This is a genomic window from Ramlibacter aurantiacus (genome assembly GCF_016722895.1).
Taxonomy (GTDB): domain Bacteria; phylum Pseudomonadota; class Gammaproteobacteria; order Burkholderiales; family Burkholderiaceae_C; genus Ramlibacter; species Ramlibacter aurantiacus.
Genome location: NZ_JAEQNA010000006.1, coordinates 1 through 55,275, shown reverse-complemented (window position 1 = coordinate 55,275; position 55,275 = coordinate 1). Strand labels below are relative to the sequence as shown.

The 55,275-nt window shown below is 68.3% G+C and carries 52 protein-coding genes and 2 pseudogenes (1 of these 54 only partly in view); 18 read left to right on the top strand and 36 right to left on the bottom strand.

Annotated features, from left to right (window positions below):
- The 6 genes from JI739_RS15890 to uvrB form a co-directional block, all read right to left on the bottom strand.
- A protein-coding gene (locus JI739_RS15890) for an IscS subfamily cysteine desulfurase (RefSeq protein ID WP_201684914.1) crosses the window boundary here: on the bottom strand, positions 1-486 show its beginning. It extends 735 nt beyond the left edge of the window; 486 of the gene's 1,221 nt are visible here — the first part of the coding sequence; the start codon lies at positions 484-486; its stop codon lies off the left edge, out of view.
- 52 nt (positions 487-538) lie between these two features.
- Complete coding sequence (iscR, locus tag JI739_RS15885; protein WP_201684913.1) at positions 539-1,075, bottom strand: Fe-S cluster assembly transcriptional regulator IscR; 537 nt, start codon at positions 1,073-1,075, stop codon at positions 539-541.
- 340 nt (positions 1,076-1,415) lie between these two features.
- Positions 1,416-2,471, bottom strand: coding sequence for a 2-oxoacid:ferredoxin oxidoreductase subunit beta (locus JI739_RS15880; protein ID WP_201684912.1), 1,056 nt, complete (start codon positions 2,469-2,471; stop codon positions 1,416-1,418).
- Positions 2,468-4,312 carry a 2-oxoacid:acceptor oxidoreductase subunit alpha gene (locus tag JI739_RS15875; RefSeq protein WP_201684911.1) on the bottom strand — a complete coding sequence of 615 codons (1,845 nt, stop codon included), beginning with the start codon at positions 4,310-4,312 and terminating at the stop codon, positions 2,468-2,470. Before JI739_RS15875 ends, JI739_RS15880 begins: the two co-directional genes overlap by 4 nt.
- Complete coding sequence (locus JI739_RS15870) at positions 4,309-6,138, bottom strand: FAD-dependent oxidoreductase (protein WP_201684910.1); 1,830 nt, start codon at positions 6,136-6,138, stop codon at positions 4,309-4,311. The genes JI739_RS15875 and JI739_RS15870 overlap by 4 nt, the downstream gene beginning before the upstream one ends.
- A gap of 256 nt (positions 6,139-6,394) precedes the next feature.
- Positions 6,395-8,479, bottom strand: a complete 2,085-nt coding sequence (gene uvrB / locus JI739_RS15865; RefSeq protein WP_236589769.1) for an excinuclease ABC subunit UvrB — start codon at positions 8,477-8,479, stop codon at positions 6,395-6,397.
- 121 nt (positions 8,480-8,600) lie between these two features.
- On the opposite strand from uvrB, the gene JI739_RS15860 reads away from it, so the two are divergent.
- From JI739_RS15860 to rsxB, 3 genes are all read left to right on the top strand, one after another.
- Positions 8,601-9,797 (top strand): amino acid aminotransferase, encoded by a 1,197-nt coding sequence (locus JI739_RS15860; RefSeq protein ID WP_201684909.1) that lies wholly within the window; start codon positions 8,601-8,603, stop codon positions 9,795-9,797.
- Between the two features lie 225 nt (positions 9,798-10,022).
- Positions 10,023-11,345 (top strand): polyhydroxyalkanoate depolymerase, encoded by a 1,323-nt coding sequence (locus tag JI739_RS15855; RefSeq protein WP_201684908.1) that lies wholly within the window; start codon positions 10,023-10,025, stop codon positions 11,343-11,345.
- Positions 11,342-11,998: an electron transport complex subunit RsxB gene (rsxB, locus tag JI739_RS15850; protein ID WP_201684907.1), complete on the top strand. Its 657-nt coding sequence runs from the start codon at positions 11,342-11,344 to the stop codon at positions 11,996-11,998. The genes JI739_RS15855 and rsxB overlap by 4 nt, the downstream gene beginning before the upstream one ends.
- 3 nt (positions 11,999-12,001) lie before the next feature.
- Here rsxB and JI739_RS15845 read toward each other — a convergent pair whose 3' ends face one another.
- The 7 genes and pseudogenes from JI739_RS15845 to scpA form a co-directional block, all read right to left on the bottom strand.
- A complete protein-coding gene (locus JI739_RS15845) occupies positions 12,002-12,301 on the bottom strand; it encodes a hypothetical protein (RefSeq protein ID WP_201684906.1) in 300 nt (99 codons plus the stop codon).
- 137 nt (positions 12,302-12,438) lie between these two features.
- Positions 12,439-12,921, bottom strand: a complete 483-nt coding sequence (locus tag JI739_RS15840; protein WP_201684905.1) for a VOC family protein — start codon at positions 12,919-12,921, stop codon at positions 12,439-12,441.
- Complete coding sequence (locus JI739_RS15835) at positions 12,918-15,014, bottom strand: acetyl-CoA carboxylase biotin carboxylase subunit (RefSeq protein ID WP_201684904.1); 2,097 nt, start codon at positions 15,012-15,014, stop codon at positions 12,918-12,920. The genes JI739_RS15840 and JI739_RS15835 overlap by 4 nt, the downstream gene beginning before the upstream one ends.
- 14 nt (positions 15,015-15,028) lie before the next feature.
- Complete coding sequence (locus JI739_RS15830; protein WP_201684903.1) at positions 15,029-16,561, bottom strand: acyl-CoA carboxylase subunit beta; 1,533 nt, start codon at positions 16,559-16,561, stop codon at positions 15,029-15,031.
- A 12-nt stretch (positions 16,562-16,573) separates the two neighbouring features.
- Positions 16,574-17,506 (bottom strand): methylmalonyl Co-A mutase-associated GTPase MeaB, encoded by a 933-nt coding sequence (gene meaB / locus JI739_RS24520; RefSeq protein WP_236589767.1) that lies wholly within the window; start codon positions 17,504-17,506, stop codon positions 16,574-16,576.
- A 318-nt stretch (positions 17,507-17,824) separates the two neighbouring features.
- Positions 17,825-18,034 (bottom strand): annotated as a pseudogene (locus JI739_RS24860) (GIY-YIG nuclease family protein); the annotation flags it as partial.
- Between the two features lie 6 nt (positions 18,035-18,040).
- A complete protein-coding gene (gene scpA, locus JI739_RS15820; protein WP_201684901.1) occupies positions 18,041-20,194 on the bottom strand; it encodes a methylmalonyl-CoA mutase in 2,154 nt (717 codons plus the stop codon).
- 78 nt (positions 20,195-20,272) lie between these two features.
- Here scpA and JI739_RS15815 point away from each other — a divergent pair, with 78 nt between their 5' ends.
- Positions 20,273-20,929, top strand: coding sequence for a GntR family transcriptional regulator (locus tag JI739_RS15815; protein WP_201684900.1), 657 nt, complete (start codon positions 20,273-20,275; stop codon positions 20,927-20,929).
- On the opposite strand, the gene hslO is transcribed toward JI739_RS15815, so the two are convergent.
- The gene (gene hslO / locus JI739_RS15810; protein ID WP_201684899.1) at positions 20,930-21,895 is read right to left on the bottom strand and encodes an Hsp33 family molecular chaperone HslO; all 966 of its coding nucleotides are present in this window, start codon (positions 21,893-21,895) and stop codon (positions 20,930-20,932) included. It abuts the gene before it with no gap.
- Between the two features lie 7 nt (positions 21,896-21,902).
- A complete protein-coding gene (locus tag JI739_RS15805; protein ID WP_201684898.1) occupies positions 21,903-22,427 on the bottom strand; it encodes a gamma carbonic anhydrase family protein in 525 nt (174 codons plus the stop codon).
- A gap of 72 nt (positions 22,428-22,499) precedes the next feature.
- On the opposite strand from JI739_RS15805, the gene JI739_RS15800 reads away from it, so the two are divergent.
- From JI739_RS15800 to aroQ, 4 genes are read left to right on the top strand one after another with little or no spacing between them, the layout of a single operon-like run.
- Complete coding sequence (locus tag JI739_RS15800) at positions 22,500-23,282, top strand: ferritin-like domain-containing protein (RefSeq protein WP_201684897.1); 783 nt, start codon at positions 22,500-22,502, stop codon at positions 23,280-23,282.
- Between the two features lie 12 nt (positions 23,283-23,294).
- On the top strand, positions 23,295-24,263 hold the full coding sequence (locus JI739_RS15795) for a magnesium and cobalt transport protein CorA (protein ID WP_201684896.1): 969 nt from the start codon (positions 23,295-23,297) through the stop codon (positions 24,261-24,263).
- 32 nt (positions 24,264-24,295) lie between these two features.
- Positions 24,296-24,898, top strand: a complete 603-nt coding sequence (locus JI739_RS15790) for a biliverdin-producing heme oxygenase (protein ID WP_201684895.1) — start codon at positions 24,296-24,298, stop codon at positions 24,896-24,898.
- A gap of 54 nt (positions 24,899-24,952) precedes the next feature.
- Entirely contained in the window at positions 24,953-25,402 is a 450-nt protein-coding gene (aroQ, locus tag JI739_RS15785; RefSeq protein ID WP_201684894.1) for a type II 3-dehydroquinate dehydratase, read from the top strand.
- A 28-nt stretch (positions 25,403-25,430) separates the two neighbouring features.
- Here aroQ and JI739_RS15780 read toward each other — a convergent pair whose 3' ends face one another.
- From JI739_RS15780 to JI739_RS15770, 3 genes are all read right to left on the bottom strand, one after another.
- Positions 25,431-25,817: a hypothetical protein gene (locus JI739_RS15780; protein WP_201684893.1), complete on the bottom strand. Its 387-nt coding sequence runs from the start codon at positions 25,815-25,817 to the stop codon at positions 25,431-25,433.
- Positions 25,818-25,920: 103 nt separating this feature from the next.
- The gene (locus JI739_RS15775; RefSeq protein WP_201684892.1) at positions 25,921-26,562 is read right to left on the bottom strand and encodes a CoA transferase subunit B; all 642 of its coding nucleotides are present in this window, start codon (positions 26,560-26,562) and stop codon (positions 25,921-25,923) included.
- A gap of 11 nt (positions 26,563-26,573) precedes the next feature.
- Positions 26,574-27,275, bottom strand: a complete 702-nt coding sequence (locus JI739_RS15770) for a CoA transferase subunit A (protein WP_201684891.1) — start codon at positions 27,273-27,275, stop codon at positions 26,574-26,576.
- 87 nt (positions 27,276-27,362) lie between these two features.
- On the opposite strand from JI739_RS15770, the gene JI739_RS15765 reads away from it, so the two are divergent.
- Entirely contained in the window at positions 27,363-27,911 is a 549-nt protein-coding gene (locus JI739_RS15765; protein ID WP_201684890.1) for a PAS and helix-turn-helix domain-containing protein, read from the top strand.
- A gap of 43 nt (positions 27,912-27,954) precedes the next feature.
- Positions 27,955-29,736, top strand: a complete 1,782-nt coding sequence (locus JI739_RS15760) for an ABC transporter transmembrane domain-containing protein (RefSeq protein ID WP_201684889.1) — start codon at positions 27,955-27,957, stop codon at positions 29,734-29,736.
- A 140-nt stretch (positions 29,737-29,876) separates the two neighbouring features.
- Here the strand turns inward: JI739_RS15760 and alaS are convergent, their stop codons facing one another.
- From alaS to rbp, 4 genes and pseudogenes are all read right to left on the bottom strand, one after another.
- Positions 29,877-32,513, bottom strand: a complete 2,637-nt coding sequence (gene alaS / locus JI739_RS15755) for an alanine--tRNA ligase (protein ID WP_201684888.1) — start codon at positions 32,511-32,513, stop codon at positions 29,877-29,879.
- 135 nt (positions 32,514-32,648) lie between these two features.
- On the bottom strand, positions 32,649-34,325 hold the full coding sequence (locus tag JI739_RS15750) for a hypothetical protein (RefSeq protein ID WP_201684887.1): 1,677 nt from the start codon (positions 34,323-34,325) through the stop codon (positions 32,649-32,651).
- A 328-nt stretch (positions 34,326-34,653) separates the two neighbouring features.
- Positions 34,654-36,093, bottom strand: a complete 1,440-nt coding sequence (locus JI739_RS15745; RefSeq protein ID WP_201684886.1) for a hypothetical protein — start codon at positions 36,091-36,093, stop codon at positions 34,654-34,656.
- A 392-nt stretch (positions 36,094-36,485) separates the two neighbouring features.
- A pseudogene (rbp, locus tag JI739_RS15740) lies at positions 36,486-36,827 on the bottom strand (RNA-binding regulator); the annotation flags it as partial.
- Positions 36,828-36,838: 11 nt separating this feature from the next.
- Here rbp and JI739_RS15735 point away from each other — a divergent pair.
- The 3 genes from JI739_RS15735 (at position 36,839) to JI739_RS15725 (ending at position 37,841) form a co-directional block, all read left to right on the top strand.
- Positions 36,839-37,063: a hypothetical protein gene (locus JI739_RS15735; protein WP_201684884.1), complete on the top strand. Its 225-nt coding sequence runs from the start codon at positions 36,839-36,841 to the stop codon at positions 37,061-37,063.
- A 208-nt stretch (positions 37,064-37,271) separates the two neighbouring features.
- On the top strand, positions 37,272-37,541 hold the full coding sequence (gene infA / locus JI739_RS15730) for a translation initiation factor IF-1 (RefSeq protein WP_201684883.1): 270 nt from the start codon (positions 37,272-37,274) through the stop codon (positions 37,539-37,541).
- 60 nt (positions 37,542-37,601) lie between these two features.
- Positions 37,602-37,841, top strand: a complete 240-nt coding sequence (locus JI739_RS15725; protein WP_236589765.1) for a hypothetical protein — start codon at positions 37,602-37,604, stop codon at positions 37,839-37,841.
- Here JI739_RS15725 and JI739_RS15720 read toward each other — a convergent pair.
- The 3 genes from JI739_RS15720 to JI739_RS15710 all read right to left on the bottom strand — a co-directional run bounded on the left by JI739_RS15720 (position 37,828) and on the right by JI739_RS15710 (position 41,114).
- Positions 37,828-38,802 (bottom strand): Bug family tripartite tricarboxylate transporter substrate binding protein, encoded by a 975-nt coding sequence (locus tag JI739_RS15720; RefSeq protein WP_201684881.1) that lies wholly within the window; start codon positions 38,800-38,802, stop codon positions 37,828-37,830. The genes JI739_RS15725 and JI739_RS15720 overlap by 14 nt on opposite strands.
- Positions 38,803-38,840: 38 nt before the next feature.
- Positions 38,841-40,037, bottom strand: coding sequence for an FAD-dependent monooxygenase (locus JI739_RS15715; RefSeq protein WP_201684880.1), 1,197 nt, complete (start codon positions 40,035-40,037; stop codon positions 38,841-38,843).
- A 207-nt stretch (positions 40,038-40,244) separates the two neighbouring features.
- Positions 40,245-41,114: a TauD/TfdA dioxygenase family protein gene (locus tag JI739_RS15710; RefSeq protein WP_201684879.1), complete on the bottom strand. Its 870-nt coding sequence runs from the start codon at positions 41,112-41,114 to the stop codon at positions 40,245-40,247.
- A 125-nt stretch (positions 41,115-41,239) separates the two neighbouring features.
- Here JI739_RS15710 and JI739_RS15705 point away from each other — a divergent pair, with 125 nt between their 5' ends.
- Positions 41,240-42,151: a LysR family transcriptional regulator gene (locus JI739_RS15705; RefSeq protein WP_201684878.1), complete on the top strand. Its 912-nt coding sequence runs from the start codon at positions 41,240-41,242 to the stop codon at positions 42,149-42,151.
- Positions 42,152-42,179: 28 nt separating this feature from the next.
- Here JI739_RS15705 and JI739_RS15700 read toward each other — a convergent pair whose 3' ends face one another.
- The 6 genes from JI739_RS15700 to JI739_RS24930 all read right to left on the bottom strand — a co-directional run bounded on the left by JI739_RS15700 (position 42,180) and on the right by JI739_RS24930 (position 47,847).
- Positions 42,180-43,154, bottom strand: a complete 975-nt coding sequence (locus tag JI739_RS15700; RefSeq protein ID WP_201684877.1) for a Bug family tripartite tricarboxylate transporter substrate binding protein — start codon at positions 43,152-43,154, stop codon at positions 42,180-42,182.
- A gap of 124 nt (positions 43,155-43,278) precedes the next feature.
- A complete protein-coding gene (locus tag JI739_RS15695; protein ID WP_201684876.1) occupies positions 43,279-44,265 on the bottom strand; it encodes a Bug family tripartite tricarboxylate transporter substrate binding protein in 987 nt (328 codons plus the stop codon).
- Positions 44,266-44,291: 26 nt separating this feature from the next.
- Positions 44,292-45,260 (bottom strand): D-2-hydroxyacid dehydrogenase, encoded by a 969-nt coding sequence (locus tag JI739_RS15690; RefSeq protein WP_201684875.1) that lies wholly within the window; start codon positions 45,258-45,260, stop codon positions 44,292-44,294.
- Positions 45,261-45,272: 12 nt separating this feature from the next.
- Complete coding sequence (locus JI739_RS15685; RefSeq protein WP_201684874.1) at positions 45,273-46,463, bottom strand: mandelate racemase/muconate lactonizing enzyme family protein; 1,191 nt, start codon at positions 46,461-46,463, stop codon at positions 45,273-45,275.
- 124 nt (positions 46,464-46,587) lie between these two features.
- Positions 46,588-47,142 (bottom strand): class I SAM-dependent methyltransferase, encoded by a 555-nt coding sequence (locus JI739_RS15680; protein ID WP_201684873.1) that lies wholly within the window; start codon positions 47,140-47,142, stop codon positions 46,588-46,590.
- Positions 47,143-47,256: 114 nt separating this feature from the next.
- Positions 47,257-47,847: a helix-turn-helix transcriptional regulator gene (locus JI739_RS24930; protein ID WP_435531614.1), complete on the bottom strand. Its 591-nt coding sequence runs from the start codon at positions 47,845-47,847 to the stop codon at positions 47,257-47,259.
- 176 nt (positions 47,848-48,023) lie between these two features.
- Between JI739_RS24930 and JI739_RS15670 the strand changes: the two genes are divergently transcribed.
- Together JI739_RS15670 and JI739_RS15665 are read left to right on the top strand one after the other, a co-directional pair.
- Positions 48,024-48,248 carry a DUF1059 domain-containing protein gene (locus JI739_RS15670; RefSeq protein ID WP_201684872.1) on the top strand — a complete coding sequence of 75 codons (225 nt, stop codon included), beginning with the start codon at positions 48,024-48,026 and terminating at the stop codon, positions 48,246-48,248.
- A gap of 132 nt (positions 48,249-48,380) precedes the next feature.
- A complete protein-coding gene (locus JI739_RS15665) occupies positions 48,381-48,884 on the top strand; it encodes a fasciclin domain-containing protein (protein ID WP_201684871.1) in 504 nt (167 codons plus the stop codon).
- A gap of 19 nt (positions 48,885-48,903) precedes the next feature.
- Here JI739_RS15665 and JI739_RS15660 read toward each other — a convergent pair whose 3' ends face one another.
- Entirely contained in the window at positions 48,904-49,392 is a 489-nt protein-coding gene (locus JI739_RS15660; protein ID WP_201684870.1) for a hypothetical protein, read from the bottom strand.
- Between the two features lie 187 nt (positions 49,393-49,579).
- Between JI739_RS15660 and JI739_RS15655 the strand changes: the two genes are divergently transcribed.
- Entirely contained in the window at positions 49,580-50,164 is a 585-nt protein-coding gene (locus tag JI739_RS15655; RefSeq protein WP_201684869.1) for a DNA-3-methyladenine glycosylase I, read from the top strand.
- Between the two features lie 41 nt (positions 50,165-50,205).
- Here JI739_RS15655 and JI739_RS15650 read toward each other — a convergent pair whose 3' ends face one another.
- Entirely contained in the window at positions 50,206-51,279 is a 1,074-nt protein-coding gene (locus tag JI739_RS15650; protein WP_201684868.1) for a Rieske 2Fe-2S domain-containing protein, read from the bottom strand.
- On the bottom strand, positions 51,279-52,259 hold the full coding sequence (locus JI739_RS15645) for a Bug family tripartite tricarboxylate transporter substrate binding protein (protein WP_201684867.1): 981 nt from the start codon (positions 52,257-52,259) through the stop codon (positions 51,279-51,281). The genes JI739_RS15650 and JI739_RS15645 overlap by 1 nt, the downstream gene beginning before the upstream one ends.
- A gap of 104 nt (positions 52,260-52,363) precedes the next feature.
- Between JI739_RS15645 and JI739_RS15640 the strand changes: the two genes are divergently transcribed.
- Positions 52,364-53,293, top strand: a complete 930-nt coding sequence (locus JI739_RS15640; protein WP_201684866.1) for a LysR family transcriptional regulator — start codon at positions 52,364-52,366, stop codon at positions 53,291-53,293.
- A gap of 116 nt (positions 53,294-53,409) precedes the next feature.
- Here the strand turns inward: JI739_RS15640 and JI739_RS15635 are convergent, their stop codons facing one another.
- Together JI739_RS15635 and JI739_RS15630 are read right to left on the bottom strand one after the other, a co-directional pair.
- Positions 53,410-53,625, bottom strand: coding sequence for a hypervirulence associated TUDOR domain-containing protein (locus JI739_RS15635; protein WP_201684865.1), 216 nt, complete (start codon positions 53,623-53,625; stop codon positions 53,410-53,412).
- A gap of 103 nt (positions 53,626-53,728) precedes the next feature.
- A complete protein-coding gene (locus tag JI739_RS15630; protein WP_201684864.1) occupies positions 53,729-54,952 on the bottom strand; it encodes a cation:proton antiporter in 1,224 nt (407 codons plus the stop codon).
- Between the last annotated feature and the right edge of the window lie 323 nt (positions 54,953-55,275).

Below are 55,275 nucleotides of genomic sequence, written 5' to 3'. Positions count from 1 at the left end.
GATGACGCCGATCTCGTTGTTCACGAACATGACGCTGGCCACGATGGTGTCGGGGCGCAGGGCTGCCTTGAACGCATCCAGGTCGAGCATGCCGTCTTCCTGCACCTCGAGGTAGGTCACCTCGAAACCCTGGCGCTCCAGCTCACGCATGGTGTCCAGCACGGCCTTGTGCTCGGTCTTGACGGTGACCAGGTGCTTGCCCCGCGTCTTGTAGAAGTGGGCCGCGCCCTTGAGCGCCAGGTTGTTCGACTCGGTGGCGCCGGATGTCCAGACGATCTCGCGCGGGTCGGCGCCGATCAGGTCGGCCACCTGCTGGCGAGCCTTTTCAACCGCCTCTTCCGCTTCCCAGCCCCAGGCGTGGCTGCGAGACGCCGGGTTGCCGAAGTGCTCGCGCAACCAGGGAATCATGGCGTCCACCACGCGCGGGTCCACCGGCGTGGTGGCGCCGTAGTCCATGTAGATCGGGAAATGAGGAGTCGTATCCATGGCTGGCTGTTCGTCTAACTCTGTGGCTTGCCTTGCTATGCAGGGGTTGGGATCAGCTCTTGCTCATCGAGCTGCCGAGGGCGAAGACCGAGTTCGGCGCGTTCACGCGGATCGGCTTGACCACCGGCTGGCTGGAGATGGCCCGCTTGACCGCGGGCTTGTCTTCGATCTGCACGCCCTTGGCGAGCTGGTCATCGACCAGCTTCTGCAGCGTGACCGAATCGAGGAACTCGACCATGCGCTGGTTCAGCTGCGTCCAGAGCTCGTGCGTCATGCAGCGCCCGCCGTCTCCGGTGCAGTTTTCCTTGCCGCCGCACTGGGTGGCGTCCAGCGGCTCGTCGACGGAGACGATGATGTCGGCCACGGTGATTTCGGAGGCCTTGCGACCCAGCGTGTAGCCGCCGCCCGGCCCGCGGGTCGACTCGACCAGCTCATGCCGCCGCAGCTTGCCGAACAGCTGCTCGAGATAGGACAGCGAGATCTGCTGGCGCTGGCTGATCGCCGCCAGCGTGACGGGGCCGTTGTTCTGGCGCAGGGCCAGATCGATCATCGCGGTGACCGCAAAGCGGCCTTTGGTGGTGAGACGCATCGCAAGCTCCTTCTGCTTGGCAAACCTACTGTTCACCCCAGCGGCAACGCCGTTGAGGCCCGTCCCCGTTTCATTCACATGGGCGACCGAGTCGCGCCAGGGCAACGCGCTCAAACGGAGAGCAGACGTCAGCCGTGTTTGTTGACAATTTCCGTCAAGTATAACGGAAAGCCCAAACGGCCTAGTCGGGTAATAGATCGCGGAAGGAGGTCGATGGTTCCCGTGAATCCGGTAAGGATTTCGGGTCTATCTCGTGTCGAGAGACGACGCCGCGTCCGAGCTGAGCGCCTGTCGAAGCACGCCTTGCGAACCCGTCGACAGGCTCAGGACGAACGGAGGGCTAACGTAGTCGGGCATTCAGCTCGCCCAGCGCCTGCGGGCCCGGGCACAGCTGCGGTGCATCCAGGGTGTTCAACGGCCGGGCGCAGGTGCCCAGCGAACTGTGAAGGTCGACGGGTTGCGGATCGACGAACAGCAGCCCGGTCACGACCTCGCCCTTCGCCTCATGCTCCTGCATGTGGTGCAAAGCCGCGCGCCGATCTGTCGGATCGTAGTCCGGGTGCAGGCTGCGCAGGCGCAGCAGCGTGCCGTCGTGCAGGGGCACTTCGACCACCCTGCCCGGCTCGGCCGTGGCGCGGATCTCGTCACGGGGCGTGATGAAGTCGATGCGGCTCACCGCCTCGTTGTGCTCGCGCACATAGTCGTAGCTCTTGGTGCTGCCGGCGTGGTTGTTGAAGGCGACGCAGGGGCTGATCACGTCCACGAACGCGGCGCCGCCATGTTCGAGCGCGCCCTTGATCAAGGGCACCAGCTGCTCCTTGTCGCCGGAGAAGCCACGCGCCACATAGGTCGCGCCCAGCTGCAGGGCCATGCCCACCAGGTCGACCGGGCTGTCGCGGTTGATGGCGCCCTTCTTGCTGCGCGAGCCCTGGTCCGCCGTGGCCGAGAACTGGCCCTTGGTCAGCCCGTAGACGCCGTTGTTCTCCACGATGTAGGCCATGCGCACGCCTCGCCGCATGGCGTGGGCGAACTGGCCGAGGCCGATGGACGCCGAGTCGCCATCGCCCGACACACCCAGGTACAGCAGCTCACGGTTGGCCAGGCTGGCGCCGGTCAGCACGCTGGGCATGCGGCCGTGCACCGTGTTGAAGCCGTGTGACGCCCCCAGGAAATAGTCCGGCGTCTTGGAGCTGCAGCCGATGCCGGAGAGCTTGGCCACGCGATGCGGCTCGATGTCCAGCTCCCAGCAGGCCTGGATGATGGCGGCCGAGATCGAGTCGTGCCCGCAACCGGCGCACAGCGTGGACACCTTGCCTTCGTAATCGCGCCGGGTGTAGCCGACGCGGTTCTTCTTCAGCGCCGGATGGTGCAGCTCGGGTTTGGCGATCCAGGTCATGCGGCGGATTCTTGTGAGGCGGGCATCGGCGCACCGGCCGTGCCCGCGTGCTGGAGGATGGCGCGGGTGATGAAGCGGGCCGTGATGGGCGTGCCGTCGAAATGCAGCACCTTCACCAGCCGCTTGGGGTCGATTTCCAGCTCGTCGACCAGCAGCGAGCGCATCTGTGCGTCGCGGTTCTGCTCGACCACGAACACCTGGTCGTGCGCGGCGATGAATTCGGCCACCGAGTCGGGGAACGGGTAGGCCCGCAGACGCAGCGCATCCACGAAGACGCCCTCCCCGGCCAGCACCTGCAACGCCTCGTCCATGGCCGGACTGGTGGAGCCGTAGTAGATGACGCCCCGGCGCGTCGGCTCGGCCGCCGGCCGCAGCGCCGGTTGCGGCACCAGCGTGGCCGCGGTCTTGAACTTCTTGAGCAGCCTCTCGACGTTGTAGACGTAGTCCGGGCCGCGCTCCGAGTAGCGCGCATACGGGTCGCGCGTGGTGCCCCGCGTGAAGTAGCTGCCCTTGGTCGGGTGCGTGCCCGGCAGCGTGCGCCAGGGAATGCCGTCGCCGTCCACATCCTTGTAGCGACCGAAGTCCCGGCCGGCCTCCAGCTCGGCCGCGCTCATGACCTTGCCGCGGTCGTAGCCGCGCCCCGCGGGCCATTCGAAGGGTTCGCACAGGCGCTGGTTCATGCCGATGTCGAGGTCGGTCATCACGAACACCGGCGTCTGCAGCCGGTCGGCCAGGTCGAGCGCGCAGGCCGCGTGCTCGAAGCATTCCTGCGGATCCTGCGGCAGCAGCAGCACATGCTTGGTGTCGCCATGCGACGCATGGGCACAGGCCAGGATGTCGGCCTGCTGGGTGCGCGTGGGCATGCCGGTGGACGGCCCGCCGCGCTGCACGTCGATGATGGTCACCGGGATCTCGGCGAAGTAGGCCAGGCCGATGAATTCGGTCATGAGCGAGACGCCCGGCCCCGAGGTGGCGGTAAAGGCCCGCGCACCGTTCCAGCCCGCGCCCACCACCATGCCGATCGAGGCGATCTCGTCTTCGGCCTGCACGATGGCGAAGCTTTTCTCGCCGGTCGCCGGATCGGTGCGGTACTCGGCGCAGTAGCTGGCAAAAGCCTCGGCCACCGACGACGACGGCGTGATCGGGTACCAGGCCGCCACCGTGGCGCCGCCCCAGACGCAGCCCAGGGCGGCCGCGCTGTTGCCATCGACGAAGATGCGCTGGCCCACCGCGTCGGCCTGGCGTACGCGGATGCCCAGCGGCCATGACAGGTGCTCGCGCGCGAAGTCGCGGCCCAGGTGCAGGGCGCGCACGTTGGACGCCAGCAGCTTCTCCTTGCCGCGGTACTGCTCGCCGAAGAGCTTCTCGATCACCTCGGGGTCGATTTCCAGCAGCACCGACAACGCGCCCACGTAGACGATGTTCTTGAACAACTGGCGCTGCCGGGGGTCGCTGTAGACCGCGTTGCAGATCTCGGTCAGCGGCATGCCGATCACCTGCACGTCCTCGCGGAAGGACGAAGCCGGCAAGGGCCTCGTGCTGTCGTAGAACAGGTAACCGCCGGGCGACAGTTCGGCCACGTCGGCATCCCAGGTCTGCGGATTCATCGCCACCATCATGTCCACGCCGCCTCGGCGGCCCAGCCAGCCCGCCTCGCTCACCCGCACCTCGTACCAGGTGGGCAGGCCCTGGATGTTGCTGGGGAAGATGTTGCGCGGGCTCACGGGCACGCCCATGCGCAGGATGGCCTTGGCGAACAGCTCGTTGGCCGACGCCGAACCGGAGCCGTTGACGTTGGCGAACTTGATGACGAAATCGTTGACGGCTTCGATGCGGTTCATGCCGACACTCCCGCCGTGCCGCCCACCGCGTCGCGGCACGCAGGCCCCGCCTTGGTGGTCTCCAGCAGGAACTTCTGCATGTCCCACGCCCCCGTGGGACAGCGCTCGGCGCACAGGCCGCAGTGCAGGCAGACGTCTTCGTCCTTGACCATGACGCGGCCGGTCTTGAGCTGTCCCGATACGTACAAAGCCTGCTCCGGGTGCAGCGCGGGCGCTTTCAGCCGCGTGCGCAGCTCGGACTCGGTGCCGTTCTGGGTAAAGGTGATGCAGTCCACCGGACAGATGTCCACGCACGCGTCGCACTCGATGCAGGCCGATTCGGTGAACACGGTCTGCACGTCGCAGTTGAGGCAGCGATGCGCCTCGCGCAGCGCGGTGGCCGCGTCGAAGCCCAGTTCCACCTCGACCTTGATGCTGGCCAGCGCGATCTCGGCCTTGGCCCAGGGTACCTTGAAGCGGGCGTCCAGCGAGGTCTGGTTGTCGTAGCTCCACTCGTGGATGCCCATCTTCTGCGAGATGAGGTTGGTACGCGGCGCCGGCCGCTGCTCCACGTCCTGCCCGTGCAGGAAGCGGTCGATGGACACCGCCGCCTCGTGGCCATGGGCGACGGCGGTGATGATGTTCTTGGGGCCCAGCGCCGCGTCGCCGCCGAAGAAGACCTGCGGCAGCGTCGACTGGAAGCTGTCCTGGCCCAGGGCCGGCAGGCCGGTGTCGTGGAAGGCGATGCCGCAGTCCCGCTCGATCCAGGGGAAGGCGTTCTCCTGGCCCACGGCCACCAGCACCTCGTCGCAGGGGATGAAGACCTCCGGCTGGCCGGTGGGCACCAGGCTGCGCCGGCCGCGCTCGTCGTACACGGCCTCGACCACCTCGAAGCGCATGCCGGCGAGGCGCCCGCCTTCGTGCACGAAGGCCTTGGGCACGTGGTAATTGATGATGGGGATGCCCTCGTGCATGGCGTCTTCCTTCTCCCAGGGAGACGCCTTCATCTCCTCGAAGCCGCTGCGCACGATGACCTTGACCTCGCTGGCGCCCAATCGGCGCGCCGAGCGGCAGCAGTCCATGGCCGTGTTGCCGCCACCCAGCACGATGACCCTGGGCGCCACCCGTGTCACGTGGCCGAAGGACACCGAGGCCAGCCAGTCGATGCCGATGTGGATCTGGCCCGCGGCCTCCTGCCGCCCGGGCAGCGGCAGGTCGCGCCCGCGCGGGGCTCCGCAGCCGACGAACACCGCGTCGTAGCCTTCGGTCAGCAGCGCCTTCATCGATTCGATGCGCCGGCCCGCGACGAACTCGACGCCCAGGTCGAGGATGTAGCCGCACTCCTCGTCGATCACCGACTCGGGCAGGCGAAAGCGCGGGATCTGGGTGCGGATGAAGCCGCCGGGCTTGGCTTCTCCGTCGAACACCGTCACCTGATAGCCCAGCGGTGCCAGGTCGCGGGCGACGGTAAGCGAAGCCGGCCCGGCGCCGATGCAGGCGATGCGCTTGCCATTGGAGGCGGCCCGGCCCGGCATGCGGGCGCGAACGTCGTCCTTCATGTCGGCCGCCACGCGCTTGAGCCGGCAGATCGCCACCGGCTCGGGCTTTTCGGACTGCGCCTCCTCCACTCGGCCACGCCGGCAGGCGGGCTCGCAGGGCCGGTCGCAGGTGCGCCCGAGGATGCCGGGAAAGACGTTGGACACCCAGTTGACCATGTAGGCGTCGCCGTAGCGACCCTGTGCGATCAGGCGGATGTACTCGGGGACGGGGGTGTGGGCAGGGCAGGCGTACTGGCAATCCACCACTTTGTGGAAGTACGCCGGATCGGCGATATCGGTTCGCTGCAAACCAGGTCTCCTTGCCTGCCGGCTTCTCGTGCTGCGATGCAGCACGGGGCGCAAGCTGGAAATCAGTTTACGCGGGGGTCCGGGGCGGTTGAGCAATGGCTTTCCCGGAGGGCTGGTCCGGACAGGTCCGGCGAAGCCCGGCAAGGCCCTTCGACGGCTCAGGGCGAGCGGAGGTTGGAACCACCCTGTCCGTTCGGCCTGAGCCCTTGGACAAAGCTCAGGACATGCCTGACGAAGCCGCTCTGAGCCGCCCGTCCTAACCAACCGCCACGTTGTCGTGTCCCGGCCCGCCGAACGCCTGCTCCCGCAAGTTCGCCAACTGGTCCCGCACCCGCGCCGCCTTCTCGAATTCGAGGTTGCGCGCATGTTCCAGCATCTGCTTTTCCAGCCGCTTGATTTCCCTGGCCACGTCCTTCTCCGACATGTCCTGCGTCAGCGCGCGCTGGATCTCCTGCCGCTCGGCTTCCTTGCTCGCCTTCTCGCTGTAGACGCCGTCGATCAGGTCACGGACTTCCTTCACGATGCTGCGTGGCGTGATGCCGTGCGCCAGGTTGTGGGCGATCTGCTTGGCGCGGCGGCGCTCGGTTTCGTCGATGGCCCTGCGCATCGAATCGGTGATGCGGTCGGCGTACAGGATGGCTTTGCCGCCAAGGTTGCGGGCGGCCCGGCCGATGGTCTGGATCAGCGAGCGCTCGGCGCGCAGGAAGCCTTCCTTGTCGGCATCGAGGATCGCCACCAGCGACACCTCGGGAATGTCCAGTCCCTCGCGCAGCAGGTTGATGCCCACCAGCACGTCGAAGGCGCCCAGGCGCAGGTCGCGCAGAATTTCCACCCGCTCGACGGTGTCGATGTCGCTGTGCAGGTAGCGCACCTTCACGCCGTTGTCGCCCAGGTAGTCGGTCAGCTGCTCGGCCATGCGCTTGGTCAGCGTGGTGATCAGCACGCGCTCGTTCCGCTCCACACGAATGCGGATCTCCTGCAGCACGTCGTCGACCTGGTGCGTGGCCGGTCGCACTTCCACCTCGGGGTCGATCAGGCCGGTGGGCCGCACCAGCTGCTCGACCACCTGCCCGGCATGGGTGAGTTCGTACTGGGCCGGCGTGGCCGAGACGAAAACGACCTGGCGCATGCGGGCCTCGAACTCCTCGAACTTCAACGGCCGGTTGTCCAGCGCCGAGGGCAGGCGGAAGCCGTATTCCACCAGCGTGGTCTTGCGCTGGCGGTCGCCGTTGTACATGGCGCCCAGCTGCCCGATCATCTGGTGGCTCTCGTCCAGGAACATGAGCGCGTCCTTGGGCAGGTAGTCGGTCAGCGTGGACGGCGGCGCCCCGGGCGGCGCGCCCGAGAGGTGCCGCGTGTAGTTCTCGATGCCCTTGCAGTGGCCCACCTCGCTGAGCATCTCCAGGTCGAACCGGGTGCGCTGCTCCAGGCGCTGGGCTTCCACCAGCTTGCCGGCGTCGACCAGCTCCTTCAGCCGACCGGCGAGTTCGAGCTTGATCGACTCCACCGCCGACAGCACCTTCTCGCGCGGCGTCACGTAGTGGCTGGACGGGTAGATCGTGAAGCGCGGCACCTTCTGGCGGATGCGGCCCGTGAGCGGATCGAACAGTTGCAGCGACTCGATCTCGTCGTCGAACAGCTCCAGCCGCACCGCCAGCTCGCTGTGTTCGGCCGGGAACACGTCGATGGTGTCGCCGCGCACGCGGAAGGTGCCCCGCGAAAAATCGTGCTCGTTGCGCGTGTACTGCATGCGAATGAGCTGGGCGATGACGTCGCGCTGCCCGATGCGGTCACCCACGCGGCAGATGAAGCGCATCTGCGTGTAGTCCTCGGGGGCGCCAATGCCGTAGATCGCGCTCACGGTGGCCACGATCACGGTGTCGCGCCGCTCCAGCACGCTCTTGGTGGCCGACAGCCGCATCTGCTCGATGTGTTCGTTGATCGAGCTGTCCTTCTCGATGAACAGATCGCGCTGCGGCACGTAGGCCTCGGGCTGGTAGTAGTCGTAATAGCTCACGAAGTACTCCACCGCGTTGCGCGGGAAGAACTCGCGGAACTCGCTGTACAACTGCGCGGCCAGCGTCTTGTTGGGTGCGAACACGATGGCCGGCCGGCCCAGCCGGGCGATCACGTTGGCCATGGTGAAGGTCTTGCCCGAGCCGGTCACGCCCAGCAGGATCTGGAACACCTCGCCGTCCTGCACCCCCTCCACCAGCTTGTCGATGGCCTGCGGCTGGTCGCCGGCGGGCGGATAGGGCTGGAAAAGCTCGAAGGGCGAGCCCGGAAAACGCAGGAACTCGCCCCTCTTCTCGGAACTGGAAACTTCAACGATATCGGGCATGGATGAGCGAGAGGTCGGGCCGTACGGCCGGCTTAAAATCGGGGGCAGCCGCACAGCCTACAACAAGGCCGGCAACCGGGGCCCACCCCGGGCATCAGGCACTTTCCCCAAAAGGACCCCCATGTCTCCGTTTTCCGCCGTCGAGCTCGCGCCGCGCGACCCGATCCTGGGCCTCAACGAACAATTCAACGCCGACAGCAACCCCAAGAAGGTCAACCTCGGCGTCGGCGTGTACTACGACGATGCGGGCAAGCTGCCCCTGCTGCAGTGCGTGGCCCAGGCCGAGCAGCAGATGATGCAGTCGCCCAAGGCCCGCGGTTACCTGCCCATCGACGGCATCGCCGCCTATGACAAGGCGGTGCAGGCCCTGGTGTTCGGGGCCGGCAGCGAACCGGTCAGGAGCGGCCGCGTCGCCACGGCGCAGACGCTGGGCGGCACGGGCGCGCTCAAGGTGGGGGCCGATTTCCTGCGCAAGATCAACCCGGCCGCCAAGGTGCTGATCAGCGACCCCAGCTGGGAGAACCACCGAGCCCTGTTCAGCCAGGCCGGCTTCACGGTCGAGACCTACCCCTACTACGACGCCACCACCCGTGGCCTCAACTTCGAGGGCATGCTGTCTGCCCTGCGCAAGGCCGAGCCCGGCACCATCGTGGTGCTGCACGCCTGCTGCCACAACCCCACCGGCTACGACATCACCGCGCCGCAATGGGACCAGGTGGTCGCCGCCTGCCAATCGGCCCAGCTCGTGCCTTTCCTGGACATGGCCTACCAGGGCTTCGCCCAGGGCATCGAGGAAGACGGCGCGGTGATCGGCAAGTTCGCCGCGGCCGGCCTCACGTTCCTGGTGGCCACCTCGTTCTCCAAGAGCTTCAGCCTGTACGGCGAGCGCGTGGGCGGCCTGTCGGTGCTGTGCCAGGACAAGGCCGAGGCCGACCGGGTGCTGTCGCAGTTGAAGATCGCCATCCGCACCAACTACAGCAACCCGCCCACGCACGGCGCGGCCGTGGTGGCGGCCGTGCTCACCAACCCTGAGCTGCGCGCCCTGTGGGAGCGCGAACTGGGCGAGATGCGACTGCGCATCAAGCAGATGCGCCTGGCCCTGGTCGAAAAGCTCAAGGCCGCCGGCGTCAAGCGCGATATGGGCTTCATCACCGAACAGGTCGGCATGTTCAGCTACTCGGGCCTCACCAAGGACCAGATGGTGCGCCTGCGCGAGGAGTTCAGCGTCTACGGCACCGACACCGGCCGCATGTGCGTGGCTGCGTTGAACTCGCACAACATCGACTACGTCTGCGAGTCCATCGCCCAGGTGCTCTGAGCCCCACACGCCCTGCCACGGCCGCCCTCGGGCGGCTTTTTCGTGCGAATGGCGGCAAAGTGCCATTCACCCCCTCTTACGCAGAAAGCCCACCTTTTCCGTCGTCTGCGCCTGCTCACCTGTGACGAACTTGGCGTAACCCCGATGCTGGCGCGTGTGCTCTGCGACGAGCATGTACTCAGCCGCTGCCACTGATATATTGCATCGCACAACCGGACTTGGATCATGCTCTACCAGATCTACGAAGCACAACGCACCCTGTTGGAGCCCTTCGCGGACTTCGCCCAAGCCGCCGCCAAGCTCTACAGCAACCCTCTTTCCCCGTTTGGGAACAACCCGCTTTCGCAGCGCGTGTCGGCCAGCTATGAGCTGATGTACCGCCTGTGGAAGGACTACGAAAAGCCTGAGTTCGGCATCAAGACGGTGCAGGTCGGCGACGGCGAGGTGGTCATCCACGAATCCGTCGCACTCGACAAGCCGTTCTGCGAGCTGCGCCGGTTCAAGCGCTTCACCGACGACCCGCAGCGCCTGGAGATCATGAAGAAGCAGCCTGCGGTGCTGATCGTGGCGCCGCTGTCGGGCCACTACGCCACGCTGCTGCGCGACACCGTTCGCGCGATGCTGCAGGACCACAAGGTCTACATCACCGACTGGAAGAACGCCCGCACCGTCCCGCTGGACAAGGGCATCTTCCACCTGGACGACTACGTCAACTACGTGCAGGAGTTCATCCGCCACCTGCAGTCGCAATACGGCAACTGCCACGTGGTGAGCGTGTGCCAGCCCACGGTGCCGGTGCTCGCCGCCGTGTCCCTGATGGCCTCGCGCGGCGAGACCACCCCTTGGACCATGACCATGATGGGCGGCCCGATCGATGCCCGCCGCTCGCCGACCGCCGTGAACAACCTGGCGATGAACAAGAGCTACGACTGGTTCGAGAACAACGTGATCTACCGGGTGCCGCAAAGCTTTCCGGGAGCCGGCCGCCGCGTCTACCCTGGTTTCCTGCAGCACTCGGGCTTCGTGGCGATGAACCCCGATCGGCACCTGTCCAGCCACTACGACTATTTCGAGCACCTGATCGCCGGTGACGACGCCAACGCCGAGGCGCACCGCAAGTTCTACGACGAGTACAACGCGGTGCTCGACATGGACGCGGCCTACTACCTCGAGACCATCCGCGTGGTGTTCCAGGAGTTCCAGCTGGTCCACGGCACCTGGGACGTGCGCGGCCCCGATGGGCGCGTGGAACGCGTCAAGCCCGAGGACATCACCACCACGGCACACCTGACCATCGAAGGCGAACTGGACGACATCTCCGGCGCCGGCCAGACCGAGGCCGCGCACGAGTTGTGCACCGGCGTGCCCAAGAGCCGCCAGAAGCACCTGGAGGTCAAGGGCGCGGGCCACTACGGCATTTTCAGCGGCCGCCGCTGGCGCGACGTGGTCTATCCGCAGGTGCGCGAGTTCATCCAGCGTTTCCACGAATCCGACAAGCAGCCACGCCGCAGCCGCGCAGCGGCGGCGGCGGCCGAATCCGACGCGTGAGCCCGCTGGCGCAGCGCATCCACGCCGCCCTGCCGCAGACGCAATGCACGCGCTGCGGCTATCCCGACTGCGCCGGCTATGCCCAGGCCCTGGCCGAGGGCAGCGCGGACATCAACCGCTGCCCGCCCGGCGGAGCCGAAGGCGTGCAGCGCCTCGCCGCCCTCACCGCGCATGCGGTCCAGCCGCTGGACCCCGCGCACGGACTCGAAGGGCCGCGCACCGTCGCGTTCATCGACGAAGACTGGTGCATCGGCTGCACCCTGTGCCTGAAGGCCTGCCCCACCGACGCGATCATCGGCGGCAACAAGCACATGCACACCGTGATCGAGCCCTGGTGCACGGGCTGCGAGCTGTGCGTGCCGGTGTGTCCCGTCGATTGCATCCGGCTGGAGAACGCCAGTGGCGCACGCACCGGCTGGGCCGCCTGGTCCGATACCGACGCAACGGTCGCCCTGCGGCGCTACGAAGCCCGCAAGGCGCGACTGGCGCGTGAGGAAGGCGAGCAGCAGGTGCGGCTGGAGGCCAAGGCGCGTGCCAAGCTGGCCGACCTGCCCGGCACCACGCAGGGTGCCGAGGGCGCCGAAGCCGAGCGCAAGCGCTCCATCATCGAAGCGGCGCTCGCGCGGGCCAAGGCCCGCCGGCCGGCGGGCTGATCCTCAGTTCAGCTCGGCCACCGCCTCCCGCGCCTGCTCGAAACGCCGCGCCAACACGTGGGCCAGCGCCCGCAGGTCGTCATCGGGGAGGTTGTGCGCGTGCTGAAGCTGTTCCAGTGCATAGAGGGGGTCGCGCTGCATCATCGTGCTGCTCACGCTGAGGCCGTGGCTGCCCATGCGCAAGCTGAAGTCGCCCAGCACGTCGGGGCTCCACCCGGGGTCGACACGCGCCAGGCGCGCCATCGTGGCTGCGGGCGGTCGCACCGAGGGCGACTGGTACGCAAGATGTCGAAGATGCGCCATGGGGCCTCCTGTGCGAATGTGGGATTCAGCATAGGCAGCCCACCTGGCCGCGCGTGAGAGAAAACGCCTCCCCGCGGGTGCAGGAATCGGCGTACGGGAACGCCAGACGGCGGTGCGGGTCGCGTCAGCAGTTCCCCTTATCGCCCGGTGCTCGCCAGCGCCGTGAAGGCCGCCACCACCTCGGGCGGCGCCTGCACCAGTTCGATCAGCACGCCCTCCCCGCCCACCGGCGACTCATCGCTGCCGCGCGGGTGGATGAAGGTGATGTCGAACCCGGCCGCGCCGCGACGGATGCCTCCCGGCGCGAAGCGCACCCCTTGGGCGGAGAGCCATTGCACGGCCTGGGGCAGGTCGTCCACCCACAGCCCCACATGGTTCAGCGGCGTGGCGTGCACCGCGGGCTTGCGCTCGGGGTCGATCGGCTCCATCAGGTCCACCTCGACCTTCGCGGCGCCGCTGCCGAGGGCGCAGATGTCCTCGTCCACGTTCTCGCGCTCGCTGCGGAAGTGCCCGATCGTCTCCAGCCCCAGCAGATCGACCCACAGGCGCCGCAGCGGCTGCTTGCTGGTGCCGCCGATGGCGATCTGCTGCAGGCCCAGCACCTTGAACGGACGCGTCATTTCTCGAACTCCAGGATGGGTTGGTCCACCGCCAGCGACTCGCCCTGCGCGGTGAGCAGGCGCGCGACCACGCCATCGGACGCGGCGAACAGCACGTTTTCCATCTTCATGGCCTCGATCACGGCCAGCCGTTCACCGGCCTGCACGGCCTGTCCCGGCTGCACCGCCAGGTTGACCAGCAGCCCGGGCATGGGAGAGAGCAGGAAGCGGCTCATGTCCGGCGGCGGCTTGTAGGGCATGAGCGCGTGCAGCTCGGCCGCGCGAGGCGACAGCACCAGGGCCTCCAGGCGGCTGCCGTGGTGGGTGATGGCGAAACCCAGCGGATGGCGCGGCAGGCCGCGCTCGACCTGCGCGATGAAGGGACGGCCATCGACCGTGCCGCGAATGCGGGCGCCACCCAGGTGCCAGTCGCTGCAGATGCCCCAGCGGCGCCCCGCGATGTCGACGATGCTGGAGCCGGTTCGCGGCTCGAAATCGGACACCCGCACCGGGTGGCGCTGGTGCTGCCCGTCGGCCGCGAGCTGCACCACCACGAACTCACCGCCCGCCTTGAACTCGTGCCCCGGCAGTTGCCCGGTGATCCCGGCCGATCGCTGCAAGGCCCGGCGATGGACGTAGGCCGCCAGCGCCAGCAGGAACGACGGTTCCTCGTGCGCCACGTCCTCGGCCTTGAAGCCGCGGCCGTAGTGCTCGGCGATGAAGCCGGTGTTGAAGCGTCCGGCCTGGAACTCGGGATGGGCGAGCAGCGCCGCCTGGAAGGGCACGTTGCTGGAGATGCCGCGGATCACGAAGGCGTCGAGGGCGTCGCGCATGCGCTCGATGGCATCGGCACGGTCGCGGCCGTGCACGATCAGCTTGGCGATCATCGAGTCGTAGGTCATGGGGATTTCGCCGCCCTCGACCACGCCGGTGTCCACGCGCACGCCGCCCAGGACCACGCCCTCCTCGCCATAGCGCGCATTGCCCGGCTCGCCCGACGCGCGCACGTCGGCCGCCCACAGCGTCTCGCGCGGCGGCTGGAAGCGCACCAGCCGGCCGGTGGACGGCAGGAAACTGCGGAACGGATCCTCCGCGTTGATGCGGCACTCGATGGCCCAGCCCTCGCGCTTCACCTCGGCCTGCGTGATCGGCAGCTGTTCGCCGGCGGCCACCCGGATCATCAGTTCGACCAGGTCCAGCCCGGTGATGCACTCGGTGACCGGGTGCTCCACCTGCAGACGGGTGTTCATCTCCAGGAAGTAGAAACTCTGGTCCTTGCCGACCACGAATTCGACCGTGCCCGCACTCTGGTAGTCGACGGCCCGGGCCAGCGCCACCGCCTGCTCGCCCATGGCCCGGCGCGTCTCGTCACTGATGAAGGGGGACGGCGCCTCCTCGATCACCTTCTGGTGGCGCCGCTGAATGGAGCACTCGCGCTCGTTGAGGTAGATGACGTTGCCGTGCGCGTCGCCCAGCACCTGGATCTCGATGTGGCGCGGCTCCTCGACGAACTTCTCGATGAACACGCGGTCATCGCCGAAGCTGTTGCGGGCCTCGTTGCGGCACGACTCGAAGCCCTCGCGCGCCTCCTTGTCGTCGAAGGCCACGCGCAGGCCCTTGCCGCCACCGCCCGCGCTGGCCTTGATCATCACCGGGTAACCGATGTCGCGCGCGATCTCCACGGCGCGCTCGGCCGTCTCGATGGCGTCGTTCCAGCCGGGGATGGTGTTCACCCGGGCCTGGCTGGCGAGCTTCTTGGAAGCGATCTTGTCGCCCATGGCGGCAATGGACGCGTGCTTGGGCCCGATGAACACGATGCCCTGCGCCTCGACCTCGCGGGCGAAGTCTTCGTTCTCGGACAGGAAGCCGTAACCGGGATGCACGGCCTCGGCGCCGGTGCGCTTGCAGGCTTCGATGATGCGGTCGCCGCGCAGGTAGCTCTCGCGACTGGGAGCCGGACCGATGTGCACGGCCTCGTCGGCCAGTTGCACGTGGCGTGCGTCGCGGTCGGCGTCGGAGTAGACGGCGACCGTCCGGATGCCCATCTTGCGTGCCGTGCGGATGACACGGCAGGCGATTTCCCCGCGGTTGGCAATGAGGATCTTCTTGAACATGCGTGCGTCCTCTTTCACAGGGGAATATTGCCGTGCTTGCGCCATGGGTTGTCGAGCCTTTTTTCGCGCAGCATCACCAGCGAGCGGCAGATGCGCTTGCGCGTCTCGTGCGGCAGGATCACGTCGTCGATGAAGCCGCGCGCGCCGGCCACGAAGGGGTTGGCGAAGCGGGCCTTGTACTCGGCCTCGCGGGCGGCGAGCTTGTCGGGGTTGTTCTTGTCCTCCCGGAAGATGATCTCCACCGCGCCCTTGGCGCCCATCACCGCGATCTCGGCATTGGGCCAGGCGAAGTTGACGTCGCCGCGCAGGTGCTTGGAACTCATCACGTCGTAGGCGCCGCCGTAGGCCTTGCGCGTGATCACCGTCACCTTGGGCACCGTGCACTCTGCATAGGCGTACAGCAGCTTGGCGCCATGCTTGATGATGCCGCCGTACTCCTGCGAGGTGCCCGGCATGAAGCCCGGCACGTCGACGAAGGTGATGACGGGGATGTTGAAGGCATCGCAGAAGCGCACGAAGCGCGCCGCCTTGGTGCTGCTGCGGATGTCCAGGCAGCCGGCCAGCACCAGCGGCTGGTTGGCCACGATGCCCACGGTCTGGCCTTCCATGCGGGCGAAGCCGATCACGATGTTCCTGGCGTAATCGGGCTGCAGCTCGAAGAAGTCGCCATCGTCCACCGTCTTGACGATCAGCTCCTTCATGTCGTAGGGCTTGTTGGGGTTGTCGGGCACCAGGGTGTCGAGCGAGTAGTCCATGCGGTCCACCGGATCGTTGCTCGGGCGGATGGGCGGCTTCTCGCGGTTGTTCAGCGGCAGGTAGTTGTAGAAGCGGCGCAGCATCAGCAGCGCCTCGACGTCGTTGTCGAAGGCAAGGTCGGCGACACCGCTGCGGGTGGTGTGCGTGCCCGCGCCGCCCAGCTCCTCGGCCGTGACCTCCTCGTGGGTGACGGTCTTCACCACCTCGGGGCCGGTCACGAACATGTAGGAGCTGTCGCGCACCATGAAGATGAAGTCGGTCATGGCCGGCGAATACACCGCGCCGCCGGCGCAGGGGCCCATGATCATGCTGATCTGCGGCACCACGCCCGAGGCCATGACGTTGCGCTGGAACACGTCGGCATAACCGCCGAGCGAGGCCACGCCTTCCTGGATGCGCGCGCCGCCGGAGTCGTTCAGCCCGATGACCGGCGCGCCCACCTTCATGGCCTGGTCCATCACCTTGCAGATCTTCTCGGCGTGGGCTTCGCTCAGGGCGCCGCCGAAGACGGTGAAGTCCTGGCTGAAGACGAACACCATGCGGCCGTTGATCATGCCGTAGCCGGTGACCACGCCATCGCCCGGCACCTTCTGGTCGGCCATGCCGAAGTCGGTGCAGCGGTGCTCGACGAACATGTCCCATTCCTCGAAGGTGCCTTCGTCCAGCAGCAACTCCAGCCGCTCGCGCGCGGTGAGCTTGCCCTTGCGGTGCTGGGCCTCGATGCGTTTGGTGCCGCCGCCCAGCCGCGCCGCGGCGCGCTTGCGTTCGAGTTGTTCACGGATGTCTTGCATGGGGTGGCCTTGTCATTGGTCGTTCTGGCGCGCCTGCAGCAGGCGGCGGGCGGCGGTGGAGGCCGCGAGCCGCCCGGCCTCGACCTCCTGGGTGATGGCGGGCAGCAGCGCCTGCACGGCGGGGTGATGGCGGAATTCCTGGCGCAGGCCGGCCTCGATGCGTTCCCACATCCAGGACAGGGCCTGGTGCTGGCGGCGGGCCTGCAACTGGCCCGAGCGGGTGCGCGCCTCGCGCCAGGCGGTGGCGGCCTGCCAGAAGGTATGCACGCCGGTGCCGCGCAGCGCACTGAGCTGCAGCACGGGCTGTGGGGCGGCCGCGGATTCGCGGCCGTGCTGGGTGAACAGGCGCATGGCGCTGGTGATCTGCGCCTGGGCGCGGGTGGCGGCATCGGGGTCGAGGTCGGCCTTGTTGATCACCACCAGGTCGGCCAGCTCCATCACGCCCTTCTTGATGGCCTGCAGGTCGTCGCCGGCATTGGGCAGCTGCATGAGCACGAACAGGTCGGTCATGTGGGCCACGGCGGTCTCGCTCTGGCCCACGCCCACGGTTTCGACGATGACGATGTCGAAGCCGGCGGCTTCGCACACCAGCATCGCCTCGCGCGTTTTCTCGGCCACGCCGCCGAGCGTGCCGCTGGAGGGGCTGGGGCGGATGAAGGCGCGGTCATGGACCGACAGGCGCTCCATGCGCGTCTTGTCACCGAGGATGGAGCCGCCCGAGACGCTGCTGGAGGGGTCCACGGCGAGCACGGCGACCCGATGGCCCTGCCCGATCAGGTGCAGGCCGAGGGTTTCGATGAAGGTACTCTTGCCCACGCCGGGCACGCCGCTGATGCCGACGCGGAAGGCGTTGCCGGTGTGGGGCAGGAGCGCGGTGAGGAGTTCGTCGGCCTGCGCGCGGTGTTCGGGGCGGGTGGACTCGAGCAGCGTGATGGCCTTGGCCATGGCGCGGCGCTGGGCGGTGATGACCTGGGTAGCGAGAGGGGGTGCTTCGGTGGCGTAGAGGGTTGGCGGGGGCCCTTCGACAGGCTCAGGGCGAACGGATTCCTGAAGCTCGGACTGGGCCGCACTCCGGTCAGGCTGGGCCCCTTCCCGTTCGGGCTGGGCCCCCTCCCGTTCGGGCTGAGCCCCACTCCGTTCGGGCTGAGCGCCACTCCGTTCGGGCTGAGCGCCACTCCGTTCGGGCTGAGCTTGTCGAAGCCCCCGCGCCAAGACCATCACCCGCTCCCGATCCCCCGCCATCAGCGCTTCCTTCTTCGCGCGCGACCAGCCCTTGATCCGCTGCTCGAACGCCAGGGCCGCCTCACGAGTTTCGAACTCACCTTGCCACTTCAAACTGAACGGCTTGCGCAGCGCCGTATACCCGATGTCCCCCTCTTCATGCTGCCGCATCCGCGCGGCCAGATCGTCCGTGTGGCCCGTGTAATACGACCCGTCACGACATTCAAGGATGTACACGAAGAACGGCTTCATTCGCCTTCAACAGACTGCCTTGCGAATCTGCTCCAGCACGTCCTTCGCACTCGCGGGAATCGGTGTGCCCGGCCCATAGATGCCCTTCACGCCCGCCTGGTACAGGAAGTCGTAGTCCTGGCGCGGAATCACCCCGCCGACAAAGACCACGATGTCATCCGCCCCCTGCCGCCTGAGCTCTTCGATGATGGCCGGCACCAGCGTCTTGTGCCCCGCCGCCAGGGTGGACACGCCCACCGCATGCACGTCGTTCTCGATGGCCTGGCGGGCGCACTCTTCCGGCGTCTGGAACAGCGGGCCCATGTCCACGTCGAAACCCAGGTCGGCGAAGGCCGTGGCCACCACCTTGGCGCCGCGGTCGTGGCCGTCCTGGCCGAGCTTGGCGATCATCACCCGCGGCCGGCGACCCTGCTCGGTCGCGAACTGCGCGACTTCCTGCTGGAGCTTCTCCCAGCCTTCGGCCGAGTCATAGGCAGCTGCATACACACCGGTCACCTTTTGCGTATCGGCGCGATGGCGCCCGAACACCTTCTCCAATGCATCGGACACCTCGCCCACGGTGGCCCGCGCGCGCACGGCCTCGACCGTCGCCTGCAGCAGGTTGCCCTCGGCACCGCCGGCGATGGCGATGAGCCGCTCCAGGCAGGCCTGCACGCGCTGCGCGTCGCGCCGGCTGCGCAGCTCGTGCAGCCGCGCGATCTGCTGGTCTCGCACCTTCACGTTGTCCACTTCGAGGATGTCGACCGGGTCTTCCTTTTCCAGCCGGTACTTGTTGACGCCCACGATCACGTCGCGCCCGGCGTCGATGCGGGCCTGCTTCTCGGCGGCCGCGGCCTCGATCTTGAGCTTGGCCCAGCCCGAATCCACCGCGCGCGTCATGCCGCCCATGGACGCGACTTCTTCGATGATGGCCCAGGCCGCATCGGCCATGTCCTGGGTGAGCCTCTCCATCAGATAGCTGCCAGCCCATGGATCGACCACGCTGGTGATGTGCGTCTCCTCCTGGATGATCAGCTGGGTGTTGCGGGCGATGCGCGAGGAGAACTCGGTGGGCAGCGCGATGGCCTCGTCGAAGCTGTTGGTGTGCAGGCTCTGCGTGCCGCCGAACACCGCCGCCATGGCTTCGATGGTGGTGCGCACGATGTTGTTGTACGGGTCCTGCTCGGTGAGCGACCAGCCCGAGGTCTGCGAGTGCGTGCGCAGCATCAGGCTCCTGGGGTTCTTCGCGCCGAAGCCTTTCATGATGCGGCACCACAGCAGGCGGGCCGCGCGCATCTTGGCGATCTCCAGGTAGAAGTTCATGCCCACCGCCCAGAAGAACGAAAGGCGGGGGGCGAAGTCGTCGACGTCCAGCCCCTTGGCCAGCGCCGTCTTCACGTACTCCTGGCCGTCGGCCAGCGTGAAGGCCAGTTCCAGCGCCTGGTTGGCCCCGGCTTCCTGCATGTGGTAGCCGGAGATGGAGATGGAGTTGAACCGCGGCATCTCGCGCGCGGTGTACGCGATGATGTCCCCGATGATCCGCATGCTGGGCTCGGGTGGGTAGATGTAGGTGTTGCGGACCATGAACTCCTTGAGGATGTCGTTCTGGATGGTCCCCGACAGCTTGTCCTGCGGCACGCCCTGCTCCTCGGCCGCCACGATGTAGCCCGCCAGCACCGGCAGCACCGCGCCGTTCATGGTCATGGACACCGACACCTTGTCCAGCGGAATGCCGTCGAACAGGATCTTCATGTCCTCGACCGAATCGATGGCCACGCCCGCCTTGCCCACGTCGCCGGTCACGCGCGGATGGTCGCTGTCGTAGCCGCGGTGCGTGGCCAGGTCGAAGGCGACCGACACGCCCTGGCCACCGGCCGCCAAGGCCCGCCGGTAGAAGGCATTGGATTCTTCGGCGGTGGAAAAGCCCGCGTACTGGCGAATGGTCCAGGGCCGCACCGCGTACATGGTGGCCTGCGGCCCGCGCAGGTAAGGCTCGAAGCCCGGCAGCGTGTCGGCGTGCGCAAGGCCCTGCAGGTCGGCCGCGGTGTAGAGCGGCTTCACGGCAATGCCATCGGGCGTGATCCAGTTCAGGGCCTGCACGTCGCCGTCGGGCGCGGACCTGGCGGCGGCGCGCATCCAGTCCTCGAGGCTGGCCACACGGAATTCGGGATCTTGGCTCATGGGGTTTCCAGGGAATGCCGCGGCAGTCTACATCATTCATAATTATTGATCACGCACTCCCCACCTCGACGATCAACCATGTCCGCCCTCTCGCTCGCGCCGCGCGCCCTGTACGAAGAAGTGGCCGAACGCATCCGCCAGCGCATTTTCCGCCGTGAGCTGGAGCCCGGCAGCTGGATCGACGAGGTCAAGCTGGCCCAGGAATACGGCATCAGCCGCACCCCCCTGCGCGAGGCGTTGAAGGTGCTCGCCGCCGAGGGCCTGGTGACCATGAAGGTGCGGCGCGGAGCCTACGTCACCGAAGTGTCCGAGCGGGACCTGGCCGAGGTCTACCACCTGCTCGCGCTGCTGGAGAGCGATGCCGCCGGCGAGGTGGCCGCCCGCGCGAGCGACGCCGAGATCGCCGAACTGCAGGCGCTGCACGCAGAGTTGGCCAGCGCAGTGAAGCGGCGCGACCGCTTCTTCACGCTCAATGAACGCTTCCACACGCGCCTGCTCGAGATCGCCGGCAACCGCTGGCGCAATCAGGTGGTGGCCGACCTGCGCAAGGTGATGAAACTGAACCGGCACAACTCGCTGCTCAGGCAAGGCCGGGTCGAGGAATCACTGGCCGAGCACCAGCGCCTGGTGGATGCGCTGGTGCGCCGGGACGCCGAGGCGGCCGTGCGCCGCATGCGCGAGCACTTCGCCGGGGGGCTGGAAGGGGCGCGTGGCGCGCCGGCCGCGGCCGCCTAGCTACTGCACCGACGAGGTGACCGGCGGCTGGTCACCGGGTGGCGCGAAGAGCTGCGCCGCGTCCACCGCATCGAAGTGGTATTGCCGGCCGCAGAAGTCGCAGCCCACCTCGATCTCGCCCCGCTCGGCAATGATGCTGTCGGCCTCTTCGCGGCCCAGCCCCCGAATCATGCCGGCCACGCGTTCGCGGCTGCAGGTGCAGTGAAACTTCGGGGTCATGGCCGGGAAGCGCAGGACCTGCTCTTCCCAGAACAGGCGCCGCAGGATGGTCTCGACATCGAGCGTGAGCAGCTCCTCGCGGGTGAGGCTGGCGGCCAGCGTGGCGATGCGGTTGAAGTCTTCGTTGACGCCGATCTCGTCTTCGTTGGCCTTGCTCACCAGGCTGCCGGCCAGGTTGCCTTCGCCCTCGATGGGCAGGCGCTGGATCAACAGGCCCGCGGCCACGTGCTCGTCGGCCGCCAGCACGAGGCGGGTGTCCAGCTGTTCGGACTGCAGCATGTAGTGCTCCAGCACCTCGGACAGCCGCTCGATCTTCTCGCGCTGGTCGCCGTGCAGGGGCACCACGCCCTGGTACGGCTGCTGGCCCGGCAGCTTGTCGCGCGGATCGAGCGTGATGGCGCAGCGGCCCTGGTTGCGCACGTTGACCAGGTCGGACAGCAGCGCGTCGTGGGTCACGTCGCCCACCACCTTGGCCGTGACGCGCAGCGACAGGTCGTGCTGCACCTCGGCCACCGCCACCTTGACCGGGCCGTCGCCGAAGATCTGCAGGATGAGCGCGCCGTTGAACTTGATGTTGGACTGCATCAGCGCGCCGGCGGCCGCCATCTCGCCCAGCAGCCGCGTGACGGGGGGCGCCCACGGGTGGGCCTCGCGGCGGCGCAGGACCTCGGTCCAGGCGTCGGTCAGGCGCACGATCATGCCGCGCACCGGCAGGCCGTCGAACAGGAACTTGTGCAACTCGCTCAAGGAAACCTCAGCCGATCTTGCGAAGCCCGCGCGCGTAGCGGCGGGCGTTGTCCACGTAACTCTCGGCGCTGTGGGCCAGCCGCTGGGCCGCGGCGTCATCCAGCGTGCGCACCACCCGCGCGGGGCTGCCGATGATGAGCGAGTTGTCCGGGAACTCCTTGTTCTCGGTCACCACGCTGCCGGCGCCGATGATGCAGTTGCGGCCGATGCGCGCGCCATTGAGCACCACCGAGCCGATCCCGACGAGGGTGTTGTCGCCGATGGTGCAGCCGTGGACCATCACCTGGTGGCCGATGGTCACGTTCTCTCCGATGGTCAGGGGCTTGCCGTCATCGGAGTGCAGCACGGAGCAGTCCTGCACGTTGCTGTTGCGGCCGATGCGGATGGTCTCGTTGTCGCCGCGAATGACGGCGTTGAACCAGACGCTGGCGTTCTCGCCGAGCTCGACGGCGCCGATGACCTGGGCACTGTCGGCCACCCATGCGCCCTGCTCCAGTTGCGGGGTCCTTCCGTCCAGTTCGTAGATCGCCATGTGCTTCGCCGGGCAAAAGAGAGCCATTGTAGGGAGGGCTCTACCGATCAGTGCCCGAGCTATGCTCGCGCGATGCCCACCCTTCGAGAACAAGCATTGGCGGTGCTGCGGCAGGCCGATCCCGGCCTGAAGGCCGAGGCAGCGCGCGCCTTGCACCTGCAGGATGATTGCGGCGAGGCGCTCACCCTGCACGAGCCGCCGGGGCTGCCGGGCCGCCCGGCCGAGCCGCAGCTGGTGCCCCACACGGCGCTCAAGTCGCGCCCCGTGCATACGCCCGCGGGCCGCGCCGCGCTGCTTCACGCGCTCGCCCACATCGAGTTCAATGCCATCGACCTGGCCGCCGACCTGGTCTGGCGCTTCGGCGGCATGCCGCCCGAGTTCTACCGCCAGTGGGCGGTGGTCGCGCAGGAGGAAGCGCTGCATTTCCAGCTGCTTCGCGCCAGGCTGCAGGCGACGGGGCACGACTACGGCGACTTCCCGGCGCACAACGGCCTGTGGGAGATGGCCCGCAAGACCCGGCACGACCTGCTGGCCCGGCTGGCGCTGGTGCCGCGCACGCTGGAGGCGCGTGGCCTGGATGCCTCGCCGCCGATCCGCGCCAAGCTGCTCGCGGCCGGCGACACGGAATCGGCCGCGGTGCTGGACATCATCCTGCGCGACGAGATCGGCCATGTGGCGGTGGGCAACCGCTGGTACCGCCACGTGTGCGAGGCGCGGGGGCTGGACCCGGTCGCCACCTATGCACAGCTGGCCCGGCAGTACGAGGCACCGCGGCCGCGCGGGCCCTTCAACCTGGATGCCCGGCGCGCCGCTGGTTTTGCCGAGGACGAACTGAATGCGCTGCTCGCGAACTAGGGAGACCGACGGATGTTGATCAACTGCGCGGCCTATTGCGACGGCCGCAAGCTCGCCGACATCGAGATCGGCGCGATCCACGACTACCTGCAGCGGCCCGACTGCTTCGTCTGGGTGGCGCTGCAGGATGCCTCGCCCGACGAGCTGCGCGTGCTGCAGGCGCAGCTCGAGCTGCCCGAGTTGGCGGTGGAGGACGCGTTGCACGGGCACCAGCGGCCCAAGGTGGAGGAGTACGGCGACTGCCTGTTCACCGTGCTGCACCTGCTGCACCACGAGCCCGCGCAGATCGAGGTGGGCGAACTGGCCGTCTTCACCGGCCCGCGCTTCGTGCTGTCGGTGCGCAATCGCAGCGAGCAGCGATTCCTCGGGGTGCGGGCGCGCAGCGAGCGCGAGCCCGAACTGCTGCGCTTCGGGCCCGGTTACGTGCTCTACGCCCTGATGGACGCGGTGGTGGACCGCTACTTTCCGCTGGTCGAGCAACTCGAGGACGAACTGGAGCAGATCGAGGCCGACATCTTCGGCGATCGGCTGCCCGGCCGCGCCACCGTCGAGCGGCTCTACCTGCTCAAGCGGCGAACCACGGTGCTCAAGCAGGCCGCGGCGCCGCTGCTCCATGACATCGGGCGCCTCTACGGCGGACGCGTGCCCGGCCAGGTGGCGGCGGTGCAGGACTACGTGCGCGACGTGGCCGACCACCTGACGCGCATCAATGCCAGCATCGACGGCCTGCGCGACACCATCGCGACCGCCATCCAGGTCAACCTGTCGCTGGTCACCATCGACGACGGCGCGGTGACCAAGCGGCTGGCGGCCTACGCGGCGATCTTCGGCGTATGGACCGCGCTGGCCGGCCTGTGGGGCATGAACTTCGAGTTCATGCCGGAGCTGGGCTGGCGCTACGGCTACCTGTTCGCGCTGGGCCTCATCACGGCCGCCTGCGCGGCGCTGTTCATCCGCTTCCGCCGCATCGGCTGGCTCTGAGCTGAGCGGCCTCGCTTTCTAGAATGGCGGGGATGACGACAGAAACAACGGTGCTGCCGGCCTTGCGGCAAGCCACCGCCGCCGCGCACCTGGAAATCGAATCGGTGATGCGGCTCGACCGCCTGGACTCACCTGCCAGTCTTGCCGCGGCCCTGCAGGTCTTCGAATCCTTCCTTTCGGCTTGCGAACCGATGATCGGCCGGGCGCTGCCACCCGGCATGCGCGAGTGGTTCGAACATCATCGCCGCGCGGGCTGGGCCGCGCAGGATCTCGATGCGCTGCACACATCCCCACTGCCGCGCGATGCGATGGCCGACCTGGCCATCGGCTCGGCCGCGCAGGCCCTGGGATCGCTCTATGTGCTGGAAGGATCGGCCCTGGGCGGACGCGTGATCGCCCGTCACCTGCGCGACGCGATAGGTGTGACCGAGGCCAACGGCGGCCGCTATTTCGGCGGACGCGGCGAGCACACCGGGGCGGTCTGGCGTGAGTTTTGCGCCCTGCTCGACCGGCACATCGCCGACGAGCCGGCAGCGCGAGAGCAGGCCTGTGCAGCGGCGATCGACACGTTCAAGGCGCTGACACGCCGGCTGCGTGATCGGCTGGCGACAGCACCGGCCGCATCGGCAGGGTGAGCCGACCGCTCTGCTACCCTCCCGCCCAACGCACGAGCTTCCCCTTCCCCGCCCATGAAAACCGCCTTCGTCTTCAACGGCCCCAACCTCAACCTGCTGGGCACGCGCGAGCCGCAGATCTATGGGGCGCAAACCCTCGCCGACGTGGAGGCCCTGTGCCGCCAGGCCTGCGCCGAACACGGGCTGGCGCTGGACTTTCGCCAGACCAACCATGAAGGCGAGCTGGTGACCTGGATCCAGGAGGCGGGCCGCGCCCAAACCCAGGGCAAGGCGGCCGGCATCATCCTCAATGCCGGGGCCTACACACACACCAGCGTGGCCCTGCACGATGCCATCAAGGGTTCGGGGGCACGGGTGATCGAGCTGCACATCAGCAACGTGCACGCCCGCGAAGCCTTCCGGCACCACAGCTACATCTCGCCAGTGGCGCAGGCGGTGATGGCCGGCTTCGGCGTGCCGGGCTACGCCCTGGCCGTGGCGGCGCTGGCCGGAATGGATCGCTGAAGCTTTCGAGCTGCCGCTCGGGCCACCCTTAGTGGTCCAGCGGCTCGATCAGCAGGTTGTCGCCCTCGCGCGTGACCCGAAGCTTCAGATCGCGCAGTTCGGTGATTTCTTTTCGGGCCGCACGCGACGGACCGGCGCCCATGCGGGCCGTGTCGGGCTCGGCGGAACGGGCCGACTGCACCACCGGCTGCAGCGGCCGCAACTCGTCGCAGCTGCTGATGTTGTCGAACACCAGGTGGCCACCGGGGTACATGCCGGGCACCGTCTCGTGCAGCGGCTTGCTCATGTCCACCGGCGATTCGCGCCCGTGATAGAGCACGCGGTTGCCGGCGTCGTAGACGGTGTAGCACTGCGCCGTCGCCTGCCCTGCCGCCAGGCAGCCCAGTGCCAGAAGTGCTGATCCGATGAGCCGCATGATGAGTCTCCCTGTACGGCGCCGCTCGTCGGCGCCCGAAGGCTCATCTTGAGAGGTATTGCACGCGCCGGCAGTTGCCGGCGGTGACAGCTGCAAGCGCTCGTTAACGCTGCAGAGGAACGCCGGTCTTGGCCTGCAGGGCTTCGAAGCTCACGTCGGGCGCCAGCTCGACCACTTTCAGGCCCTCGGCCGTGACGTCCATCACCGCCAGGTCGGTGATGATGCGATCGACCACGCCCACGCCCGTGAGGGGCAGCGTGCACTGGGGCAGGATCTTCAAATCGTGGGTGCCGTCCTTCTTGCGGGCCACGTGCTCCATCAGCACGATGACGCGCGGCACGCCGGCCACCAGGTCCATGGCACCGCCCATGCCCTTGACCATCTTGCCGGGGATCATCCAGTTGGCCAGGTCGCCCTTTTCGCTGACCTGCATGGCGCCCAGGATGGACAGGTTGATCTTGCCGCCACGGATCATGGCGAAGGACTGGTCGCTGCCGAAGATCGACGAGCCCTTGATGGTGGTGACGGTCTGCTTGCCGGCGTTGATGAGGTCGGCGTCGACCTCATCGTCGTACGGGAACGGGCCGATGCCCAGCATGCCGTTCTCGGATTGCAGCCACACCTCCTTCTCGGGCGGCACGAAGTTGGCCACCAGGGTGGGGATGCCGATGCCGAGGTTCACGTAAAAGCCGTCCTCGAGTTCCTGGGCCGCGCGCGCGGCCATCTGGTCTTGGGTCCAGGGCATGTGAAGTCTCCTTAGGAACGCGGGCGGGTGGTGCGCTTCTCGATGCGCTTCTCGGGGCTGGGGTTGTGCACGATGCGGTGCACGTAGATGCCAGGCAGGTGCACGTCGTCAGGGGCGATGTCGCCGACCTCGACGATGCGCTCCACCTCCACGATGCAGACCTTGCCGGCCATGGCCGCGGCCGGGTTGAAGTTGCGAGCGGTGAGGTTGAAGCGCAGGTTGCCCGACTTGTCGGCCACGTGCGCCTTCACCAGGGCCACGTCGGGCACCAGCGAGCGCTCCATCACGTAGGTCTCGCCGTCGAAGTCGCGCAGTTCCTTGCCCTCGGCGATCATGGTGCCCACGCCGGTCTTGGTGAAGAAGGCCGGGATGCCGGCGCCGCCGGCGCGCAGCTTCTCGGCCAGCGTGCCCTGCGGCGTGAACTCGAGCTCGAGCTCTCCGGCCAGGTACTGCCGCTCGAATTCCTTGTTTTCGCCGACGTAGCTGGAAATCATCTTGCGGATCTGCCGCGTCTCGAGCAGCTTGCCCAGCCCGAAGCCGTCGACGCCGGCGTTGTTGGAGATGACGCTGAGCTCGCGCACGCCACTGTCGCGCAGTGCGTCGATGAGCGCCTCGGGAATGCCGCAGAGGCCGAAGCCGCCGACGGCCAGCAACTGGCCGTCGCGCACCACGCCGTCGAGCGCCGCTTGGGCACTGGGATAGAGCTTGTTCACGTGAAGAGTCTCCTCAATGGGAACCGGGAAGGATGAAGCGACGATACTACGTACCCAGCTACGTAGTATTCCCTAGAAAGAAGCCCCATGGACCTGGACTACCGCATGGCCTTCGACCTGGCCCCGGTGGGCTTGTGCCTCTCGCGCCACCGCCACATCGTCGACTGCAACCAGCACCTGTGCGAGATGTTCGGCAGCACGCGCGACGCGCTGATCGGGCAATCGTTCCAGATTCTGTACCCGAGCGCGGACGAATACGAGCGCCTGGGCGCGCGCATGGCGCCCATCCTCAACGCGCGAGGCCACTACGCCGACGACCGCATCATGATGCGCAGCAACGGCGAAACCTTCTGGTGCCATGTCACCGGCCGGGCGCTGGACCGGGCTGCGCCGCACGCCGCCGGCATCTGGGCTTTCGAGGACCTCAGCGCGCAGCGGCCCGTGAAGGCCGAGCTCACGCCGCGCGAGCGCGAGGTCGCGGCCCGCCTGCTCGATGGCATGACCTCCAAGGAGATCGGCAAGACGCTGGAGATCAGCCACCGAACGGTGGAGATCTACCGCGCCCGGCTGATGCGAAAGTACAAGGCGAGCACCACGGCCGACCTCGTGCACAAGCTGATGGCGGGCGCCGGCTGATCACGGCCGAACCGCCTTGCACCGGGCCCTACACTGCCCGTCCATGCCCATCCCACAGCAGCGCCCGGCGGCCGGCGCTCCCCGGTCCCTCTCGGGCCTGCGCCCTTTCGTCAGGCCCTACCGCGGCCGCATCGCCGCGGCCATCGCGCTGCTGGCTCTGGCTTCGGTGGCCACCCTGCTTTTTCCGCTGGCCCTGGGGCGGCTGATCGATGCCGGCCTGGCGGCGTCCAGCGACGCCGCGGCCGCGCAGGCCTTGCAGCGGCACTTCCTGGCGCTGTTCGGAGTAGCGGTGGCCCTGGGGGTGTTCTCGGCCGGCCGCTTTTACCTGGTCAGCTGGCTGGGAGAGCGGGTCACGGCGGACCTGCGCAATGCCGTTTACGCGCACGTGCTGCGGCAAAGCCCGGAGTTCTTCGAGACCACGCAGACCGGCGAGGTCCTGTCCCGACTGACCACCGACACGACGCTCGTGCAGACGGTGGTGGGCTCGTCCTTCTCGCTCGGGCTGCGCAATGCCGTGATGGGTCTGGGCGCGCTGGCCATGCTGGTGTGGACGCACCCCGGCGTGATGGGCCAGGTGCTGCTGGTGTTGCTGCTGGTGGTGCTGCCGGCCATGGCTTTCGGCCGGCGCGTGCGCCGGCTCTCGCGGGCCAGCCAGGACCGGGTGGCCGATTCGAGCGCCATCGCCGCCGAGGTGCTGGACGCGGTGCCGGTGGTGCAGAGCTACACCGCCGAGGCGCGCGAGGCCGCGCGCTTCGACCGGGCCACCGAGCAGGCCTTCGCCACCAGCGTACGCCGCAACCGGGCGCGCGCCCTGCTGGTGGCCTTCGTGATCATCGGCACGGCCGCCCTGCTGCTGTGGGCGCTGTACCAGGGGACGCAGGCGGTGCTGGGCGGCCGCATGACGCCGGGGCAGCTCGGGCAGACGGTGGTGTATGCGGTGATCCTGGCCGGCTCGGTGGCGGTTCTCGGCGAGGTGTACGGCGACCTGCTCCGGGCGGCCGGGGCGACCGAACGCCTGATGGAGCTGCTGCAGGCGAGCTCACCGGTGCGTTCGCCCGATGGTGCCGCCTCCCTGGCGCCTTCGGCGAAGCCCAGCGCATTGCGCATCGAAGGCCTGCGCTTCCACTACCCGTCGCGGCCCGACACGCCCGCCCTGGCCGACCTGACCCTCGACATCCGGCCCGGGGAAACCGTGGCCCTGGTGGGCCCGAGCGGCGCGGGCAAGAGCACGCTCTTCCAGCTGCTGCTGCGTTTCTATGACCCGCAGCAGGGACGCTTGCTGCTGGATGGCGTGCCGATCGCCAGCCTGCGGCTGGCGGACCTGCGCGATCGCATCGCCCTGGTGCCGCAGGACCCGGTGATCTTCTCGGCCAGCGCGCGCGAGAACATCCGCTACGGCCGCCCCGGTGCCAGCGACGAGGAGGTGCTCGCGGCGGCGCGGGGCGCGTACGCCCACGACTTCATCGGGGCGCTGCCCGGCGGCTACGACAGCTTCCTGGGCGAGCGCGGCGTGCGGCTGTCGGGCGGGCAGCGCCAGCGCATCGCCATCGCGCGGGCGATGCTCAAGGCCGCGCCCCTGCTGCTGCTGGACGAGGCCACCAGCGCGCTGGATGCGCAAAGCGAACGGATGGTGCAGGCGGCGCTGGAGTCTGCGATGCGTGGCCGTACGACGCTGGTGATCGCACACCGCCTGGCCACCGTGCAGAAAGCCGACCGCATCGTGGTGCTGGACCACGGGCGCGTGGTCGAACAGGGGCGGCACGAGGAGTTGCTGGCCGCGGGCGGGTTGTACGCGCGGCTCGCCGGGTTGCAGTTCGTGGGCTGAATCTGTTGACGGCTTCGACGGCGCGCGTGGGTCTCCGGCCCCATCGCCGCCAGCGCCCTTCGACAGGCTAAAGGCGAACAGGGAGGGGCAGGCTCAGGGCGAACGGGGCCGAACGGCCGGAGAGTTCGGGGCCGACGAACTCAGAGCTTCTGCTCGACCCACCCCTGCACCGAGCGCAACGCCTCCGGCAGCTTCGCGGCATCGGTGCCGCCCGCCATGGCCATGTCGGGCTTGCCGCCGCCCTTGCCGCCGACCTGCTGGGCGACGAAGTTGACCAGCTCGCCGGCCTTGATGCGGTCCATGCGGTCGGCGGTGACACCGGCGGCCAATTGCACCTTGGCGCCATTGACGGCAGCCAGCACGATGGCCGCGGACTTGAGTTTGTCCTTGAGCTTGTCCATGGCCTCGCGCAGCGTGCGCGCATCGGCACCGGCCAGCGTGGCTGCCAGCACCTTGGTGCCCTTGACGTCCACCGCCTGGGCCACCAGCTCGTCGCCCTTGCTGGAAGCCAGCTTGCCCTTGAGCGCAGCGACTTCCTTTTCCAGCGAGCGCACCTGCTCGAGCACCTGGCCGATGCGGGCCTGCAGCTCGGTCACCGGCGCCTTGAGGGCCGAGGCCGCGCTCTGCACCGTGGCTTCCATGTCCTGCAGGTAGGCCAGCGCGTTGGCGCCGGTGATGCCCTCGACACGGCGCACGCCGGCGGCGACGCCCCCTTCGCTCACGATCTTGAACAGGCCGATGTCGCCCGTGCGCTGCACGTGCGTGCCGCCGCACAGCTCGCGGCTGCTGCCGATGTCGAGCACACGGACGGAGTCGCCGTACTTCTCGCCGAACAGCATCACCGCGCCGGTGGCCTTGGCGTCGTCGATGGCCATCACCCGCGCCTGCGTCGGGTGGTTGGCCAGGATCTCGGCGTTGACGCGCCGCTCGATCTCGTGGATCTGGTCGGCGGACAAAGCCTGGTTGTGGGTGAAGTCGAAGCGGGTCTTGTCGGCATCGACCAGCGAACCCTTCTGCTGCACGTGCGTGCCCAGGACCTCGCGCAGGGCCTTGTGCATCAGGTGGGTGACGCTGTGGTTGCGCATGGTGGCCTGGCGCCGGGACACGTCCACCCGGGCGGTGACGGCATCGCCCACGCGCAGCACGCCTTGCGTCTGGGTGCCGTGGTGGCCGTAGACGTCGGCCTTGATCTTCTGCGTGTCGTCCACGCCGAACTGCAGGCCTTCGGCGTCGAGCACGCCGCTGTCGCCCACCTGGCCACCGCTCTCGGCGTAGAAGGGCGTGGTGTCCAGCACCACCACCCCGGGCTGGCCCTCGGGCAGTTCCTGTGCCGGGGTGCCGTCGCGATAGATGGCGACCACGCGAGCCGGCTCTTCCAGCAGCTCGTAGCCGGTGAAGGGGTGGCCGGCGCCGGTGTATTCGAGCGCGCGGTCCATGCGGAACTTGCCGGCAGCGCGGCCGGCGGCCTTCTGCCGCTCCATGGCGGCGTTGAAGCCGGCCTCGTCGACGACCACGCCGCGCTCGCGGCAGACGTCCTGCGTCAGGTCGAGCGGAAAGCCGTAGGTGTCGTGCAGCTTGAAGGCCACGTCGCCCGGCAGCGTGGTCGCCCCGCCCTGTAATGCGGCGTCGAGGATTTCCATGCCGTTTTCGAGCGTCTCGAAGAAGCGCTCTTCCTCGGCGCGCAGCACCTCGACGATGCGCGCCTCTTCGGCCTTCAGGCGCGGGTAGGCGGCGCCCATCAGCTCGACCAGTTGGGGCACCAGCTTGTGGAAGAACGGCGTCTTGCGGCCCAGCTTGTAGCCGTGGCGGATGCCGCGTCGCACGATGCGTCGTTGCACGTAGCCGCGGCCTTCGTTGCTGGGGATGACGCCGTCGCTGACCAGGAACGCGGTGGCGCGCAGGTGGTCGGCGATGACACGCAGCGAGGGGTTGGCCAGGTCGGTGGTGCCGGTCTCGCGGGCGGCCGCGCGGATCAGCGCGTCGAACAGGTCGATCTCGTAGTTGCTGTGGACGTGCTGCAGGATGGCCGCCAGCCGCTCCAGGCCCATGCCGGTGTCCACGCAGGGCGCAGGCAGCGGCCGCAGGCTGCCGTCGGGCTGCATGTCGAACTGCATGAACACGTTGTTCCAGATCTCGATGTAGCGGTCGCCGTCTTCGTCGGGGCTCCCGGGCGGGCCACCCGCGACCTCGGGCCCGTGGTCGTAGAAGATCTCCGAGCACGGGCCGCAGGGGCCGGTGTCGGCCATCATCCAGAAGTTGTCGGACGCGTAGCGAGCGCCCTTGTTGTCGCCGATGCGCACCACGCGCTCGGGCGGCAGGCCGATCTCCTTGGTCCAGATGTCGTAGGCCTCGTCGTCCTCGATGTAGACGGTGGCCCAGAGGCGCTCGGGCGGCAGGCGGTACACCTCGGTCAGCAGCTCATAAGCCCACTTGAGCGACTCGCGCTTGAAGTAGTCGCCGAAGCTCCAGTTGCCCAGCATCTCGAAAAAGGTGTGATGCCGCGCGGTGTAGCCGACGTTCTCCAGGTCGTTGTGCTTGCCGCCCGCCCGCAGGCAGGCCTGCACCGAGGCCGCGCGCACATAGGGCCGCTTGTCGGTGCCCAGGAACACGTCCTTGAACTGCACCATGCCCGAGTTGGTGAACATCAGCGTCGGGTCATTGCCCGGCACCAGCGGGCTGGACTCGACCACCGCGTGTCCCCGTGCCGCGAAGAAGTCGAGGAAGGTCTTGCGGATGTCGGCGACGGTGAACCGGGGGCTGGAAGCGGATGGACTCATGGGCTTGGAGGACGGGCCGGAAGGCGCCTCGGGCGGCGCGGGCGAAGCCTGGGATTATAGGTTTCGGGGTCGCGCCGACCGGTCCGGCGACCGTGCAGAAACGGGTCCATGCCGCGTCTGCACGGGTCGGCTGCGTCAGCAGGACTGGCGTGTCCAGTGCGAAGGCGAGATGTCCGGGCGCATGTTCTTGCTGGTTTGGCGGGCCACGTATCGCGAACCCGCGTGGTTCACGGCCGCGCCCGCGCTGTAGGCGACGCCGCGCCTCCATTCGGAAACAACGGTGCAGGCGGGTGCGGGTGCGGGTGCGGGTGCTGGTGCTGGTGCGGGTGCTGGTGCGGGTGCGGGTGCGGGTGCGGGTGCGGGTGCGGGTGCAGGTGCAGGCGCAGGTGCAGGTGCAGGCGCAGGCGCAGGCGCAGGCGCAGGTGCAGGCGCAGGCGCAGGCGCAGGCGCAGGCGCGGGTGCGGGCGCGGGTGCGGGTGCGGGTGCAGGTGCAGGGCAGGTGTACGGCGCCCAGTAGTAGGTGCTGATGGTCGGGTTGTAGCCGGGGTTGTCGTACTTGGCGATGTACAGCTTGCCTTCATAGGTCACGATGTCGCCGGCCTTGTACGGTTGCCAGACGATCCATTCGGCCGCAGTGCAGCTGGTCGACGTCGTCGGTGCGGGTGCGGGTGCGGGTGCGGGTGCGGGTGCGGGTGCGGGTGCGGGTGCGGGTGCGGGTGCGGGTGCGGGTGCGGGTGCGGGTGCGGGTGCCGTCAGCGGCACGGCCCCCGTGGAGACCTTGTAGTCGAACACCGTGATGTCGCCCGTGCCCACCACAGGCTCGACGCCCAGCTCCACGCTGCTGACGTACTCGTTGCCCATGGCCCAGGGGCTGCCGCAGGTGTCTTTGCGAGTCGAGAGGTAATTGATGATGGCGGCCAGGTCGATCTCGCCGGGAGCGACCGGCATCAAGGCGGGCACGAAGGCGATCATCTTCCAGCCGGTGCGACCGTACCTGCCGCTCAAGGAGCCGAAGTTGTAGCGGAAGCAGCCGTCCGAACCCTTGGTCACGTACACGTGGTACTGCTTGCCGGCGATAGTGGCCGTGTGATCGAACCAGCCGGGGTTGCGGCCGCCGGGGACGTTGTGCGCGCCATAGTTCCCCCAGTTGGACAACGGAATCATGATCTCGTGCGTGATCGACGAGTTGAGGAAGCCGCTGTCTTGCCCGGGCTCGGATTGCAGCCAGATGTCGAAGGTGAGCTGGCCCTGTCCCGTGGGCGCCGCGTTGTGCTGGAAGTTGACCTTGGCCTTGAGCGAAGACACCGGCATGCGGATCGGCAGGATGGTGCCCGGCGTGTGTCCCGAAGGCGCCATCTGCGAGATGCTGCCGTCGGGCAACTGCACCGGGTAGCCCGCCACCAGGTTGCTCGAGCTGTAGTAGCCCGGCTTGCGGCCGTACAGCACGGCCGGGTAACCCTTGACCTCTGTCGTCCCCTGCGGCCAACGCCACTTCGTGCGGAAGGCCACCTCCCCGTTGGGCCCGACTTGCGTGCTGCGGCCCACGGCCTGCTCGTACTGCGTGGACAGCACGCCCTCGGTCAGGCCGGCCGCGCCCCAGCGGTTGTCCTCCACCAGGTACGCGTCGTTCGACTGACCGGCCTGCAGCCACAGTCGGCTGGAGCTGGCGACCGGGATCTGCGGAGCGGTGCTCTGCGCGATCGCCAGGGGCACCAGGCCCAGGCTGAAAGCCGCCAGCAGGGCGGCGCGCGGACCGCGGTGGATGCGGGAAGACGCAAGGTGGCGGCGGGCGGTGGAGGGAGCGCGGGTCATGACGGGTCTCGCTTTCGTCGGGCAAGGCTTCGCCCAGCGGACCTGCGCGCCGGTGGCGGCGCGGGGCCCGAGTGGGCTTGAACGTTTGGGGTGTCCTGCTTTGTCCGCGGGAACCGCGGTGGCTCTGTGAAACCCTGGCTCAGCAGTAACGGAGTGGATGCTAGTAGGACGTGTCCGACACGTCTCCTGGTAGCCCTACCGTAACAGTAAGAAGCTGAAACCGCAGAGCTTGCTCAGTGGCATGCGGACACACCGCTTACCGTCCGAAACGATCGCCGCGAACCAGTCGGAACCGTCACTCGAAAGTGTCGATTCCGGGCGTAGGCGATCAGCAGGCGTGGCGAGCCCAGTAGTAAGTGCTGATCGTCGGGTTGTAGCCGGGGTTGGCGTACTTGGCGACGTAGAGCGCGCCGTTGTACGACACGACGCTGCCGGCGGCGTAGTAGCGGCCGACGACCCATGCGCTGGCGCTGCAAGCGGCGGCTGTAGCGGTGCCGGTGTGTGGCGCCCAGTAGTAGGTGCTGATGGTCGGGTTGTAGCCGGGGTTGGCGTGCTTGGCGATGTAGAGCTTGCCGCCATACGCGACGACGCTGCCGGCTGCATACCACTGGCCGTTGACCCAGGTGGCGTAGCTGGTGGTTGTCGCCGGAGCCGGAGCCGGAGCCGGAGCCGGAGCCGGAGCCGGAGCCGGAGCCGGAGCTGGAGCCGGAGCCGGAGCCGGAGCTGGAGCTGGAGCTGGAGCCATCGATCCCGTCGACACCTTGTAGTCGAACACGGTGATGTCGCCGGTGCCCACCACCGGTTCCACGCCAAGCTCCACGCTGCTGAGGTATTCGTTGCCATTGGCCCAGCGCTGGCCGCAGGCGTCGGTACGTGTGCTCAAGTAGTTCACGATGGCCGCGATGTCGATCTCGCCGGGCGCCACCGGCATCACCGCGGGCACGAAGGCGATCATCTTCCAGCCGGTGCGGCCATAGGTGCCGTTGAGATAGCTGAAGTCGTAGTTGAAGCAGCCGTTGGACTTCTTCGTCACATACACGTGGTACTGCTTGCCGGCAATGGTGGCCGTGTGATCGAACCAGCCGGGGTTGCGGCCGCCGGGCACGTTGTGGGCACCGTAGTTCCCCCAGTTCGCCAGCGGGATCATGATCTCGTGGGTGATCGAGGACGAGAGGAAGCCGCGGTCCTGCCCGGGTGCCGATTGCAGCCAGATGTCGAAGGTCAACTGGCCCTGCCCTGTCGGCGTGGCGTTGTGCTTGTAGTTGATCTTGGCCTTGAGCGATGGCACCGGCAGGCGGATCGGCAGCACCGTACCCGGGGTTTCGCCTGCAGGCGCCTTCTGCGAAATGCTGCCGTCCGGTAACTGGACCGGGTAGCCCGAGATCATGTTGGAGCTGCTGTAGTAGCCCGGCTTGCGGCCATAGAGGATCGACGGATAGCCCTTGACCTCGGTCGTGCCCTGCGGCCAGCGCCATTTCATGCGGAAGGCCACTTCGCCGTTGGGCCCCACCTGGGTGCTGCGACCCACGGCTTGCTCATACTGGCTCGACAGCACGCCCTCGGTGAGGCCGTTGGCGCCCCAGCGGTTGTCCTCGACGAGATAGGCATCGTTGGGGTTGCCGACTTGCAGCCACAGCCGGCTGGAACTGGCCACGGGAATCTGCGGCGCGGTCGTCTGGGCAATGGCCATGGGCACGACGCCCAGGCTGGAAGCAGCAATCAGGCTCGCACGGGAAAGGTCGGCAAAGGCGCCGCGGTGGCGTTTCATTTCAGGTCTCGCTTGGGTTCAGGCAAGGCTTCGCCCAGCGGACCAATGCGCATCTTGGCGACGGGTCCGTGACGGGGGTCGGCGGTGGAACGCCCTGCTGTTCCGCGGTAGCGGCGCCTGGCAAACGCAGGCTCAGCAGTGACGCGGCCGGATGCTAGTAGGACAAGTCCGACACACCGAACCAAGCTCGACCGAAAACGTAAACCGATGAAACCGAACGCGCGTTCCTGAATGGCGTTGAGACATTCGTTACCGACCGACACGTCCATCCGGAAGCGGGCCTATCCGGAAAGCGCCAGAAAAAAAGGCCCCCGAGCCGAAGCTCGGGGGCCTTTTATCGACCGGTTCGCCGAAAGACGAGCCGTATGTCCTAGATGGTGCCGGTCTTAGCGACCGCGGCCGTATCCGCCGCGGTCGCCGCCACCGCCGTAGCCGCCACCGCCGCCGCCGCCGCCGTAGCCGCCTTCACCGCGGGGAGGACGCGCTTCCATCGGACGAGCTTCGTTGACCACCAGGTCACGGCCGCCGATGTGCTGTCCGTTCATGCCCTGGATGGCAGCCTGCGCTTCGGCCGGCGAAGACATCTCGACGAAGCCGAAGCCCTTGGAGCGGCCGGAGTCACGATCCATCATGACTTTGGCGCTCTGCACGGAACCGTAGGCGCCGAAGGCCTGTTCCATGTCGCTGTCGCGGAAGCTGTAGGGCAGGTTGCCCACGTAAAGTTTGTTGCCCAAGAGGGACTCCAATGAAAAGGAAACGAAATGCGATGGAGCCCGGATGCAATCACAAACTCATGAGCCTTCAGGGGAAAGCGAAGAAACTGAACCTCACCGCGTCAACGGTGCACGAACTCACCGCTGCCGCTATTGTGGGGCCAATTGCGCGCGGCTTCGCGCCCGGCGCGCCGCAATCGCTCGAATTCAGGGTCTTTTTGCAAGGGCGCGCGCCTGGCCTACAACGGCTGGTGTGAACGCACCCCTACAATAGCGGCCTGCCAGCTTCGCTCGAAGCGTCTTTTTTCCAGCAGCGCCCGCGTCTTCCTGCAAGACCCGTTCCGGCGGTCTGCAACGCCCCGGCCGGCAGCGCCGGCCCTGTGATTTCCCTAGCAACCGCTTCGCGCACCCTGCGCGGACATCGTCCTGCCAGCGTGCTTCACGCTGGCTCATGAAAGGTATTTCTTGGCCAAAGAAGAACTCATCGAAATGCGGGGCCGCATCGCCGAGGTGCTGCCTGATTCACGCTTCCGAGTCGTCCTGACCAACGGGCACGAACTCGTGGCCTACAGCGGCGGCAAGATGCGCAAGCACCGCATCCGCGTGATCGCGGGCGATGAGGTCACGCTCGAACTCTCGCCCTATGACCTCAACAAGGGACGGATCATGTTCCGCCACCTGCCTGAGCGGCGCCCCGCTGGCGCCACTGCCCAGCGGCCCCCGTTCCGCCGCTGAGCACCGGGACCTGCCTGTGCGCAGGTCGCCTCACACACCATCTGATTGCACGCGAACCTTTTGAAGAATCACAACCCCATCACTGTCGGCAAGTACCTCATCTCCCCTCTCACCAAAGGCGTGGACGGCGGCTGGATCGCCTGCTCCGTCTCCATCCGTTCGGGCTCGGGCTCGGCCACGACCGACCGTGTCGTGCGGCTCACGCGGCTCTTTCGCGACCATCTCGCCGCCGGCCAGTACGCCCTCTCGGAAGGGCTGCGCTGGATCGGCGAACCGCACCAGGCGGTCAGTCACGCGTGAGGTTGGTCGTCTTGAGCAGGCGGCCCCAGGTGGCGGTCTCCTTGCGCAGGAACTCCGCATACTGAGCTGGCGTGCTCCCCACGCCCTGGAAGCCGAGGGCGACGAATTTCTCCTGCACCGCCGGCTCGCGCACCGCCTTGGCCGCGGCACTCGACAGCGCATCGATCACCGGGGCCGGCGTGCCCGCGGGGGCATTGATGCCGATGAAATTGGTCCAGCCGTAATTCGGGAAACCCGACTCGGCCACCGTCGGGATCTGCGGCAGCAACTTGGAACGCTGCGCACCGAGGTTGCCCAGGACCTTGATCTTTCCCTCTTGCAGCAGGGGCGCGGCCAGCGCCGCGGAGCCCATCACGAGATCGATGTGCCCACCCAGCAAATCGGCGACCGCCGGGTTCTCACCTTTGTACGGCACGTGAACGATGTTGATGCCGGTCTCCGCGCGCAGCCATTCGGCGCCGAGGTGGTGCGTACCCCCGGCGCCCGGCGTGCCGTAGGTGATGGCACTCGAGTTCTTCTTCCCAAGCGCCAGCAGCTCCGCGAGTGAGTTCGCCGGGAAGTTCTTGCGCGCCATGATCACGTTGTCCATGTTGATCGCATGGCTCACGGGCATCAGGTCCCGCAGGGGCTGGTACGGCACCTTCGGATCGGACTGTGGCGTGATGGTGAGCGGACCCGTCGGACACCAGCACAGCGTGTAGCCGTCGGGCTGTGCCTTGGCCACATGGTCGGCGCCCATGGTGCCGGCGCCACCCGGTCGGTTGTCGACGATGACCGGCTGCCCCAGCGTCTTCGCCATCTCTGCAGCGACGATGCGCGCCGAGCCATCGAGCGCCCCGCCGGCCGGATACGGCACGACGAGCCGCACCGGCTTGGTCGGGAAGCTGGTCTGCGCGTGCGACACGCCGAGCACGGCCAACGAGAGGCCGGCGGCGAGTGCACAGGTACGGGCGAGATTCATGGCGTTGTCTCCTGGTGATTTCACGGGCTACTTGACTCTCAGGCCGCCTCGCGCACGGGTCCCGCCACCACATCGTGGCCGAAGATCCAGTCCACGGGGAGTGGCGGGGGTGGCGGCACGAGCTGGTTGTTCAGGAACTGCTGCCGGGCCTGCAACTGCACCTTGCTGGCGCGCGGCTGGCGCTCACGCTCATAGGCGGCCAGCGCGGCCGCGGGGTCGCTGCTGCATTGGTCGACGTGACGCGCGACCGCGTAGCCATCCTCGATGGAAATGGCCGCACCCTGCGCCAGCGTGGGCATCATGGGATGCGCCGCATCGCCCAGCAGCCCGACGCGCCCGATCACCCAGTTGGCGAGCGGGTCGCGGTCGTAGATGCCCCACTTGAAGGCCTCCTTCGCGCGCGACATCACGTCCAGCATGCCAGGGTGCCAGCCGGCGTAGGCGTCGAGCATTTCCTGCTTGCTGCTCGGCACCGTCCACGTCTCGTCGGCCCACTGGGTCGAGACCCTTCCCGCGAAGATGTTGAGCAGCTCGCCACCTCGCAGGGGGTAGAACAGCACGTGCCCTGTCGGGCCGAGCCAGCCGGTGTACTCGCTGCCGTCGAGCGGCACGGGCAGCTTGGGCGCCGCATCCCGAAGCTCGTCCATCTTCAAGATCAAGCGCCAGCAGATCTGGTTGGTGAAGCGGGCCTCGCCCGCCCCGAAGAGGCCCTTGCGAACGGCCGAGTGAATGCCATCGGCGCCGAGCACCAGGTCCGCCTCGGCTTCGCTGCCGTCGGCGAAGCGCATCACCGCCCCGCCCTTCGTCGTCTCCGCGCCCACGCACTCGGCGCCGGTGTGGATCGACGACTCCGGCACCAGCGACAGCAGCAGGGCGTGAAGGTCAGCTCGGTGGGCCATGTAATAGCGCGCGCCGAAGACTTCCTGCATCGGGCCCTTGAAGCGTTCGCGGGCGAGCACCGTGCCGTCGTCCCACTTCAGCGACAGGCGCACCAGCGGCTCGGCGGCCAGCTTCATGAAACGGTCCTCGAGCCCGAGCGCGCGGATCACCTTCACGGCATTGGGGGCGATCTGCAGGCCGGCGCCGACCTCGCCGAGCTGGCGGGCGCGTTCGTAGATCACCACCTCGAAACCTCGCTGTCGAAGCGCTGCGGCGGCGGTCAGTCCGCCGATGCCGGCTCCTGCGATCGCGACGCGCAGGGAGCGTCGGGCTGGGGTCGGGTTGCTGCTGTTCATTCCTTGTGCCTCCGTTCTAGGCGCCACCTCGGCCGCGCGGCTTTGGCACAGCACCGGCGTGAACCCTACCGCCAGGGCGCCTGTTCAACGCGGGCCATTTGAGCGAAGCCGCCAGGCCTTGGGAAGCTCAATATTTGGATGGAGCAACAAGGAGAACCGATCAATCCCGCGGCGGACGGCGCTGCCGGGCCGCCCGAAGTGGCGTCCCTACCCCGCGATCGGCGCCTGCGTGCCTTCGATCTGCACGCGGAAGCCCGAGCGCACGTTGGGCCAGTAGTCCCAGATCGCCTTGTGCTGGGCGCAGCGGTTGTCCCAGAACGCGATCGAATGCGGCTGCCAGCGGAAGCGGCACGACCATTCGTCACGGCCGATATGCCGATAAAGGAAAGCCAGGATCGCGTCACTCTCTGCCTTGGGCAGGCCGTCGATGTGGCTGGTGAAGTCCCAGCTGACATAGATGCCGCGCCGGCCGCTCTCCGGATGCCGGACGATCACCGGGTGCGACGACTTGGGCGTGCCGGGGCCGAACACGCGCGCGCCGTCGTGCGTGGCGGTGAGGCCCGACAGGAACTGCTTCATCTTGTCCGACAGCGCGTCGTAGGCGGCATAGGTGCTCGCGAACATCGTGTCGCCACCGCCATCGGGCGGGATCGTGTGCAGGTACAGCATGCTGCCCAGCGGAGGCATGGGCGCGCAGGACTGGTCGCTGTGCCAGTTCTCGCCCGAGACCCGATCCGAGGTCTCGTCGTAATGGAAGCGGCGCACCAGTTCGTTCTCGGTGGGCTTGCTGATGGTGTTCTTGCCTACATGCTTGCCCAAAGGGCCGAACAAGCTGGCGAAGCGGATCTGGTCCTCGAAGCTGATGCGCTGGTCGCGCAAGAAGATCACCTGGAACTGCGTGAACGCGGCCTTGATCTCGGCCACCTGCTCGGCCGGCAGGGGTTGGGTCAGGTCGACGCCACCGATTTCGGCGCCGATGTGCGGCGACGACGGCGTGACGGTGATGGTCTCGTAGCTGCGGCGATAAGCTGCGGACGAGTCGGCCGAGATCGGCGCGCCGATGGTGGCTGTGAACATGCGTGCTCCTGGTTGAGGCTGCCTTGCAATGGCAGCGATCACCGCAGTCTAGGCCGGCCACGGTCTCGCGGCGCATCCCAGGTCCGAATGCTGGTATCTTGTTTTCGGCATATCCGAGCGACGACATGAACCTCAAGCAGCTCCAGTACTTCGTGCAGGTGGCGCGCCATGGCAGCCTGAGCCATGCCGCCACGGCCCTGCGCATGGGCCAGCCCGCGCTCAGCCGGCATATCCGCGCACTGGAGGTCGAGTTGCGCCGCAACCTCTTCCACCGCAACGGCCGTGGCGTGGTGCTGACCGACGCCGGTGCACGCTTCCTGTCGTATGCCCAGGGCGCCCTCAGCCAGCTGGAGAGCGCGCGCGCCGCCCTGGACGGCACCGACAGCGAGATCATCGGCCGGGTCGTCGTCGGCATGCCGCCGTCGGTGGCGCGGGCCCTGTCGGTGCCATTGGTGCAGGGCTTCCAGCAGCGCTATCCCCGAGCCCGCATCGCCATCACCGAAGGCCTGTCCACCGCGCTGCAGGAGCAGTTGCTGATCGGGCGGGTCGACGTGGCGGTGATGCACAACCCGGCGGCGTCGAACCTGCTGCACATCGAGGCGCTGGCGGAGGAATCGGTGTGCCTGCTGAGCCGGTCGAGAGACGGCGACTTCGCCCGGCCCGGCACCGCCACCCTGGCCGAGCTGTCCGGCCTGCGGCTGATCGCGCCGGCGAACCCGCATCCCATCCGGTCGCAGATCGAGGTCGAGGCCACTCGCCAGGGCATCGGACTCGACTTCCATCTGGAGGTCGAGGCGCTGGCCTCGATCCCCGACCTGGTGCTGGCCGGCTGCGGCCATGCGGTGGTGCCGGAATCGGTGCTGTGGGCCGGGCTGCCCGACGCGCAGCTGGTGGCGCGTCGCCTGAGCCGCCCCCGGCTGCGTGGCAAGCTGGCCCTGGTGTCGGCCAGCCGCCGCCCGGCCACCGTGCTGGCCAGCGGCACCGAGGCGCTGCTGCGCGAGCTGTTGCGGGCCAAGGCAGAACGCGCCGCGGCCTGATTGCGGGCACGAAGCCCGCCGCGTTCGCTTACTCGATGCGGGTGCCGGTGGCCTGCACCACCTTGCCCCACTTGGCCTGCTCCGCGCGCACGAAGTTGGCGAACTCGCTGGGCGACGAGCTGGCCGCCTCCACGCCGATATTGGACATGGACTGCCGGTACGCGGGTTCGCGCGAGGCCTTGGCGATTTCCGAGCTCAGGCGCTCGATGACCGGGGTCGGCGTGCCACTGGCCGTGAAGATGCCGGTCCAGCTGTCCACCACGAAGCTCGGCAGGCCGGCTTCGGCAAAGGTGGGCAGGTCGGGCGCGCTGGGCGAGCGCTTGCTGCCCGAGTTGGCGATGGCGCGCACCTTGCCGGTCTTCACCAGCGTCATGGCGTTCGTGATCGTCTCGATCATCAGCGAGACGTTGCCCGCCAGCAGGTCGGCCGAGGCGGCGCCGCCGCCCTTGTAGGGAACATGCACCATGTCGATGCCGGCGCTGGACTTGAGCAGTTCGGTGGCCAGGTGCGAAATGCTGCCGTTGCCCGCCGAGGCGTAATTGAGCTTGCCCGGGTTGGCCTTGGCATAGGCGATCAGGTCACGCAGCGAGTTGACCGGCAAGCTGCTGTGCACCACCAGCACGCTGGGGTTGAGCGCCGCCAGCGACACCGGCGCGAGGTCCTTGGCCGGATCCACCGGCAGGTTCTTGAACAGCACCGGGGCGACGGCGTTGGTTCCGATGGTGCCGTACAGCAGCGTGTGTCCATCGGCCGGCGCGCGCGCCACCTGCTCCATCGCGACGCCGCCGCCGGCGCCCGGCCGGTTCTCGATGACGAAGGGCACGCCCATCTGGTCGGACAGCTGCTTGCCCAGGCCGCGGGCCATCACGTCGGAGGAGCCGCCGGCAGCGAAGGGCACGATGATGCGGATGGGGCGTCCACCAGGGAAGGACGACTGCGCGAAGGCGGGGCGCAATCCGAGCGTGGCGAGCAGGCCCAGCGTGGCGTGACGGCGGTTCAACATGATGACTTTCCTTTCGTAGCTTGTTCGAAGGCCGCCAGGAGGCGGCCCGATGTCTCCACCAGCAAGAAGCCTGCCGGCTCGTCGCCGATTCTTCACCAGCGTCCGCCAGCCCTCCTCGCCCGTTTCACTCGTCAGCGGTGAACCCCGTCTTCTTCACCACGTCGCGGTAACGCTCCCAGGCCGCGCGGTAGATGTTCGCGAAATCCTGCGGCGAATTCAGGTCGACGTCCACGCCGGTCTTCTCCAGCGTCGCGGCCACCGGCGCGGAGCGCAGCGTCTCGGCCACCACGGCGTTCGCACGGGCCACCAGTTCGCGCGGCGTGCGCGCGGGTGCCACCAGCCCCGACCAGTCCTGGAACACCACGTCGAAACCCGCTTCGCGCAGGGTCGGCACCTCGGGCGTGAAACGCGTGCGCGTGGCGCTGGTGGTGGCCAGCAGGCGCAGCTTGCCGTCGCGCACATGCGGCAGCACTTCCGCCAGTGGCGTGATGACCGAGGCGATGTGCCCGCCCAGCACGTCGGTGACCGACGGCGCCCCACCCTTGTACGGCACCATGCGCAGCGGAATGCCCGCGCGCTCGGCGAGCATCACGCCCGCGAAGTGCTGGCCGCCGCCCAGCGGCGCGCCGAATGTCGCTCGGTCGGGGTTCTGCTTGGTCCAGGCGATGAAGTCCTGCAGGGTGCGCACGCTGGCCGGCACGCCGGGTCCGACCGACAGGCCCATGGGGCTCTTGCCGGTGGTGGCCACCGGCACGAAATCCTGCAGCGGGTCATACGGCAGGCTCTTGTAGATGTGCGGGAAGATCGCCAGCGGAAAGGCCGGCGTGAACAGCATGAGGCTGCCGTCGGCCGGGCCGTTCTTCACGTACTGGGCCGCCACGCGGCCGCTGCCTCCGGGACGGTTTTCCACGATCGCCGTCTCGGCGTAGCGCCCCCGCATGCCCTCGGCCACCAGGCGGGCCACGATGTCGGTCGCCCCGCCGGCCGGGAAGCCCACCACGACGGTGACCTGCTTGAGCATGGGCGGCTGCCCCTGCGCGCGAAGCGCGGGAACCGCCAGCGCCGCGGTACCCGCGGCCAGCAGGCGAAGGGTCGAACGTCGATCGATCATGGCTTGTCTCCTGGTTGAAAACGGAGTCACCCGGCGGACACCACGTGCGCCAGGGGTTGGCCCGACATGAGCCGCCGCAGGTTGTCGGCCACGCCCTCGGCCAGGCGAGCCAGGCTGCGCGGGCTGCCGGCGCCGGCGAAGTGGGGCGAGATCAGCACATTGGGGCAGGTCCAGAACGGATCGTCGGCGGGCAGCGGCTCGGGGTCGGTCACGTCCACCGCCGCACCGCCGATGTGGCCGCTGCGCAGCGCCCTGCACAGGGCTTCCTGGTCGAGCACGGCGCCGCGCGCCACGTTGACCAGCAGCGCCCCGGGCCGGCAGGCGCGGAACTCGGCCTCGCCCAGCAGCCGCGTCGTCTCGGGCGTGAGTGCGATGGCGAGCACCACCACGTCGGCCCGCGCCAGACCGTCGTGCAAGCGCGAAAGCGGCAAGGCCTCGTCGGCCAGGGGATCCGGGCGGGCGCCTCGCGAGATCGAGAGCACCCGCATGTCGAAGGCCCGCGCGCGGCGCGCCAGCTCGCGCCCGATGTGGCCCCAGCCCACGACGGTCATGGTGCCGCCTTCGAGCGACCGTGCATGCGCGGCCAGGCTGCGGTCCCACTCGCGCCGCTGCGTGACCGAAACCATGTCGGGCACGCGCCGGCTCAGCGCCAGCAGCAGGGCCATCGCATGCTCGGCCACCACGGGCGCCACGCCGCCACCGGCGTAGGAGACGATCACGCCCGGCGGCCAGCCCAGTTCCTCGTAGCCTTCGCGGCCGGCCGACACGAAGTGCAGCCATCGCACGGTGTTGCCGGGCGCGCGCAGCGCATCGAGGATGGGACGCGCCTCGCTCTGCGGGCCATGGAACAGCGCCAGGGCCTGCGCGCCGGGCAGCGCGCGCAGGGTGTCTTCCAGGGAGGTGGTGACCTGCAGCTGCGCACCGGGCACGGCCTGCAAGGCCTGCACGATCTGCTCGCGGCCGAGGGCCGCGCGGGCCCAGTAGACGATTCGCATGCCGTGCTTCCCTCAGGCCGGCTTCACCGGGTGCGCACGCAGCGCGTCTTCGTCGATCCCGGTGCCCCAGCCCGGCGTCTGCGGCACAAGCATCTCGCCGCCCACCACCTGCGGCGGATGGGTGAGGAAGCTCCGGATCCACGGCGCCTCGTCCACCCGCAGCTCCATCATGCGCAGGTTGCCGGCGGCGGCGCACAGGTGCACGCTCATCAGGCTGCCGAGGTCGCCCACCGGGTTGTGCGGTGCCATCGTGGTCTCGAAGGCATCGGCAAAGGCGGCGATGCGGGCCGACTGCCAGACGCCGTTCCACATGGGATCGATGATGCAGGTGTCCACCGTCTGTGCCGCCAGGAACGGGCGGTACTCGTGGATGCCGTGCAGTGACTCGAGCGACGCGATGGGCACGCGCGCGTTCTGCCGGATGTGCGCCAACGCCTGGGCATCGGGCGTGTCGAACTCCAGCCATGCGAGCTGCAGGGGTTCGAGCCGGCGCGCGATCCGCAGCGCGCCTTCGGTGCGCTGGCTGAAGCTCAGGTCGAGCATCAGGCCCACGTCCGGCCCCACGGCCTCGCGATAGGCGCTCATCTGCTCGTGCAACTGACCCAGTTGCCGATCCGTCATCGAGCGGTCGAGGAAGCCCGGCGCCACGCGGAAACCACCATTGAAGAAATGCGGCTTGCCGTTTTCGAAGAACACCGGGTTGGTCTTGACGGCGCGATAGCCCTGCGCCACCGCCTCGCGCGCGACGCCGACCAGGTCGTCCATGCTGCGGATGGGCGGCAGGCCCAGCTGCCCCGTGAAGAACGACTCGCGCGCCACCCGATAGCTGCCGCAGTGCGTCCAGTACACCGGCACCCGGTCGCGCAGTGGACCGCCCAGCAGCACATGCACCGGCAGCCCGGCCGCCTTGCCCGCGATGTCGAGGCAGGCGTTCTCGATGGCCGCCACCGCCTGCTGCGCCAGCCCGCCGGACGCCAGGCGCGTGGTCGCCAGCAGCGTCTCGCTGATGCGCCCCACCTGGCGCGGGTCCATGCCGATCGCCGTGCGGGCGAGGTCCTGGATGACGGGGTCGAGCCGGGCCGGCGAGAAGCTGTCGTAGTACTCGGACCAGCCGACCAGGCCCTCGTCCGTGGAGACCTTGAGGTAGGAGCAGACCCGCAGGCCGCCGTCCGCATGCAGGCACTCGGCCTTGACGATCTTCATTCGCGCGTGGTGGGTTGATGTGTCATCTCAACCCCGGAATGTCGGCCCACGACGCGAGTGGGTCAAGGGCGCCTAGGGCAATCCCCCATGCGAGCGCCGGCTCGCGCCGGCATCGGCGGCCCGATTACCGGTACACCCACACCGAGGCCGGCGGCAGGCTTTGCCACACCACCTCGGCGCGTCGGCCCCGGCTCACCGCCGTGCCCCGCAGCGGGTCGAAGGCGCCATAGGTGTAGAGCACCAGATAGCGCACCAGACCCGCCAGGTAGCAGCGCTCCAGCGCCTGCACCAGTTCGGCGGCCTCGGGGTTGTTCAGCAGCGGGATCGAGCTGACGATGCCCACCGGTTGACGCAGGTTGTCCAGCGCCTGCACCGCGCACTCGTTGCGGATCTCGAGTTCGGGAAAGCGGCTGCGCAGCAGATCGGAAAAGCGCGCGTCGCGTTCGATCAGCACGGGCTGCATGTGCCGGATGTTTTCGGTCAGGGCTCCGGTGCCGGCGCCGAGCTCCAGCACGCCGCAGGGCGCCTGCGCCGGCGCCAGCGCGTCGAGGGCCGCGCCGGCGGCGGCCGCCACCGCCCGGGAGAGGCTGGGACTGGCCGGCAGCACCGCACCGATGGCGCGTGGCTTGTGGATGAAGTTCCTGAAAAACCTGTTCGGGTGCGAGCGGCCGTTCAACACGTGATGCTTCTTCGTATTCGTTTCAGGAGCCGCAGGCCGGGGCCCGCTGAGACGGGCGCGATGATAACTGCCGACTTCGACCTCGTGGCCTGCCATGGGCCGCCGGGCCCTCGGCTACCGCTGGCGGTCCTCGCGCCGCTGCACGGCCATGACGGCGGCGGTGCGGGTTTCCACGCCCAGCTTGTCGTAGATGTGCTCGAGGTGCTTGTGCACCGTGCGCGGACTGATCACCAGCAATGCCGCGATGTCCGCGTCGGTCTTGCCGCACGCGAGCCACTGCATGACATCCCTTTCCCGCGGCGTGAGGGGCGGATAGGTGGCGAGGGGGGCCAGTTGCCGAGAAGCCGGACCGGCGCGCGAGAGCCCGGCCGCGAGGCCGCCGGCCAGTCGATACAGCGACGCCAGGTGGGGCTGGAGCAGCGCGAGGCGCTCGCGGTCGCGGGGACTGAAGCAACCCTGCGGACGGCGCAGCCGAATGGAGAGCGTCGACCCGCCGGTGCAGCGGGCCAGGCTCACATGCGCCACCCGCGGCCCTTCCTCGGCCGACGAGGCATCGATGTCGGCCAAGCAGGCTTGCGCGGGCACGAACGACAGCACGGCATCGACCGCGGCCGGCAAGAACGTGCGGCCGTCGAGCGCCTGTCGCTCCAGAGCTGCAAGCAGGTCGAGGGCACACGCATAGTCATGCCGGGTCAGGTGCTTCATGCCGCCTCCAGCCCGTACGCAATGCGGCGTATGGAGCGCTCCGGGCGTCCGCGCCAACATCGGTCGGTGCCAAAGCAGTATAGGCAGCGACCGGTCCCACGAAGCTCGGCGGCAGCGCCTGGGCCGCGCGGCTGCAGAGGCCGCCGTCTTCCCCAACCACCCACAGGAGGTTTCGTATGTCACGCCAATACGTCGACTGCAGGGCGTTCCCCAGTGAATCGAACTGCACCGTGGCCATTGCCGCGGACGACCGCAACGAACTGATCGAGGCCGCCGTGCAGCACGCGGTGGCGGTGCACGGACACAGCGACTCTCCGGAGTTGCGCAAGGCGATCGGCGACTTGATCCAGCAAGGCACGCCACCGGTCGAGGCGCCTGCGAAGTCCGAGATGCCGGCCTGAGGTCGCAAAGTGATCACGGCACAGCGGCATCACACTTTGTCATAGACAACCGGTTGACAGCTGGCGCTTCAAGCTCCTAATCTTGGGACCATCCAGGGTTTGTCCTGGACATTTCTCGAAAAGGAGCTTTCCATGCTTGCCTGGATCCGGCGTCTGGCCGCCCTCACCTCGATCGCTTTCCTGGCTGCCTGCGGCGGCGGCAACGATGGGCCCGACCTGAATGTGGTCGAGTCGGCCCAGGCTGATTCGCGCTTCTCGATCCTGGTCGAAGCCGTGTCGGCCGCGGGACTAGGCCCCACGCTTTCCGGTCCCGGCCCATTCACCGTCTTCGCGCCGACCAACACCGCGTTCGCCGCGCTGCTGTCCGAGCTGGGTGTGACCAAGGACCAACTGCTGGCCGACCGTGCCCTGCTCACGCAGGTGCTGACCTACCACGTCGTTCCTGGCCGCGTGCTGAGCTCGCAGGTTCCGGTGGGCGTGCCCATCACCACCGTGCAGGGGCAGACCTTCACCGTGAGTCCCACCCTGGCCATCACCGACCAGCGAGGCCGCACCGCGCGCATCATTGAAACGGACTTGCTGGCCACCAACGGTGTCATCCACGCCATCGACCGCGTGATCCTGCCGCGGCCTTGATGCGGGCCCACGCGGCCGGTCAGGACCAGAAGTCGAAGAACCGGTCGCGGAACTCCATGCCGGGATGGGCCCGCCGCACCACGCCCTGCGGGTCCAGGTAGACCCAATAGAACATGTCCGCCCCTTGCCGGTCGCGCCAGCGGTAGGTCATCAGCGGCCCATTCCAGCGGGAGACGCCATCGATGCGCGCAGGCGGGCCGAACTCCCGCTCCACGTCGGCCCGCGTCCATACGCCCGGCACGATGCGGCTGAAGTCGAGTTCGTTGAGCACCTGGCGCACGCCGGCCACCCGGCCGGTGGCGTCGAGGTCGACCATCCAGGCGTATTGGCCGGCAGGCTGCCGCGAGTACTGCAGTCGCTGGGCACCGCCAGGCAGCGGCACCACCCGGGTCGGCTGGCCGATCTGCGCAAAGACGGCCTCGCGCGACATGCCGCGATCGATCTGGGCGAACGGACTTGCGCAGGCCGAGAGGACCAGCGCGGCAACGATGGGGGCCAGGCGTTTCATGCGAGCTTGGAGTGCGCTGCGGCGGGTGGAGTTTCGCGGGCGCGGGATGCCTGCCCACCTTCAGGCAAAGGCCTGTCGAACCCTGCACCCCGTGCGGACGGATCGCCGCCGCCCTTGGCCGAGGGCCCCCGGCCTTGGCCCCACTGCGGCCCTGGTACGCTGCGGCGCCGCACTCGCCCATCTGCACATGACCACCCCCTCTTCGCTTGCGCGCTGCGCCTGGTGCGCGGACCGTCCCCTGCTGCAGGCCTACCACGATGCCGAATGGGGCGTGCCCGTGCACGACGACCAGCGACTGTTCGAGATGTTGACGCTCGAGGGGGCGCAGGCCGGTCTGTCCTGGGAAACGGTGCTGAAAAAGCGCGAGGGCTACCGCCAGGCGTTCAGCGGCTTCGACCCGCAAGCCGTGGCGCGCTTCGACGATGCCGACGTCCAGCGCCTGGTGGCCGACACGTCCATCGTGAGGCACCGGGGCAAGATCGAGTCCACCCTCACCAATGCCCGGGCCTTCCTGCAGGTGCAACGCGAGTTCGGCTCGTTCGACGCCTACATCTGGGGCTTCGTGGACGGGCGCCCGATCGATCACCGCATCGGCAAGCTCGGCGACGTGCCGGCCAAGTCACCCGAGTCGGACCGGATCAGCCGCGACCTGCAGATGCGCGGCTTCAAGTTCGTCGGCTCGACGATCTGCTACGCCTTCATGCAGGCCGTGGGCATGGTCGACGACCACGAGGTGAACTGCTTCCGGCACGGCGCACTGCGCTCGGCCTGAGGCCGGCGACGCCACATACAGCCAGAGCTGGTCCGGATGCGCTACGGCGACAAAGCTGCGGATGAAGCCTCCTCCTGCCGCAGCCGCGCCAGCGTGCGCCGCACGCGGACGGCCGCGGCGTCGCTGGGCAGCAGCACCGCCCTCAGCGACAGCGGATCCACCACGTCCCCCATCAGCCGCGCGCAGGCCTCGATGATGGGTTTGTCCTGGAGGCCGAAGCCCACCCGCTGCCACTCGCGGAACTTGGCATCGACCTCTGCGTCGCCCACCTGCAGGTTGCGCGAGTTGCCGAAAAAGTAATGCGATGCATGCCGGCTGGCCGGCGTGACGATGTGGGTGCCGTGGCTGTACAAGCCCGCCTCGCGCGAGCGGCCCGGCACGGTGACGCCGACCCAGTTAGTGACGATGGAGGGCGGGTGCCAGAACGAATCCATCCAGTAGTAGACGTGCTCCACATCGGCCGGCAGGTGCGCCCGGTACATGGGCGGCACGTCGCTGGCCGCAATGGCGATGCGGTTGACGATTCGCGCGCCTTCCTGCTCGACCGACTGCTCGGCCGACGAGAACGCGCCCGACCCCACGAACTCGCCATGCACGAACTGCGCATGCGTGAGGTCCATCAGGTTGTCGACGTAGAGCTCGTAATGCGCGTCCACGCCCATGGTGCCGGTGACATGCCCCAGGTCGTCGCGGTCGAGGTGCGGCAGTTCGGGAACCAGCGCCGGGTCGGCCCGCTGCGGATCGCCCGGCCAGAACCAGACGAGGCGGTGGCGCTCCAGCACCGGGTAGGCCGGTACACGGGCCGCCCGCGGGATGGCGCCCTCCCCGTGCGGGTTGAACGAGCAGGCGCCCGAGGCATCGAAGCGCAGCCCGTGGTAGGGACACTCGATGGAGTCGCCCACCTGCTTGCCGGCGGCCAGCGGCGCGAAGCGGTGCGGGCAGCGACCGCCGATGGCGGCGACGCCACCTTCGGGCCGGCGCCAGAACACGACGGGCCGGTCCAGCAGGGTGCGGCCCAGCGGCTGCTCGCCGAGTTCGCTGGACCAGGCCGCCACGTACCAGGCATTCAGCAGCCAGGGAGCAGCAGCCGTGCTTGCGGCGTTCGAAGCAGTCATCACATCTTGTCCAGCTTGACTTCGTTGCGTTGGATGAAGGCCTGCCAGCGAGTGCGTTCACGTTCGTTGAAGGCGGCGAAGTCGGCCGCCCCGTCGGGGGTGATCTCCAGCCCCTGCGGCAGGAACTGCTCGCGCAGCTTCGGCGAACGCAGCGCCCGCGCGACGTGCGTGCGCAGGGTGTCGACCGACGCGGGCGGCAGGTCTCTCGGCGCATACAGGCCGAACCAGCTGACCACGTCGTAGCCGGCCACCCCGGCTTCGGCCATCGTCGGCACGTTCGGAAGAATGCTCATGCGCCTGGGCGAGGTGACGGCCAGGATGCGCAGCCGACCGTCGGCCGCAAAGGGCAGGTACGGACTGGGTGTGTCGATGATCATCGGCATGTCGCCCTTGACCATGTCGGTGACGATCTGCGAGGGCTGCCGATACGCCACCTGGGTCAGCGAGATGCCAGCCGCGTTGGTGAGGGCCACGGTGCATACATGCGACACCGAGCCGCTGCCCACGCTGGCATAGGGCGTCGGCGTCTTCTGGCTGCGCGCCCACTGCAGGAATTCCGCCACCGTGTTCACCGGCACCACACGTGGATTGATCACCAGCGCATAAGGCACGGCGGCGCACAGTGCGACCGGGGTGAAGTCGCGCTTCACGTCGTAAGGCAGGTTGGGATACAGGAAGGGCGAGATACCCATGATGCCCAGGCTTCCCATCAGCAGTTGGTGCGGGTCGCCCACCGCCTTCGCAATGCCTTCGCTCGCGATCTGCCCGGCGGCACCGGGGCGGTTCTCCACCACGAAGGGCTGGCCCAGCGTCTCCCCCAGGCTGGTGGCCAGCGCACGGCCCAGCGTATCCATCGGATTGCCGGGACCCAGCGGCACGACGATGCGGCTCGTCTTGCTGGGATAGTCGGCACTGAAGGCATGAGGACTGGCCAGCGCGGCGCAGGCCGTGGCGGCGAACTGCCGTCGAGTGAAGTTCACGTCTTGTCTCCTTGGTGTGATCGATGTGCGGTCGTAGCTTAGGAACGCCCCTGTGCATTGGCAAATGCATAATCCGCGGGCTTCAACATGCCGCAGGAGAATGCATGCCGCAGAGCATCCAGCAGCTAGACCTCAACCTTTTGCGCCTGTTCGAGGCCGTCATGCGCGAAGGCGGCATCTCACGCGCGGGCGAGCGGCTGGGGCTTTCGCAACCGGCGGCCAGCAAGGCGGTCAAGCGCCTGCGCGCCTATTGCGGCGATCCCCTCTTCGTGCGCACGGCCGCGGGCCTCAAGCCCACGCCCATGGCCAGCGCCATCCTGCCCACGGTCACGTCGACCCTCGCGTCCCTGCAGGGCGCTCTCGACGAGTACCGCAGCTTCGTGCCGGCGCAGTCCACCCGCCGGTTCACCTTCCTGATCATGGACGTGGGCGAACTGATCCTGATGCCGCGCCTGATCGCCCACCTGGCGCGGGTGGCTCCGAACCTGCGCATCGTCTGCCGCCAGACCGACCGTAATCGCTACGCGAGCGAACTGGCCTCCGGCGCCGCCGACATCGCCTTCGGCGAACTGCCCATGGGACAGCCGGACCTGGTGCAGCAATTCCTGTTCGACGAAGACATGGTGTGCGTCGTGGGTCAGCACCATCCCACGATCAGGCGCAGCCTGAGCCGCGCCCAGTTCCTGGCGACGCCCCAGGTGGCCAACTCGGAACTCCTGTGGGAGACGCGCATGCAGGCAGCCATGGGCGCGGACTTCCACCAGCGCCGCGTCGCCATGGAGCTGAAGCATTTCCTGGTCATGCCCTTGGTGGTGGCCAGCGGCCCCCAATTGGCCGTGGTGCCCAGGAGCGTGGCCGAGACATATCGGAGGGCGCTGAAACTGAAGGTGTTCGCGGTGCCGTACGACGTGGAGCCGGTGCATGTGCGGCACTTCTGGCACCGGCGGTCCCAGCATGACGTCGGGCACGGCTGGCTGCGGGGGGAGATCGCGCGGATGTACAGGCGCAAGGGCGATCAGGGGGAAGCGGCATGAGGCAGGTGGACGCCGGCGCCGCCGGGCCAGCGTTGCATCGGATGTCCTGCAGGCGCGTGGAAGGTGAGACAGGCTGCTCCAGGCACGGCGCCGTGCCTGATCGGTCGTGGCCCCGCTCAACCCTTGCGCTTGCGCAGGGCCCCCGGCTTGTGCGCGGCCTGCGCGCCGGTCTTGTCGCTCTGCACCAGGTACTCGGGGTTGTCGGGCGAGGCGGCGACGTGGTGACCCTTGATGTCGGTGGGCTGGGTCAGCTTCTTCTTCACCGTGCCGCTCGTGCGGCCCTGGGACGTGTTCCAGCCGACCTTGTCGCCGGGCTTGAATGGATCAGGCATTCGCAGTCCTTTCGTTGAAGCGAGCACCGGTAGACCGGTGGCGCGCCCGCGGGTTCCGAGCCGAACCCACCGGTCAGGGCATGACCACCGTGTGAACAGGGCCCTAACCCATCTCTTCCTGCGGCTCCTTGACCGGGGACTGCGGCGCCGGCTCCCTGGTCTGCACCACCCTGTGACCCGCGTACCGCGCCAGCAGCGGTCCGAACAGGCAGGTGAGCAGGATCACCACCACCACGGCATCCACCACCACGGCGTCGAGGGCGCCCACGCTGTTCGCGGTGACCGTCACGGCGAGGGTGGCCGCCGCCTGCGGCGTCGTCAAGCCGATCATCAGCAGGCGGTCGTTGCGCCCGTAGCCCCACCAGGCTCCGGCCGCCCAGGCAGCAGCCGACTTGGCCAGCAGGACCGCGGCCAGCATCGCGCCGGCCATCGTCCAGACCTGCGGCTGCAGCAGCACGGCCAGTTCGATGCGCATCCCGGTGTCGATGAAGAAGAACGGAATGAACACCATGCGCCCGACGAAGCCCAGGTGCTCATGCAACTCGTGGCGTCCCCGTATCGACGGGTTCAGGCACAGGCCCGCCAGGAACGCGCCGAGGATCGACTCCGTGCCGATGACGCGCGCGGCGGATGCCAGCACCAGCAGCACCACCAGCACGAACAGTGCCTTCTCGGCGCGGGCGATCCTCTCGCTGGCGAACAGCCGACGCGCGAGCCAGGGCACCGTCAACGCGGAGACCGCCACCAGCACCGCCAGCAGCACCAGCGGCCGCAGCCAGGCCCAGGCCCCGCCCTCTCCCCCGGACGCGGTCTGCACCAGGATCGCCAGGGCCACCAGCGCCAGCGTGTCCGTCAGCAGGGTTCCGCCCACGGCGGTGACGACGGGCTGGCGCTGCAGCAGCCCCAACTGCTTGACCACCGGGTAGGCGACCAGCGTGTGCGAGGACAAGGCGGTCGCCAGCAGCAGCGCGCCCTGCCAGGAGAAATCGAGCAGCCAGGCAGCTGCGAGCGTGGCCGCGAAGGTCAGGGCGAAACTGCAGGCCCCGAAGCCGGCCACCTCGCGCCGGTGCTCCCGCAGCACCGAGAGCTTGATCTCGATGCCGGCGAGAAACATGATGTAGACGAGGCCGATCTCCCCCATCAGTTCGGCCACCGGCTCGCGCGGCAGCACGTGGAGCGCACCTGGCCCGATCGCGATCCCGATCAACAGCAGGCCGATGAGGCCAGGCAGCTTCACGCGCTCCACCGTGATCTGCACCAGCAGGGCGGCGGTCACCAGCAGGGTGAACTGCAGGATGTGGTTTTCCAGGGGTAGCGACAGCAGCATCGACGACAACGATGGTGGCACCCGGCGTGCCCGGCGCATCACCATACGGGGTTTCGAGCCGGCGATGTGGCGGCGGGCGCGCCGGCCGTGCTTGGGGGCGCGTAACCAACGGCACATGGAACGCGCCCCCATGCCGGGCGGGCACAGGGTTGACAGTAGAATGCCGCGCTGAACGCGGGCGTCGTTCAATGGCAGGACCTGAGCTTCCCAATTTTCGGGTGTAGGTCTGCCGATCGAGGCTCTCGCCGTCACCTCTCCGGTGATGCACCCCCGGTTGCCTGCGACTGAGGTTACCGAGGTTCCTCGAAGCTGTCGAGGTCCGG

What these genes read in the sequence shown, in the direction of transcription:
- iscR (WP_201684913.1), bottom strand. Translation starts at nt 1,075, where the DNA reads ATGCGTCTCACCACCAAAGGCCGCTTTGCGGTCACCGCGATGATCGAT.
- JI739_RS15880 (WP_201684912.1), bottom strand. Translation starts at nt 2,471, where the DNA reads ATGACCTGGATCGCCAAACCCGAGCTGCACCATCCGGCGCTGAAGAAG.
- JI739_RS15875 (WP_201684911.1), bottom strand. Translation starts at nt 4,312, where the DNA reads ATGAACCGCATCGAAGCCGTCAACGATTTCGTCATCAAGTTCGCCAAC.
- uvrB (WP_236589769.1), bottom strand. Translation starts at nt 8,479, where the DNA reads ATGCCCGATATCGTTGAAGTTTCCAGTTCCGAGAAGAGGGGCGAGTTC.
- JI739_RS15860 (WP_201684909.1), top strand. Translation starts at nt 8,601, where the DNA reads ATGTCTCCGTTTTCCGCCGTCGAGCTCGCGCCGCGCGACCCGATCCTG.
- JI739_RS15855 (WP_201684908.1), top strand. Translation starts at nt 10,023, where the DNA reads ATGCTCTACCAGATCTACGAAGCACAACGCACCCTGTTGGAGCCCTTC.
- JI739_RS15845 (WP_201684906.1), bottom strand. Translation starts at nt 12,301, where the DNA reads ATGGCGCATCTTCGACATCTTGCGTACCAGTCGCCCTCGGTGCGACCG.
- JI739_RS15840 (WP_201684905.1), bottom strand. Translation starts at nt 12,921, where the DNA reads ATGACGCGTCCGTTCAAGGTGCTGGGCCTGCAGCAGATCGCCATCGGC.
- JI739_RS15835 (WP_201684904.1), bottom strand. Translation starts at nt 15,014, where the DNA reads ATGTTCAAGAAGATCCTCATTGCCAACCGCGGGGAAATCGCCTGCCGT.
- JI739_RS15830 (WP_201684903.1), bottom strand. Translation starts at nt 16,561, where the DNA reads ATGCAAGACATCCGTGAACAACTCGAACGCAAGCGCGCCGCGGCGCGG.
- meaB (WP_236589767.1), bottom strand. Translation starts at nt 17,506, where the DNA reads ATGGCCAAGGCCATCACGCTGCTCGAGTCCACCCGCCCCGAACACCGC.
- scpA (WP_201684901.1), bottom strand. Translation starts at nt 20,194, where the DNA reads ATGAGCCAAGATCCCGAATTCCGTGTGGCCAGCCTCGAGGACTGGATG.
- JI739_RS15815 (WP_201684900.1), top strand. Translation starts at nt 20,273, where the DNA reads ATGTCCGCCCTCTCGCTCGCGCCGCGCGCCCTGTACGAAGAAGTGGCC.
- JI739_RS15805 (WP_201684898.1), bottom strand. Translation starts at nt 22,427, where the DNA reads ATGGCGATCTACGAACTGGACGGAAGGACCCCGCAACTGGAGCAGGGC.
- JI739_RS15800 (WP_201684897.1), top strand. Translation starts at nt 22,500, where the DNA reads ATGCCCACCCTTCGAGAACAAGCATTGGCGGTGCTGCGGCAGGCCGAT.
- JI739_RS15795 (WP_201684896.1), top strand. Translation starts at nt 23,295, where the DNA reads ATGTTGATCAACTGCGCGGCCTATTGCGACGGCCGCAAGCTCGCCGAC.
- JI739_RS15790 (WP_201684895.1), top strand. Translation starts at nt 24,296, where the DNA reads ATGACGACAGAAACAACGGTGCTGCCGGCCTTGCGGCAAGCCACCGCC.
- aroQ (WP_201684894.1), top strand. Translation starts at nt 24,953, where the DNA reads ATGAAAACCGCCTTCGTCTTCAACGGCCCCAACCTCAACCTGCTGGGC.
- JI739_RS15780 (WP_201684893.1), bottom strand. Translation starts at nt 25,817, where the DNA reads ATGCGGCTCATCGGATCAGCACTTCTGGCACTGGGCTGCCTGGCGGCA.
- JI739_RS15775 (WP_201684892.1), bottom strand. Translation starts at nt 26,562, where the DNA reads ATGCCCTGGACCCAAGACCAGATGGCCGCGCGCGCGGCCCAGGAACTC.
- JI739_RS15765 (WP_201684890.1), top strand. Translation starts at nt 27,363, where the DNA reads ATGGACCTGGACTACCGCATGGCCTTCGACCTGGCCCCGGTGGGCTTG.
- JI739_RS15760 (WP_201684889.1), top strand. Translation starts at nt 27,955, where the DNA reads ATGCCCATCCCACAGCAGCGCCCGGCGGCCGGCGCTCCCCGGTCCCTC.
- alaS (WP_201684888.1), bottom strand. Translation starts at nt 32,513, where the DNA reads ATGAGTCCATCCGCTTCCAGCCCCCGGTTCACCGTCGCCGACATCCGC.
- JI739_RS15750 (WP_201684887.1), bottom strand. Translation starts at nt 34,325, where the DNA reads ATGACCCGCGCTCCCTCCACCGCCCGCCGCCACCTTGCGTCTTCCCGC.
- JI739_RS15745 (WP_201684886.1), bottom strand. Translation starts at nt 36,093, where the DNA reads ATGAAACGCCACCGCGGCGCCTTTGCCGACCTTTCCCGTGCGAGCCTG.
- JI739_RS15735 (WP_201684884.1), top strand. Translation starts at nt 36,839, where the DNA reads ATGAAAAGGAAACGAAATGCGATGGAGCCCGGATGCAATCACAAACTC.
- JI739_RS15720 (WP_201684881.1), bottom strand. Translation starts at nt 38,802, where the DNA reads ATGAATCTCGCCCGTACCTGTGCACTCGCCGCCGGCCTCTCGTTGGCC.
- JI739_RS15715 (WP_201684880.1), bottom strand. Translation starts at nt 40,037, where the DNA reads ATGAACAGCAGCAACCCGACCCCAGCCCGACGCTCCCTGCGCGTCGCG.
- JI739_RS15710 (WP_201684879.1), bottom strand. Translation starts at nt 41,114, where the DNA reads ATGTTCACAGCCACCATCGGCGCGCCGATCTCGGCCGACTCGTCCGCA.
- JI739_RS15705 (WP_201684878.1), top strand. Translation starts at nt 41,240, where the DNA reads ATGAACCTCAAGCAGCTCCAGTACTTCGTGCAGGTGGCGCGCCATGGC.
- JI739_RS15700 (WP_201684877.1), bottom strand. Translation starts at nt 43,154, where the DNA reads ATGTTGAACCGCCGTCACGCCACGCTGGGCCTGCTCGCCACGCTCGGA.
- JI739_RS15695 (WP_201684876.1), bottom strand. Translation starts at nt 44,265, where the DNA reads ATGATCGATCGACGTTCGACCCTTCGCCTGCTGGCCGCGGGTACCGCG.
- JI739_RS15690 (WP_201684875.1), bottom strand. Translation starts at nt 45,260, where the DNA reads ATGCGAATCGTCTACTGGGCCCGCGCGGCCCTCGGCCGCGAGCAGATC.
- JI739_RS15685 (WP_201684874.1), bottom strand. Translation starts at nt 46,463, where the DNA reads ATGAAGATCGTCAAGGCCGAGTGCCTGCATGCGGACGGCGGCCTGCGG.
- JI739_RS24930 (WP_435531614.1), bottom strand. Translation starts at nt 47,847, where the DNA reads ATGAAGCACCTGACCCGGCATGACTATGCGTGTGCCCTCGACCTGCTT.
- JI739_RS15670 (WP_201684872.1), top strand. Translation starts at nt 48,024, where the DNA reads ATGTCACGCCAATACGTCGACTGCAGGGCGTTCCCCAGTGAATCGAAC.
- JI739_RS15665 (WP_201684871.1), top strand. Translation starts at nt 48,381, where the DNA reads ATGCTTGCCTGGATCCGGCGTCTGGCCGCCCTCACCTCGATCGCTTTC.
- JI739_RS15660 (WP_201684870.1), bottom strand. Translation starts at nt 49,392, where the DNA reads ATGAAACGCCTGGCCCCCATCGTTGCCGCGCTGGTCCTCTCGGCCTGC.
- JI739_RS15655 (WP_201684869.1), top strand. Translation starts at nt 49,580, where the DNA reads ATGACCACCCCCTCTTCGCTTGCGCGCTGCGCCTGGTGCGCGGACCGT.
- JI739_RS15650 (WP_201684868.1), bottom strand. Translation starts at nt 51,279, where the DNA reads ATGACTGCTTCGAACGCCGCAAGCACGGCTGCTGCTCCCTGGCTGCTG.
- JI739_RS15640 (WP_201684866.1), top strand. Translation starts at nt 52,364, where the DNA reads ATGCCGCAGAGCATCCAGCAGCTAGACCTCAACCTTTTGCGCCTGTTC.
- JI739_RS15635 (WP_201684865.1), bottom strand. Translation starts at nt 53,625, where the DNA reads ATGCCTGATCCATTCAAGCCCGGCGACAAGGTCGGCTGGAACACGTCC.
- JI739_RS15630 (WP_201684864.1), bottom strand. Translation starts at nt 54,952, where the DNA reads ATGCTGCTGTCGCTACCCCTGGAAAACCACATCCTGCAGTTCACCCTG.